Below are 57,112 nucleotides of genomic sequence, written 5' to 3' on the forward strand. Positions count from 1 at the left end.
CGACTGGTTGTTTCAGGTCGATGTCGAGCTCAAGACACCTCGGTTGGCCCCCTCTTCCTCCGGGAGAGGGCTGGGGTGAGGGGACTGATTGGGAGATGCTTCGGAGTTACGCCGACCTGAGCCTGCTTTACCGAATCCATAATCGACTGGTTGTTTCAGGTCGATGTCGAGCTCAAGACACCTCGGTTGGCCCCCTCTCCCTCCGGGAGAGGGCTGGGGTGAGGGTGCTTTTGCTTTCACCTCTCTCCAAGCCCAAGGCATACTTGCCCCCCTCCGCTCTGCAGATCACTGAACCGCCCCATGCGTATCCACGTCAGCTTCATCGACCGCGTCGGCATCACCCAGGAAGTCCTGGCTATCCTCGGTGGGCGCAACCTCAATCTGGATGCGGTGGAAATGATTCCGCCGAACGTCTATATCGACGCGCCGACCCTGAGCCCGCAAGTGCTCGAAGAGCTGAAAGATGCGTTGTTTCGCGTGCTCGGCGTGGAAGCGGTGACCGTGGTCGACATCCTCCCCGGCCAGCGTCGACACCTGCAACTCGATGCCTTGCTCGCGGCGATGACCGATCCCGTTTTGGCGCTCGACAGTGCCGGCAAGGTGCTGCTGGCCAACCCGGCGTTGATCGCGTTGTACGGCCGCGAACCGGCGGGTGAAAGCGTCTCTGAACTGTTCAACGATCCCGGCCTGCTCGACACCTTGCTCGAACACGGCTTCCGTTTGCCACTGCGCGAAATCACCGTCAACGGCCAGACCTTGCTGCTCGACGCCACGCCGATCACTGACGCCGGCGCTCTGCTGACCTTGTATCAACCGAACCGCATCGGCGAACAACTCTCGGCGCTGCACCACGACCACGCCGAAGGTTTCGATGCGCTGCTCGGCGAATCCCCGGCAATCCGCACCCTCAAGGCCCGCGCGCAAAGAGTCGCTGCCCTCGACGCGCCGCTGTTGATTCAAGGCGAAACCGGCACAGGCAAAGAACTGGTCGCCCGTGCCTGCCACGCGATCAGTGCGCGGCACAGCGCGCCGTTTCTGGCGTTGAACTGCGCAGCGCTACCGGAGAACCTCGCCGAAAGCGAACTGTTCGGCTACGCCCCCGGCGCCTTCACCGGCGCGGCGCGTGGCGGCAAACCGGGGCTGATGGAACTGGCCAACCAAGGCACGGTGTTTCTCGATGAGATCGGCGAGATGTCACCGTACTTGCAGGCCAAGCTGCTGCGTTTCTTGAACGACGGCAGCTTCCGCCGCGTCGGCGGTGATCGCGAAGTGAAGGTCAACGTGCGCATCCTCAGCGCAACCCACCGCGATCTGGAAAAAATGGTCAGCGAAGGCTTGTTCCGAGAGGATCTGTTCTATCGCCTCAACGTGCTCAACGTTGAAGTGCCGCCGCTGCGTGAACGCGGACAGGACATTTTGCTGTTGGCGCGTTATTTCATGCAGCAGGCCTGCGCGCAGATCCAGCGCCCGGTCTGCCGCCTCGCCCCGGGAACTTACCCGGCCCTGCTCGGCAACCGCTGGCCGGGCAACGTGCGGCAATTGCAGAACGTGATCTTCCGTGCGGCGGCGATTTGCGAGAGCAGCCTGGTCGATATCGGCGATCTCGACATCGCTGGCACCTCAGTGGCGCGACAAACCGACAGCGATGTCGACAGCCTCGAACAAGCGGTCGAATCCTTCGAAAAAGCGCTGCTGGAAAAACTCTACGTCAGCTACCCCTCGACCCGCCAACTGGCGAGCCGACTGCAGACTTCGCATACCGCTATCGCCCATCGACTGCGCAAGTACGGCATCCCCAACAAACCCTGAACACACCACGAATCCCCTGTAGGAGTGAGCCTGCTCGCGATAGCGGTCTGACATTCAACATTTGCGACGTCTGACACACCGCTATCGCGAGCAGGCTCACTCCTACATTTATTTGTGGCGGATTCGAAATCCGTTCAAAAACGACCTCCACCTGTACTGAAAACGCTACAGCGGAACGATATCGATACAGCCTCTTCTGATCACCGCTGTGCAAGGCTTTGATCCCGTTCAGCTTTTATCCTCGCTCCATGCTGTATCGATTTCGCTACACACGTCAGCACTCACCACACACAAAAACAACACAAATCATTGATTTATAACGATAAATCAACATTGGCCACATTCTTGCTAATCAACCCCTCATAAATAAGGGCCTTCGCGCCCGACTATTCCACCGCGTCCACCAGACGAGTCTGGCCCCCTGAGGAGTTTCCATGAGCGAGTTGCGTTTTACTGAAGATCACGAATGGCTGCGCACCGAAGCTGACGGCAGCGTTACTGTCGGCATCACCGCTTTCGCGCAGAACGCCTTGGGCGACGTGGTGTTCGTGCAACTGCCTGAATTGCAGGCATACGACAAAGGCGCCGAAGCCGCCACCGTGGAATCGGTAAAAGCCGCCAGCGGCGTGTACATGCCGCTTGATGGCGCAGTACTGGAAGTCAACCCGGCGCTGGACAGCAGCCCTGAACTGGTCAACGAAGATCCGCTGGGCGAAGGCTGGTTCTTCCGCTTCCAGCCAAGCGACGCTTCGGCCGTAGCCAAACTGCTCGACCAGGACGCGTACGACCGTCTGATCAAAGCCCAAGCCGAAGCCTGAGGAATACCGACATGAGCCAAATCAACCTCGGCACCGCCAACGAATTCATTGCCCGTCACATCGGCCCGCGCGCCGGTGACGAGCAAGCCATGCTCAACAGCCTCGGCTTCGATTCGCTCGAAGCCCTGAGCGCCAGCGTTATCCCGGAAAGCATCAAGGGCACCAGCGTGCTCGGCATGGACGACGGCCTCAGCGAAGCCGATGCCCTGGCGATGATCAAAGGCATCGCCGGCAAGAATCAGCTGTTCAAGACCTACATCGGCCAGGGCTACTACAACTGTCACACGCCGTCGCCGATCCTGCGCAACCTCTTGGAAAACCCGGCCTGGTACACCGCTTACACTCCGTACCAGCCAGAAATTTCCCAAGGCCGTCTCGAAGCGTTGCTGAACTTCCAGACGATGATCAGCGACCTCACCGGCCTGCCGATCGCCAACGCCTCCCTGCTCGACGAAGCCACCGCCGCTGCCGAAGCCATGACCTTCTGCAAACGCCTGAGCAAGAACAAGGGCAGCCACCAATTCTTCGCCTCGATCCACAGCCACCCGCAAACCCTCGACGTGCTGCGCACCCGTGCCGAGCCGCTGGGTATTGAAGTTGTAGTGGGCGATGAGCGTGAACTGACTGACGTGACGCCGTTCTTCGGCGCACTGCTGCAATACCCGGCGAGCAACGGTGATGTGTTCGACTACCGCGAACTGACCGAACGCTTCCACGCCGCCAACGCGTTGGTGGCCGTGGCCGCTGACCTGTTGGCCCTGACCTTGCTGACCGCTCCGGGTGAGTTCGGCGCCGATGTCGCTATCGGTTCTGCGCAACGTTTCGGCGTGCCGCTGGGCTTCGGTGGCCCGCACGCCGCTTACTTCTCCACCAAGGATGCGTTCAAGCGCGACATGCCGGGTCGTCTGGTCGGCGTGTCGGTTGACCGTTTCGGCAAGCCGGCCCTGCGTCTGGCCATGCAAACCCGCGAACAACACATCCGTCGCGAGAAGGCCACCTCGAACATCTGCACCGCGCAGGTGCTGTTGGCCAACATCGCCAGCATGTACGCCGTCTACCACGGCCCGAAAGGCCTGACGCAGATCGCCAACCGCGTGCATCACCTGACCGCGATTCTGGCCAAGGGCCTGACCGCGCTGGGCGCGAAAGTCGAACAAGCCAGTTTCTTCGACACCCTGACCGTCGCCACCGGCGCGAACACCGCCCCGCTGCACGACAAGGCGCACGCTGCGCAGATCAACCTGCGCGTGATCGACGCTCAGCGTCTGGGCCTGTCGGTCGACGAAACCACTACGCAGGCTGATATCGAAATCCTGTGGGGCCTGTTCGCCGACGGCAAGACCCTGCCGGACTTCGCTGCTCTCGCCGCCTCGGTGCAAAGCACCATCCCTGCTGCGCTGGTACGTCAGTCGCCAATCCTCAGCCACCCGGTGTTCAACCGTTATCACTCGGAAACCGAGCTGATGCGCTACCTGCGCAAATTGGCAGACAAGGATCTGGCGCTGGATCGCACCATGATCCCGCTGGGTTCGTGCACCATGAAACTCAACGCCGCCAGCGAAATGATCCCGGTGACCTGGGCTGAATTCGGTGCACTGCACCCGTTCGCACCGGCCGCGCAAAGTGCCGGTTACCAGCAACTGACCTTTGAGCTGGAAGCGATGCTCTGCGCCGCCACCGGTTACGACGCGATCTCGCTGCAACCGAACGCCGGTTCGCAAGGTGAATACGCAGGCCTGTTGGCGATTCGCGCTTATCACCAGAGTCGTGGCGATGAGCGTCGCGACATCTGCCTGATCCCGTCGTCCGCCCACGGCACCAACCCGGCCACCGCCAACATGGCCGGCATGCGTGTGGTCGTGACCGCGTGCGATGCGCGTGGCAACGTCGACATCGAAGACCTGCACGCCAAAGCCATCGAGCACCGCGAACACCTCGCCGCGCTGATGATCACTTACCCGTCGACCCACGGCGTGTTCGAAGAAGGCATCCGCGAAATCTGCGGGATCATTCATGACAACGGCGGCCAGGTGTACATCGACGGCGCCAACATGAACGCGATGGTCGGCCTCTGCGCACCGGGCAAGTTCGGCGGCGACGTCTCGCACCTGAACCTGCACAAAACCTTCTGCATCCCCCACGGCGGTGGCGGCCCGGGCGTCGGCCCGATTGGCGTCAAGTCGCACCTGACGCCGTTCCTGCCGGGCCACGGCCAGATGGAACGCAAGGAAGGCGCGGTCTGCGCGGCACCGTTCGGCAGCGCAAGCATTTTGCCGATCACCTGGATGTACATTCGCATGATGGGTGGCGCCGGTCTGAAGCGCGCTTCGCAGTTGGCGATCCTCAATGCCAACTACATTTCCCGTCGCCTCGAAGAGCACTACCCAGTGCTGTACACCGGCAGCAACGGTCTGGTGGCGCACGAGTGCATTCTGGATCTGCGTCCGTTGAAAGACAGCAGCGGCATCAGCGTTGATGACGTCGCCAAGCGCCTGATCGACTTCGGCTTCCACGCGCCAACCATGTCGTTCCCGGTCGCCGGCACGCTGATGATCGAGCCGACCGAAAGCGAATCCAAGGAAGAACTGGATCGCTTCTGCGACGCCATGATCCGCATCCGCGAAGAAATCCGCGCGGTGGAAAACGGCACGCTGGACAAGGACGACAACCCGCTGAAAAACGCTCCGCACACCGCGGCAGAGCTGGTTGGCGAGTGGACGCACCCGTACAGCCGCGAGCAGGCCGTGTACCCGGTAACGTCGCTGATCGAAGGCAAATACTGGCCACCGGTCGGTCGTGTCGACAACGTCTTCGGCGATCGCAACCTGGTCTGCGCCTGCCCGTCGATCGAAAGCTACGCTTAATTGAATGAGGGGCGGGTTTACCTGCCCCTTACTCCAGAACACCACAAAACACTGTGGGAGCGAGCTTGCTCGCGAAAGCGCTAGGTCAGCCAGCATTGATGGTGACTGACACTCCGCCTTCGCGAGCAAGCTCGCTCCCACAGGAGATGTAACCAGCCTGATATTTCGCCAATTCCTATAACAAGAAACCGGAGAACCACTCATGTCGTTAAGCGTGTTCGACCTGTTCAAGATTGGCATCGGCCCCTCCAGTTCCCACACCGTCGGCCCGATGCGTGCTGCTGCGCGTTTCGCCGAAGGCCTGCGACGTGAAAATCTGCTGACGGCCACCGCCAGCGTTCGCGTCGAGTTGTACGGTTCCCTCGGCGCCACCGGTAAAGGCCACGGCAGCGACAAAGCCGTGCTGCTCGGCCTCGAAGGCGAACACCCGGACACCGTTGATACCGAAACCGTCGCCGCGCGCCTGCAAGAGATTCGCGGCAACGCTCGACTCAACCTGCTCGGCGAACACAGCATTGCGTTCAACGAGAAAGAACACTTGGCGATGATCCGTAAGCCGTTGGCCTATCACCCCAACGGCATGATCTTCCGCGCCTTCGATGCAGCGGGCCTGCAGATTCGCAGCCGCGAGTACTACTCGGTCGGTGGTGGTTTTGTCGTCGATGAAGACGCGGCCGGTGCCGACCGCATCGTCGAAGACGCCACACCGCTGACTTTCCCGTTCAAAAGTGCCAAGGACCTGCTCGGTCATTGCGCCACCTACGGTCTGTCGATCAGCCAGGTGATGCTGACCAACGAAAGTGCCTGGCGCCCGGAGGCGGAAACCCGCGCCGGGCTGCTGAACATCTGGCAAGTGATGCAGGACTGCGTCGCCGCCGGTTGCCGTAACGAAGGCATCCTGCCCGGCGGTTTGAAGGTCAAACGCCGCGCGGCGGCGCTGCATCGGCAACTGTGCAAAAACCCTGAATCAGCGCTGCGCGATCCGTTGTCGGTGCTCGACTGGGTCAATCTCTACGCACTCGCGGTCAACGAAGAAAACGCCAACGGCGGGCGCGTGGTCACCGCACCCACCAACGGTGCGGCGGGGATTATTCCGGCGGTGTTGCATTACTACATGCGCTTTATCCCCGGCGCGAATGACGACGGTGTCGTGCGCTTTCTGCTGACTGCGGCGGCTATCGGCATTCTCTACAAGGAAAACGCCTCGATCTCCGGCGCCGAAGTCGGCTGTCAGGGTGAAGTCGGCGTGGCCTGTTCGATGGCGGCCGGCGCGTTGTGCGAAGTGCTCGGTGGCAGCGTTCAACAAGTCGAGAACGCGGCGGAAATCGGCATGGAACACAACCTCGGCCTGACCTGCGATCCGATTGGCGGACTGGTGCAGGTGCCGTGCATCGAGCGCAATGCGATGGGGTCGGTGAAAGCGATCAACGCGGTGCGCATGGCCATGCGTGGCGACGGCCAGCATTTCGTCTCCCTCGACAAAGTCATCCGCACCATGCGCCAGACCGGCGCCGACATGAAAAGCAAATACAAAGAGACCGCCCGCGGCGGTCTGGCGGTCAACATTATCGAATGCTAATTAGCCCCCTCTCCCTCCGGGAGAGGGCTGGGGTGAGGGGCTTTTGATCTTGATCTTGCCTCTTACCCCCAAACTCAAATTTTCAAGGAGCCACGCATGTCCACCGAACAATTGTCGAAAACCCCGCTGCACGCTCTGCACCTCGAACTCGGCGCCCGCATGGTGCCTTTCGCCGGCTACGACATGCCGGTGCAATACCCGCTCGGCGTCATGAAAGAACACCAGCACACCCGTGAACAGGCCGGGCTGTTCGACGTCTCGCACATGGGCCAGATCCGCCTGACCGGTGCCAACGCCGCCAAAGCCCTGGAAACCCTGGTGCCAGTGGACATCATCGACCTGCCGGTGGGCATGCAGCGTTACGCGATGTTCACCAACGACAACGGCGGCATCCTTGATGACCTGATGGTCGCCAACCTCGGCAACGACGAACTGTTCCTGGTGGTCAACGCCGCGTGCAAGGATCAGGATCTGGCTCACCTGCAAAAACACATCGGCGATCAGTGCACCATTACGGCGCTGTTCGAAGAGCGCGCACTGCTGGCATTGCAGGGTCCGGCGGCGGTCACCGTGCTGGCGCGCCTGGCACCTTCCGTTGAAAAAATGACTTTTATGCAGTTTGCCCGTGTCAGCCTGCTGGGTGTCGACTGCTTCGTCAGCCGCTCGGGCTACACCGGTGAAGACGGTTTCGAAATCTCCGTTCCGGCCGCCGACGCGGAAAAACTCGCGCGCGCCCTGCTCGCCGAACCGGAAGTCCAGGCCATCGGCCTCGGCGCCCGCGACTCGCTGCGCCTCGAAGCCGGCCTGTGCCTGTATGGCCACGACATGAACACCGAGACCACGCCAATCGAAGCCAGTCTGCTGTGGGCAATGTCCAAGCCTCGCCGCGCTGATGGCGCGCGGGCCGGCGGTTTCCCGGGCGCGGAAAACATTTTCGCCCAGCAACAGAATGGCGTCGCACGCAAACGCGTCGGCTTGCTGCCACAGGAACGCACGCCAGTGCGTGAAGGCGCAGAAATCGTCAACGAAGCCGGCGAAATCATTGGCAGCGTGTGCAGCGGCGGTTTCGGTCCGACCTTGGGCGGACCGTTGGCAATGGGTTACCTCGACAGCGCTTATGTCACGCTCGATACACCCGTTTGGGCCATCGTGCGTGGGAAAAAGGTGCAAATGCTTGTAAGCAAAATGCCATTTGTTCCACAACGCTACTATCGTGGTTGATTGACTGTTTCTATAAGTAACGCGATTGCGTAATGCGTGCACTAATGTGTCACGCAATCGCCACAAAAAAGTGCATTTTCTAACAATCGATTCGAATATGAACTTTGCTTATAACGTTCGAAAACAATTGAACAAGCGAATCGTCTAAGCCGCACTAGTGGAATGACTAACTGCCAGCAAGCGCAGCAAATCCGGGGCCTTCACGGGGCTTGTTTTTTCTCCCGTAGTTGGCGTAGAGTTTGTCCACTGTGTTTGCATGGGTCAGCTTGGAATCGTGACCTGGGCAGTAGCCTACAAGTTAGCTACATCCCGTTCGACGTCTTCTTACTCTCCTGCAACCAGCCCCAGTACTCTTTCATGAGAAAGAGACTGTCATCAATTTATGCGTCAAAGGAAATAAGAAATGTCCACACGTCAGAGCGGTACCGTCAAGTGGTTTAACGACGAGAAAGGTTTTGGTTTTATCACTCCAGAAAGCGGTCCGGATCTGTTCGTGCATTTCCGCGCCATTCAGGGCAACGGCTTCAAAAGCCTGAAAGAAGGCCAGAAAGTGACCTTCGTTGCTGTACAGGGCCAGAAAGGCATGCAGGCTGACGAAGTACAAGCAGAAGCCTGATTTTCTGTTACGAAAAAGCCCCTGATATTGATATCAGGGGCTTTTTTGTGCGCGCGAATCCGTAAAATGGCGCTTCCATTTGCGTCCAGAGGCTGCCATGTCGAAAAACCTGCTCACTCCCCAGGGCGATTTTCCTGCCGTTGGCCTGGGCCGTCGTCTGGCTGCGATGTTCTATGACTTTCTGCTGTGTACTGCCCTGCTGATCGTCACTGGGTTCGTTTACAAGTTGATCCAGGCAGCGATCATCGGCGAGGAACGCCTGCGCGTGCTGACCGACGCCGGAAAAATGGACGGTGATCCGCTCTACTCCACCGTGCTGCTGCTGGTGTTGTTCGCATTCTTCGCCAAGTTCTGGACCCATGGCGGGCAGACACTGGGCATGCAGGTGTGGGGCATTCGCGTGCAGAACGCCGATGGCACGGCGATCAGCCTGTGGCAGGCGCTGTTGCGCTTTATGGTGTCGATTGCGTCGTGGGCGTGCGCAGGGCTGGGATTCTTCTGGTCGCTGTACGACAAGCAGAAGCGTACGTGGCATGACATCTATTCCGATACCCGCGTGGTGCGACTCCCGAAAAAGACCCAATAACTTCCAGACGCCAAATATCACTGTAGGAGTGAGCCTGCTCGCGATAGCGGTGTGTCAGTCAACATAATTGTTATCTGACACACAGCTATCGCGAGCAGGCTCACTCCTACAGGTTTATTCGTTGCCTGAATGACCTCAGGCGTTACCGGCCAGCTTCATCCGCGCCGCCTGGGTGAAGTCGAGCATGCGCTTCAACGGGCGAATCGCCTGCGGAATAAGCGCCGGATCAACAAAGATTTCGTTCGTGCCTTCCTTCAAGCTCTTGAGCGTGCGCTCAAGGGTGTTCATTGCCATCCACGGGCAGTGTGCGCAACTGCGGCACGCGGCGCCGTTACCGGCCGTTGGCGCCTCGATAAAGACCTTGTCCGGGCACAACTGCTGCATCTTGTAGAAGATGCCACGGTCGGTGGCAACGATCAGGGTCTTGTTCGGCAACGACTGTGCAGCGGCAATCAGCTGACTGGTAGAACCGACGGCGTCCGCCAGCTCGATCACCGACGTTGGCGATTCCGGATGCACTAGAATCGCAGCGTCCGGATACAGCGCTTTCATGTCTTCGAGCTGCTTGGACTTGAACTCTTCGTGAACGATGCACGCGCCGTCCCAGAGCAGCATGTCGGCGCCGGTCTTGCGCTGAATGTAGGTGCCCAGATGCTTGTCAGGGCCCCAGATGATCGTCTCGCCGTTGTCCATCAGGCTTTCGACGATCTCTAGCGCGCAACTCGATGTCACTACCCAGTCAGCCCGCGCTTTAACCGCTGCGGAGGTGTTGGCGTAGACCACCACCGTGCGCTCCGGGTGCTGATCACAGAACGCCGAGAACTCATCGACCGGGCAACCCAGATCCAGCGAGCAGGTCGCTTCGAGGGTTGGCATCAGCACGCGTTTTTCCGGGTTGAGAATCTTCGCGGTCTCGCCCATGAACTTCACGCCGGCGACCACCACGGTTTTGGCCGGGTGAGCATTGCCGAAGCGGGCCATTTCCAGGGAATCGGAGACGCAACCGCCGGTTTCTTCGGCCAGAGCCTGAATTACCGGGTCGCAATAAAAGTGGGCCACCAGCACCGCGTCCTGAGCCTTGAGCTCGGCGGCGATGGCGGAACGGTAATAAGCCTCTTCCTCAGCGGTCAGCGGTTTAGGCTGTTTGGCATCGAGGTGGGCTTGAACCAGAAGGCGTTCGGAAATCTGCGTCATGTTCGCAAGACCTGCAGGCGCGTTCGCGCGAAAGTCGAGTATACACCCGGCTCCGGACCGCTTGAGGGTACCGCCGGGAGAGTGAGTATTATCAGGCACGGACAGCATTGAAGCTGCGCAAGGCTACAGAATATCCCGTTGATACAAAAGATGATTCTGACCTGCGTCAACGCTGCGGGTAGTGAAATAACGCATGGCCAAATTGCAGGCAAAAAAAAACCCGGAAATCCTCACTTTCGTGGGCCTTCCGGATTTTCTAAACCGCCAAATATGGTGGGTCGTGTGGGATTCGAACCTACGACCAATTGGTTAAAAGCCAACTGCTCTACCAACTGAGCTAACGACCCGCTGTGTGGTGGCGCGTATAATACTGATTTTTAAGGACTATTCAACACCTTTTTGAAAATAATCAAAAATAAGGTGTTGGGTCGTCCACACCAGCGGCCGCGAAGCCCTCTGCGCGCAGGCGGCAGCTGTCGCATTTACCGCACGCGCGGCCATCATCGTCAGCCTGATAGCAGGAAACGGTGAGGCCATAATCAACGCCAAGCTTCACACCGGCCTGGACGATCTGCGCCTTGCTCAGGTTCTGCAACGGCGCCTGGATGCGGAAGCCATTGCCTTCCACGCCAGCCTTGGTCGCCAGATTGGCCATGCGCTCGAACGACTCGATAAACTCGGGACGGCAATCCGGGTAACCGGAATAATCCACCGCGTTGACACCAATAAAGATGTCGCGCGCGCCGAGCACTTCTGCCCAGCCCAACGCCAGCGACAAGAACACCGTGTTACGCGCCGGCACGTACGTCACTGGAATGCCTTCGCCCAGCGCTTCGGGGATGTCGATGCTGGTGTCGGTCAGGGCTGATCCGCCCATGCCATTGAGGTTCAGGCCAATCACCTTGTGCTCGATCACACCCAGGTCGCGGGCGACGCGGGCAGCGGCGTGCAGTTCGGCATGAGAACGCTGGCCGTAATCGAAACTCATGGTGTAGCAGCTGTAGCCTTCGGCGCGGGCCATGGCCACAACGGTGGCCGAGTCCAGACCACCGGACAGCAGGATGACCGCACGCTTTTCGGTGGTGTTCAGTTGTTCGGTCATATCAGCGCCCCGGCTCGTCATTCCACAGATATTTATGCAACTGCAACTGCAACCGCACTGGCAGATTGTCTGCCACCACCCAATCCGCCAGATCCCTAGCATTGAGGTCATGGTGACTTGGGGAAAACAGCACTTCGCCAGCGCGCCGATCAAGACCGTACTGAATCAGCTTGGAGACGGCCCAGTCATAGTCGTCGCGCGAACAGATGACAAACTTCACCTGATCGTTGGGCGTCAGCAGTTCGATGTTCTCGTAACGGTTGCGGTGGGCTTCTTTCGAGTCCGGCGTTTTCAGATCGACAACGCGACTGACGCGCGGGTCGACCGCCGAGACGTCGAGGGCGCCGCTGGTTTCCAGCGAGACCTCATAACCGGCATCACACAACTGTTTAAGCAAAGGAATGGCGTTCGGCTGTGCCAACGGCTCGCCGCCGGTGACGCAGACGTAGCGCGGACGAAATCCGGCCACTTGCTCGAGGATATCGTCGAGGGTGCGCACGGTGCCGCCACTGAACGCGTAGGCGCTGTCGCAGTATTGGCAACGCAAAGGGCAACCGGTCAGGCGCACAAAAACCGTGGGCAGCCCGGCAGTCCGCGTTTCCCCCTGCAACGAGTAGAAAACTTCGGTGATTCTCAATGTGTCTTGCATAGTCGCCACGGGCGTAACAGCTAAACAGGCTGTCCGCCTCCGTCAGGCACTTCAGGCAATCCCGCCAACGCGTAGACCGCAAGAAGCGTGTTTCAGAAAAAGGGCGTGAATTCTAACGAAAAAACCCGCGACAAGCGCGGGTTTCTTCCAAACGGGTCAAGCTTGCTTACATGCGTTGCAGATCGCGTTGAGCCAACTGAGCGGCAGAGGTACCCGGGTATTGGGCCACCACCTGCTGCAAAATGCCTTTGACCTTGTCGGTATGACCGAGGCGGCGCTCTACATCAGCCAGCTTGTACAGCGAATCCGGCACTTTGGCGTGCTTGGGATACAGCTGCGAAACCTTGGCGAAAGCCTGACCTGCGCCTTGCAGATCGCCTTTGGCCAGATTCACTTCACCCAACCAGTACTGGGCGTTGCCCGCGTATTGGCTGTTCGGGTATTTGCGCAGGAAAGCGGCAAAAGCCTGGCTGGCCTTGTCGAAATCCTTGGCTTTGATCAGGTCGAAAGCGGCATCGTAATACAGCTTTTCCTTGGCCGGATCACCCGGTTCGCTACTTGCAGCAGGTGCCTGGGCAGCAGCCCCGGCGCCAGCGGCAGCACCGGCAGCAGCACTTGCACCGCCACCGGCAGAAGAATTCTCAGGAGTCGCGGCAGGTGCAGCACCGGATCCTATGCGCCGATCAAGATCCTGGTATCGCTCCAGGGATTCCTGCTTCATGCGCGCAACTTGATTCTGCAGTTCTTCAATCACACCTTGCTGGCGCGATATCTGATCCTGCATTTGTTGCAGTTGGTTGAACAGCATGCCTTGTGCCGAGGCAGGGGCCGAAGCCGCTCCCCCGGCATAGGCGCCGTTCGTACCGTAACCTGCAGGCGGATAACTGCTCCCGCTATTGTTATAACCGGAGTTGTCATCGACCACAGGAACCGCAGCCCACGCCGCAAGCGGCGCGAGACTGAGAGCCAGAACAGTTACAGCACGACGGCACGTTCGCATATCGAATTACTTACGCAGTTCGACGCGACGGTTTTGAGCCCAGGACTGCTCGTCGTTGCCGGTAGCAACTGGACGCTCTTCGCCGTAGGAAACCAGTTCCAGCTGAGCTGGGGAAACACCTTGCAGTACCAGGTAGCGTTGAACGGCTTTCGCACGACGCTCGCCCAGTGCCATGTTGTACTCACGAGTACCACGTTCGTCGGTGTTGCCTTCCAGAACAACGCGAGCGCCGTTTGCTTTCAGGTCTTTGGCGTGAACGTCCAGAGCGCGCATGGCTTCTGGCTTCAGGTCCGAGCTGTCGTATTCGAAGTAGAAGGTGGTGATTGCGCGCAGAGCAGCTTCTTCGCTCAGGGAACCGTCAACGGCACCAGTGTTTGCGCCGTAACCAGCGTTTGGATCAACAGCGCCTTCACCGGCGTTGTCGCCGCCTTTGGACGAGCAACCTACAGCTACAGCCATGGCCAGAGCCAGCGCAGCAAATTTACCAAACTTCAGCATTTCCATCGTGAAACTCCTAATGAACCCCAGTGTGTTAAGTAAAACGTGTAGCGCCCGCTCACTTCAGGTAAGGGGACCAGGACGGTTCTCTGACTTCGCCTTGAGCGGTAGGAAGCGGGAGCCTAACGCGTCCATTAATGGACACGAGCATCAAGACTCCCCGGCCCTGTTGGCGGGTGGCGTAGATTACCATGGTGCCGTTGGGCGCAACAGTAGGTGACTCGTCCAGAGTGCTATCAGTGAGGATCTTTACACTACCTCGCTGCAGATCCTGTGCCGCCACCTTGAAATTGGTGAAGCCATCCTGACGATGAATCATCACCAAAGTCTTTTCATCTGCCGACAGTTTCGGGTTGGCGTTGTAGTTGCCAATGAACGTCACACGCTCGGCACCACCGCCACTGGCGCTGGTTTTGTAGATCTGAGGCTTGCCGCCGCGGTCCGAGGTGAAGTAGATGGTCGAACCATCCTTGCCCCAGTACGGTTCGGTGTTGATGCCAGGACCTGCGGTCACGCGAGTGATCTGACGCGAAGCCAGGTTCATCACGTAGATGTCCGGGTTACCGTCCTTCGACAGGACGAACGCCAGGCGATCGCCATTCGGCGACCACGCCGGTGCACCGTTCAGGCCTTCGAAGTTGGTGATCTGCTCACGGCGACCGGTGTCGATGTTCTGCATGAAGATGCGCGGACGCTTCTGCTCGAACGACACGTAGGCGATGCGTTTGCCATCCGGTGCGAAGCGCGGCGACAGGATCGGCTCACGCGATTGCAGCAGAGTCACCGCACGCGCACCGTCATAGTCCGAACGCTGCAGGGTGTAACGGGTGTTCTTCTCGGAGAAGCGTTCAGCCGTCACATAAAGCAGGCGAGTCGAGAACGCACCTTCAATACCGGTCAGTTTCTGGAACGACTGGTCGGAGATGAAGTGCGCCATGTCACGCAATTGCTCGGTAGTACCGGAAACACTGCCGTCTGCCACTTTCTGCTCGGTGGCTACGTTAAACAGTGCCCACTGCACCTGCAGGCGACCGCCGGCTGGAGCAATGCTGCCGACCATCATGTACTGAGCGCCTACCGCCTTCCAGTCACGGAAGATGATTTCGCTCGGCTGGCTTGGCTGGCTGATCATGTTTTGCTTTGGAATCGGCGAGTAGTAGCCCGAGTTGCGCAAATCGTTACCAATGATTTCAGCCATGTCGTCCGGCAGCACGGCACCGCCCTGCATACCGAACGGTACAACGGCGATCGGAGTAGCCCGATCGCTGCCGCTGGTAACCAGAATGTTCTTTTCATCCGCCATCGCGATCCCTGCCATGCAGCAGATCACGACCAGCATTCCTCGAAGAAGGTTTCTCACAAGGCTAGATCCTCAGGTGTGAATGTCATCTTGAATGAACGATACGGAGCGAAATCGCTCGGCTTCATTCCCTGCATTTCTGTCAAACGTCCAATATTCTTGACCGCTGCCACTGCCGAAGCATCGAACGGACCATCGCCACTGGACTTGGCCACGCTGACCGAAGTCACCGTACCGTCCGGCAACATGCCGATCTGCAGCACAACCGTCATGCCTTTGCGTGCCGAAGGTGGACGGGCCCAGCCTTCTGCTGCTCGCGCACGAATCAGGTCATCGAAACTGCCCGCAACTTCGTCGCCCTGCTCATCGGCCAAGGCCTGCTGGCGCTGCGGCGTATCGGAAAGCAAATCGGCCAAGGCCTGAGCCTTTTTGTCTTCGGTCGATTTACGTGCCGCATCCTGCGCTTTCTTCTTCGCAGCATCGGCAGCAGCTTTCTTCTTCGCTTCGTCGGCGATTTTCTTCTTCGCCTCTTCAGCTTCAGCTTTCTTCTTGGCGTCTTCGGCGGCTTTCTTCTTCGCGTCTTCGACGATCTTCTTCTTGGCTTCTTCAGCAGCGGCTTTCTTGGCCTCTTCTTCAGCAGCCTTTTTCGCTTCTTCTTCAGATTTCTTCTTGGCTATATCAGCCAATTGTTTCTCTTCGGCCTTCTTGGCTTCGGCGGTCTTCTTGGCTTCATCGGCTTTTTTGGCTTCATCAGCCTTTTTCGCCTCGTCCGCTTTTTTCGACTCGTCGGCCTTCTTGGCTTCCTCGGCTTTTTGAGCCGCTTCTTCTTTCTTTTGTTCCGCAACGGCCTTGATCTCTTCCTGCTCGACCTTCTTCTGTTCCATCTGCTCGACTTCGGTCTGGCGCGCGGCGGATTTCTTCGCCTCACCCGCAATCTTCTGATTGGTCTGGGTGGTTGCCTGACTTTTCGATTTCAGTTGGTACAAGGTCGCCTGGACAATCGGTTTGGCCGGCGGCAGCTCTGGTGTAAAGGCAAAACTGACGAACAGCATGCCGAACACCAGCACGTGCAGGACAATTGCCAGAACACTAGGCCAGAAGTAGCTTTCCGAGGCGGACGGCTCTCGCTGTTGCTGCATCAGGGGGCCTCGGTAATCAAACCAACATTACCGACCCCGGCTTTCTGCAACCCGCCCATGGCGCCCATGACGGAACCATAATCGACGGTTTTGTCACCGCGGATGAAGACCTGGGTACGCTTGCCGCCTTCAGTGCCGGCACGAATGATTTTGGTCACCGCGTCGGTCATTTGCGGCAGGGTCATGGCCCTGTCCTGTTGCTTCTCGGTGTCGACTTCGCTGCCAAGGTTCCAGTAGTAGGTCTTGTCAGCCTTGATCGAAATGGTCAGGACCTGAGTGTTGTTGTCCTGCGGCAAGGCTTCGCTGGAAACCTTGGGCAGATCAACTTTCACGCCCTGATTGAGCATCGGCGCGGTCACCATGAAGATAACCAGCAGCACCAACATCACGTCGATGTAAGGCACCACGTTCATCTCGGCAACCGGCTTGCGCTTTTTGCGAGCTCGAGCGATTAAAGCCATTGGAAATTACCTGCTTATTCTTCGCTGGTGTGCACTTTGCGGTGCAGGATCGCCTGGAATTCATCGGCGAAGGTGTAGTAGCGGCCCAGCAAGGTTTCGCTGCGAGCGGCGAAACGGTTGTAAGCAATAACAGCCGGGATCGCCGCGAACAGGCCGATCGCGGTGGCGATCAGGGCTTCAGCGATACCCGGAGCCACAGTGGCCAGGGTTGCTTGCTGGGCGCTGGCCAGACCGCGGAAGGAGTTCATGATGCCCCACACCGTACCGAACAGACCGATGTACGGGCTGACCGAACCGACGGTGGCGAGGAACGGCAGGCTCTGCTCGAGTTTCTCTTCTTCACGCGAGATGGCGACGCGCATGGCACGGGCCACGCCTTCCATGACCGCTTCAGGATCGACACCTGGCTGCTGACGCAGACGGGAGAATTCCTTGAAACCGGCACGGAAGATCTGCTCCACGCCCGAATCCGGATCAGGATTGCTGCCCGCCTGACGGTACAGCTTGGACAGATCGATACCCGACCAGAAGCGCTCTTCGAAGCTCTCCAGGGCGCGTCGACCGGCGCGCAGCAGATTGCTGCGCTGAAAGATCATGATCCATGAGGTCACCGATGCGGCCACCAGGGTCAACATTACCAACTGCACCACGATGCTGGCATTGCTGACCAGGCTCCACATGGAGGAATGGTCGACGACGTTAGCTTCCACGCTTTATCTCCTGCTTTGAGTGTGTACCCGGGCCGACCGCGTCGGCGAAGGCCGCACGCAAGTCTTCGGGAAGGGCCCGGGGTTTCAAACTGTTAGTGCGCACACAGGCCACCAAAAACTGCCCCTCACAGAGCAGCACATTATCCGTTGCCCGCCTGACCTGCTGTTTGAAGCGCAGGCTGACCCGGTTCAATTCGATTACATCAGCGCTTACCAGCAGTTCGTCGTCCAGTCGCGCCGGCGCGTGGTAACGCGCTTCGCTGGAGTGCACGACAAACAACAGATCCTCCCCGGCAAGCTGCGATTGGGCAAAGCCCAGCTCGCGGAGCCGCTCGGTTCGAGCCCGTTCCATAAACTTGAGGTAATTAACGTAATACACGATGCCGCCCGCATCGGTGTCCTCGTAATAAACGCGACAACGATGTGCGAACGGCTCAAGCCCGTTTTGCGCGCGCATACTCTAGTGCTTACTCCTCAGGTTGCCAATCCGGCGAGGCAACTGTTTTTCATGGTTTCAGAGCTTTACCGCAAAAGTACCGTCCTATGACCGTACAAACCCTGAATAAATCGACAACAAATGTGTATTAGTCGTCCACAGCATCAAGAAACTCGTCTGCCACGGGCATTTCGCCCATTCGTGACGGAATGTTTAATCCGAAATGCAGGTATGCATGCCGCGTCACCACCCTGCCCCGCGGCGTGCGCATGATGTAGCCCTGCTGAATCAGATACGGCTCCAGCACATCTTCAATGGTGTGGCGCTCTTCGCTGATCGCAGCGGCCAGGCTATCGATGCCGACCGGGCCGCCATCGAACTTCTCGATCATGGTCAGCAACAGACGCCGGTCCTGATGATCGAAGCCATGCTCGTCGACATCCAGCAGGTTCAGCGCCAGATCCGCCACCGCTTTGGTGATGTGTCCTTTGGCACGGACTTCGGCGAAATCGCGCACCCGACGCAGCAAACGGTTGGCAATGCGTGGCGTACCACGGGCGCGACGGGCGATTTCGAACGAACCTTCAGGATCCAGTGGCAGGCCGAGAATGGCTGCCGAACGGCTGACAATCGTCGCCAGATCGGCTGTGCTGTAGAACTCAAGACGCTGGACGATACCGAAGCGGTCGCGCAACGGGTTGGTCAGCATGCCAGCGCGCGTCGTTGCGCCCACCAGCGTGAACGGCGGCAGATCGAGCTTGATCGAACGCGCGGCCGGCCCCTCACCGATCATGATGTCGAGCTGGAAATCTTCCATCGCCGGGTACAGGACTTCTTCAACGATTGGCGACAGGCGATGGATTTCGTCGATGAACAGCACATCGTGCGGCTCAAGATTGGTCAGCAACGCGGCCAGATCCCCCGGACGCTCAAGTACCGGACCGGAAGTGCTCTTGATCGACACGCCCATTTCCTGGGCGATGATATTGGCGAGTGTGGTCTTGCCCAGACCCGGCGGGCCGAAGATCAGCGTGTGATCAAGGGATTCGCTACGGCCCCGGGCAGCCTGGATGAACAGTTCCATCTGCTCGCGCACGGTCGGCTGGCCAATGTAGTCGGCCAGACTGACCGGGCGAATGGCCCGATCCTGGACTTCTTCGCGCTCACGCGGGCTGTGCGCGGCGGTGATCAGACGATCAGCTTCAATCACTTAAATCATTCCCTTCAGGGCGCGGCGGATCAGGTCTTCACTGCTCAAATTCTTGTCCTTGATGGCGGTAATCGCCTTGCTCGCTTCCTGAGGCTTGTAGCCCAGGGAAATCAGCGCGCTGACCGCATCGTTCTCGGCGGTATTGACCGGCGCCGGGCCGTCGGGCTGATTCGGCACCAGCGCGAACATGGCCGGCGAGGTTTCCCAGGCCTTGAAGCGGTCCTTCAACTCGACCAGCAGACGCTCGGCGGTTTTCTTGCCGACGCCCGGCACCTTGGTCAGTGCCGAAGTGTCCTGGGATTGCACGCAGCGGATCAGTTCGTCGACTTCCAGACTCGACATCAACGCCAGGGCCAATTTCGGCCCGACACCATTGAGACGGATCAACTCGCGAAAAAAGTCTCGCTCACGCTTGCCGGAAAAACCATAGAGTAACTGCGCGTCTTCGCGTACGACCAAATGGGTGTGCAGGGTCAGCGGTTCACCGACCGACGGCAGACGATAAAGGGTGGTCATGGGCACTTCCAGCTCATACCCGAGGCCGTTTACATCCAGAATCAGGTGCGGCGGCTGTTTCTCAGCCAAGGTGCCGCGCAAGCGTCCAATCACGTTTCAGATCCTTGAGCGTTGGCCAGCCGTGGGCTGGCGACTATCGAAAGGCGAATTTCGGGCCGACGATTCAGGCACAGGAAATCCGCTTTCAAGAAAATTGATGCTGATGCTATCAGAGACGCAGGCGCCCGCCACGACTGCGTGCCGCTCCCAAACCGTGCGGCAGCAGACTGGAGCGTGTGTGCGCATGGCAAATGGCAATGGCCAGGGCGTCCGAGGCGTCGATTTGCGGTTTGCTGGTCAACTTGAGCATGTGCATGACCATCATCTGCACTTGTTCTTTATTGGCGGCGCCAGTGCCGACGACGGCCTGCTTGACCTGAGTGGCCGTGTACTCGGCGATCTCCAGGCACTCCTCGGCACCGGCGACGATCGCTGCGCCGCGCGCCTGGCCCAGTTTCAACGCCGAATCGGCGTTTTTCGCCATGAACACCTTTTCGATGCCCATCGTCACCGGACCGTAAGTCTGGATGATTTCGCGCACGCCGCGATAGACGATTTGCAGGCGCTCGTGCAGCTCACCGGCGCCGGTGCGGATGCAGCCCGAGGCCACATAGATGCAGCCACCACGCCCGGTATCGCGAACAATGCCGTAACCGGTAATACGCGAACCGGGGTCGATACCAAGAATTAAAGTCATAACGCCTGCGGATTTGGTAAAAGCACGATTTTCAAATCAACCCATAACAAATGTGGGAGCGAGCCTGCTCGCGAAAGCGGTTTTATCATCGGCAACGATGTTGCCTGAAAATCCGCCTTCGCGAGCAGGCTCGCTCCCACATTGAAGCCTAGTCGCTCTTAACCGAGCTGAGCGGCCACGTCTTCCGGAATATCCGCGTTGGAATAAACATTCTGCACGTCGTCCAGATCCTCAAGCATGTCGATCAGCTTGAGCACCTTCTCCGCGCCTTCCAGATCCAGTTCGGCACTGGTGGTCGGCTGCATGACGATTTCCGCGTCATCACCCTTGAAACCCGCAGCTTCGAGCGCGTTACGCACGGCGTAGAAACTGGTGAACGAGGTGAACACATCGATCGAGCCGTCTTCGTGGCTGACCACGTCATCGGCATCGGCTTCCAGCGCCGCTTCGGTCAGGGCGTCTTCATCGACACCCGGTGCGAAGCTGATCTGGCCTTTGCGTTCGAATAGATAGGCGACAGAACCGTCGGTGCCGAGGTTGCCACCGCACTTGCTGAAGGCATGGCGCACGGCTGCCGCAGTACGGTTGCGGTTGTCGGTCATGCACTCGACCATCACCGCCACGCCGCCCGGGCCGTAACCTTCGTAGGTCAGCTCTTCAACGTTGTCCGCCTCGGTCGCTCCGGCGCCACGCGCGACAGCACGATCGATGATATCGCGACTCATGTTCGCGCTCAGCGCCTTGTCCAGCGCCAGACGCAGACGCGGGTTGGAGCCGGGATCACCGCCGCCCTGACGGGCCGCAACGGTCAGTTCACGGATCCACTTGGTGAAGATCTTGCCTCTCTTGGCATCCTGACGTTCTTTGCGGTGCTTGATGTTCGCCCACTTGGAATGACCTGCCATAACTCGCTCCGAATTCTCTTTGAAACGTTGCCCGCCCTGCTCATGCAGCGGCCAGCACACAAAAAATCTCGACCTGCTCTCTATAGATAGAAAAAAGGCGCATCCGAAGATGCGCCTTCAGGCCCGTCTTACTCAGCCTTTGGCGTTTCGCGCAAACGAATGTGCAGCTCGCGCAGTGCCTTGGCATCCACCACACCCGGCGCTTGCGTCATCACGTCAGCAGCACTCTGGGTTTTCGGGAAGGCGATCACTTCACGGATCGATTGGGCGCCGGTCATCAGCATCACCAGGCGGTCCAGACCGAAGGCCAGGCCACCGTGCGGCGGCGCACCGTACTTCAGCGCGTCGAGCAGGAAGCCGAACTTCTCTTCCTGTTCCGCTTCGTTGATGCCCAGCAGACGGAATACCGACTGTTGCATCTCTTTACGGTGGATACGGATCGAACCGCCACCCAGTTCGGTGCCGTTCAGCACCATGTCGTACGCGCGGGACAGAGCGCCAGCCGGGTTGGCTTCGAGCTCTTGTGGCGTGCACTTCGGTGCGGTGAACGGATGGTGCAGCGCCGAGAAGCTGCCGTCGTCGTTTTCTTCGAACATCGGGAAGTCGACGACCCACATTGGCGCCCACTCGCAGGTCAGCAGCTTGAGGTCGTGACCAAGCTTGATACGCAGCGCGCCCAAGGCTTCGCTGACGATCTTGGCCTTGTCGGCGCCGAAGAACACGATGTCGCCGTCAACTGCGCCAACGCGATCGAGGATGGCGTTGAGGTTTTCCAGCGGGATGTTTTTCACGATCGGCGATTGCAGACCGTCCACACCGGCAGCGCGCTCGTTGACCTTGATGTACGCCAGGCCCTTGGCACCGTAGATGCCGACGAACTTGGTGTAATCGTCGATCTGCTTGCGTGGCATGCTCGCCCCGCCTGGAACGCGCAGAGCAGCGATACGGCATTTCGGATCGTTGGCCGGGCCGCTGAACACTTTGAAATCGACTTCTTTCAGTTGATCGGCAACGTCGACCAGTTCCAGCGGGTTACGCAGGTCTGGCTTGTCGGAACCGTAGCGGCGCATGGCTTCTTCGAAAGTCATGTGCGGGAAGTCGCCGAATTCCAGACCCAGCACTTCCTTGAACAGGTTGCGGATCATTTCTTCGGTCAGGCCCATGATCTCTTTTTCATCGAGGAAGCTGGTCTCGATGTCGATCTGGGTGAATTCTGGCTGACGGTCAGCGCGCAGGTCTTCGTCGCGGAAGCACTTGGCGATCTGGTAGTAACGGTCGAAACCGGCCACCATCAGCAGTTGCTTGAAAAGCTGCGGCGATTGCGGCAGGGCGAAGAACGAACCGGCGTGGGTACGACTTGGCACCAGATAGTCACGCGCACCTTCAGGGGTGGCACGGGTCAGGATCGGTGTTTCGACGTCAAGGAAGCCGTTCTCATCGAGGAAGCGACGGATGCTGGTGGTCATGCGCGAGCGCAGGCGCAGCTTCTCGGCCATTTCCGGACGACGCAGGTCAAGGAAGCGATAACGCAGGCGGGTTTCTTCGCCAACGTCGGAGAACTCGTTCAGCGGGAACGGCGGGGTTTCCGACTCGTTCAGCACTTCCAGCTCGTAGCCCAGCACTTCGATCATGCCCGACGCCATGTTGGCGTTGGTGGCACCGGCCGGACGCAGACGCACCTTACCGGTGATCTTCACCACGTATTCGCTGCGCACGCGATCGGCAGCGGCGAAGCTCTCGGCGCGATCCGGATCGAAAACCACCTGAGCCAGACCATCACGATCACGGATATCGAGGAAAATCACCCCGCCGTGGTCGCGACGACGGTGAACCCATCCGCAAAGGGTAATTTCCTGACCTTCCAGGCTTTCGTTCAATTGGCCGCAATAGTGGCTGCGCATCATGATAATGGTTCGCTTCTCGTCATTCGATATTCGGTGGAGCTCCCGTTGCTTTCAAGCAATGCGGAAACTCACGCGTGTCGTTCAACCTGGGGTTGAACCCTAGTCAGATTTGTCGCCACCGGCCAGGTTCTTCTTGGCGCCGGTCTTGAAATCGGTTTCGTACCAACCGCCGCCACTGAGGCGAAAGCCTGGCATCGACAGTTGTTTCTTCAACTCTGGCGCCTGGCAGGCAGGGCAGTCGACCAGCGGTGCCTCGCTGATCTTTTGAATGGCTTCCAACTGATGACCACAGGAAGCACATTGGTAATCGTACATCGGCATGGGGGGTGTCTCGGCGATCAGATTGCCACCGCGCGCAAGGCTTTGCGGCGAAAGAGCGGGATTATATCGATTAAATGCGGCCTGTGCAGCCGTAAGACTGCACAGGCCGCGACCTCGTTTGCAACCGCCGTTTCAGAGCGATTCGATCGGCGCAGCCTGCTTGACGCCGTTCATGACGCACACCACCCGCACCAGCGCGCTGAAGTTTCTCACCCCGCCGTGACGCAGATGCACTTCACGGTCAACGTGGGACAGCAGCGAGCTGATCGAACAGCAGTTGTCTTCAGCCATGCTGCCGAGAATGTTCCAGTAGACCCGCTCCAGCCGCAGGCAGGTCGCATAACCGTTCAGACGCACAGACCGTGACGATGGCTGAACCAATGCCATGTCGAACTCGCTGACGAACGGACCGACTTTCAATTCATGTGGCAAGCCGACAATCCTGTCGCCTCGCCTGTCTCCCTCTACCATATCGGTGACACTCCTTTGCCATCTTTGCGTGTTTGAAAAGTCACATCCTGTGGCTTTTATAAAAGCGCAGACACAAAGTTATAGCCAGACGACTTATTGACCGAAACCGTAGGATAAGCCAACGACACAGGTAGGATTCCGGACAGCGCGCGGGCCTTCTGCTGCAGGCCCGCGCCCCCGGATGTTTACGTTTCCAGCAAGGCGCGCAGCATCCACGCGGTTTTCTCGTGAACCTGCATGCGCTGGGTCAGGAGGTCTGCGGTCGGTTCATCGCTGACCTTGTCGAGCAGTGGAAAGATGCCACGCGCCGTGCGGGTCACGGCTTCCTGACCATCGACCAACTGCTTGATCATGTCTTCGGCACTCGGCACGCCCACTTCTTCCTTGATAGAAGAAAGGCGTGCATAGGTGGCATAGGCGCCTGGCGCCGGAAAGCCCAGTGCGCGAATACGCTCGGCGATCGAATCCACGGCCAGTGCCAACTCGTTGTATTGTTCTTCGAACATCAAGTGCAGCGTGCGAAACATCGGGCCGGTGACGTTCCAGTGGAAGTTGTGGGTTTTCAGATACAGCACGTAGGTGTCCGACAGCAGACGGGATAGTCCTTCGACGATGGACTTGCGATCTTCTTCACTGATACCGATATCGATTGCCATGTTTACCCCCTAACGGCGATTGAATTCATCCAACAGGTGCAGACCCACTCTAGCAAGGCTGTCGATGCCCCGCAGCCCTGATCGGGTGCACACACTGCGACAAATCGACCGAGACGATGCCGCTGGCCGGGCTGATTTGAGTAGCCGCAGGCTTTGCTGTTAAATAGGCAGTGTGTCGCCATGCCCCATTTTTCGGGGCGTTGCGCATAGGCTGATGCCGCGAACGTGTCCACCGCCTCTTATTTTGTTCCGAAGCGAACCGTGCGCCTTCAGCTCTTCCTTGTGAGCCGTCATAAACGTGAGCCAATCAAAATGTTGAAAATCGTCCACCTGCTAATGGGCGCAGCGGCCTTGCTGCTGTCGTTCATACCCAGCTTGAAATCCGAAGCCGTTCCCTACCTGCAACAACCCGATGCACTTTACCTGGCCTTTTTCGGCCTGCTGAACCTGGTGATTGCCCCTGTGATTCCTTTCTGGAACAAAGGCCCTCGTCAGCATCTGCAAAACCTGGTCAGCGCGCTGCTGGTACTGACCGTCGTCCTGCAAACCTTGACCCTGATCGCCCCGATGCCCGTCATCGCCGGTCAGCCAGCCGTGCTGTTCACTCTGGTGATCGCGCTGGTTGCCGTGGTCCTGCACCTGGCCGTCAGCTTCTATCGTTCTTCACCGGCTGCTGCTCCAACCAGCTATGACATGACCAATCGTGATACCGGCACCGTCAAGTGGTTCAACACCTCCAAAGGCTTCGGCTTTATCTCCCGGGATTCCGGCGATGATATTTTCGTGCACTTTCGCGCGATCCGTGGCGAAGGCCACCGTGTTCTGGTCGAAGGCCAGCGCGTGGAGTTCTCGGTGATGAACCGCGACAAAGGCCTACAAGCCGAGGACGTGATCGCCGCGCTGCCGCGACGCTGATCCAGGCATAAAAAAACCGCGAGCAGCCTGCTGTTCGCGGTTTTTTTACGCCTGATGAAAAGTGCCCGCCTCAGTAGTGCGGCGGTGGCGCCTCATCCTCGAAGGATTCGAACTGGCCGACCATCTCTTCCTGGCGCTTGAGCAGCGCCGCCATCTGCAATTGCAGGCGCTCGACCACGCGCTGCTGCGCCACCAGCACGTCGTTCAACGACTGAATGGTGTCATCCTGAAACGCCAGACGGCTTTCCAGATCGGTAACACGTTCTTCCAGATTCATGACTCAGCCCTCCACAAAGGTGAAATGCTCGGTCAACACCAGTCGCAACCGTTCGCGAATGGCAGCGACCTGCTCGGTACTGTAAGGCTTGGCCGGGTGTTTGCCCCAGACCGGCGCCGGCCAGGCTGCGTCGTCACGTTTGCGCACAATCACATGCATATGCATCTGACTGACAACGTTACCCAGGGTCGCGACGTTCATTTTGTCGGCATCGAACAAATCCTTGAGCAACTCAGCCAGCGCGGTGGTTTCCTGCCAAAACTGCTGTTGATCGGCGACATCCAACTGAAACAACTCACTGATATCGTCGCGACGAGGCACCAGGATGAACCAAGGGTAGTTGGCGTCATTGGACAGCAGCAGTCGGCAGAGAGGGAAATCACCGATGGTCAGCGTGTCCTGTTGAAGTCGTGAATCTAAAGCAAACACTGCGCGCACTCCCGGCTGATCTTCATTATTCAGCTTAGCGGCGATCCTTTATGGACAGCGCACCAAGCGACAGGACGGCAGCATACCTGCGAATGCGTCAGCCTTCACGACGACGGTCAACCCCGTCGCTCTGCCAACGCCCCGAGATGTGACATTTGCGAGCGCGACGCACCAGCACGGAACCAATATCGATGTTCAGCTCGACAAAATGACCGAAAGCCTTAGTGACGCTCAGCTCCATGGCCCGTGCAAGCTGTATGAATTCAGAACAGCTGTAAATTTTTTTGCACCAAAACCGCACAGTGCGTCTACGCTCACTGCGTCGGGCATCCGCCAAATACTCACTGGAGGGGTGAACCGGTAACGTTTTTGGTTGTCACGCGCGCTTTTCTGCGAGGCAACACCATAGGAGAAATGGCGTCAAGCACTGAAAAAATCAGGCTTGAAGCCCAGCTTTCACGAGGTTTTCACAAGCGCAGGCGGGTGTTCAGAAAAATAACCGCAACGAAAATGCGGTTTGTGCACGCTTGTTGCATTCGTACCCATATGGACTATAAGCGCACCACTGGAAGTGAATGCCTTAAGCCCCATAAGAATAGTGGCAGGGTTGCCCGATGGAGATTCAAGTGTTTTGCCAGGGACTCTTTTTTACCGATGCACAAAGGCCCATAAACAGCGAGAAAGTTGTCAGTCCGGCTGCGTCGGCACTGTGAATTTGCGACATCCACCACGCCATTTGCGACACCGTCGTAAAGAAGCTGAAAGGTTGGAATAGCAAGTATCGCCAACATTGTCGGCGTGATATAAGTTTGCGCCGACACAAAAAGAAAGAGCCGCCCAGATAATAAAACAGGTGGGACGGCAGTACTCTTCTAAAACCAAAGGAGCAAATCACGATGCGCGTGATGAAGTGGAGCATGATCGCACTGGCAGTTGCTGCAGCAGCCAGTACTCAAATGGCTACGGCCGCACCGTTTGTAAGTGACCAGTCTGAAGCCAAAGGTTTTGTTGAAGACGCGAAACTCACCGAGACGTTGAAGAACTACTACTTCAACCGCGACAACAAGAACGGCGGCCATGACCAGAAAGACTGGACTCAGGGTTTCCTGGGCAACTTCACCTCCGGGTACACCCAAGGTACCGTTGGTGTTGGTATTGATGCATTCGGTTACCTGGCCTTGAAACTCGATGGCGGTGACGGTACTTCCGGTTCGGGCAACATGAGCCGTAGCGATACCATCAAAGCCAACGGTTACGCCCGCGACGTCAATGACAGTCAAGGTAAAGCCGGCGCAGCCATCAAGTTCCGTGTATCCAAAACCGAGTTGAAAGTCGGCGATATGCAGCCAAGCACTGCACCAGTGTTCGCTGTTGGCGGTTCCCGCATCCTTCCGCAAACTGCCAGTGGCTTCCAGCTGCAAAGCAGCGAAGTCAAAGACCTTGACCTCGAAGCCGGTCACTTCTACTCGGCCACCAGCCAGGACAAAAACGCCCGTGATGGCGAGTTGTGGGCCACTTACGCCGGCGTCAAAGCTGACTCCATCGACTACTTCGGCGGTAAGTACGGTATCACTGACAATCTGTCCGCTTCGCTGTATGGCGCCAAGCTGGAAGACATCTGGAACCAGTACTACGCCAACCTGAACTACACCATCCCGATGGGTGGCGATCAGTCGCTGAACCTGGACGGTAACATCTACCGCACCACCGACACCGGTCGTGCTGAAGCAGGCGAGATCAGCAACACTGCGTTCTCCCTGGCTGCTGCGTTCTCGTTCCTGAAAGCTCACACCTTCACCCTCGCCTTCCAGAAGGTCAACGGTGACACTCCGTTTGACTACATCGGTGTCGGCGGCCACGGTCCTTCGAACCGCGGTGGTGACTCGATCTTCCTCGCCAACTCCATCCAGTACTCTGACTTCAACGGTCCTGGCGAGAAATCCGTTCAAGCCCGCTACGACCTGAAAATGGCCGAGTATGGCGTTCCTGGCCTGAGCTTCATGGTCCGTTACGTCAATGGCTGGAACATCGACGGCACCAACACTCCGACCGTCAGCTCTTATACCAACGCTTACGGCGAAGACGGCAAACATCACGAAACCAACTTTGAAGCGAAGTACGTTGTTCAAAGCGGTCCGGCAAAAGACCTGTCCTTCCGCATTCGTCAAGCCTGGCACACTGCCAACGCTGACGAAGGCGAAGGCGACGTCAAAGAGTTCCGTCTGATCACCGAATACCCACTGAACATCTTGTAATCGTCAGTGGTTAGTTTGGAAGCATAAAAAAAGGCCCATCTTGCGATGGGCCTTTTTTATTGCCTGTCACTTGCAATAGTTGCCTGACCGACAAGTCAGGCAATTAATTAGCAACCTATCATTGTGTTGCCGATTCCTGTACCACACGAATCACACGCTGTGGAAACGGAATATCAATGCCGGCAGTCTTTAAACGATCACGCGACTGTTCGTTAAACATGAACATCACGTCCCAATAGTCTGCGGTTTTAACCCAGACACGCAGGGAAACAGTGATCGAACTGTCGCCCAAGGTCGAAATCACGGCTTGTGGCGCCGGATCCTGCAACACGCGCTCATCCTTGGCCAGATCCAGCAGCACCTGACGGGCCTTCTGCAGATCGGCTTCGTAATCAACGCCGACATCAAACACAACCTTGCGAGTCGGCTGACGGTTGGTGTTGGTAATGATGCCGTTCGACAGGTTGCCGTTTGGCACGATGATGGTTTTGTTGTCGCCAGTACGCAGCACGGTGTGGAAAATCTGGATGCTGTCGACCGTACCCGACACACCTTGCGCTTCGATCCAGTCACCGATCCGGAACGGACGGAACAGCAGAATCAACACACCGCCGGCGAAGTTCGCCAGGCTGCCCTGCAAGGCCAGACCGATGGCCAGGCCGGCAGCACCGATCGCAGCAACGAACGAGGTGGTTTCAACGCCGATCATCGAAGCGACGCTGACGATCAGCAACACCTTGAGAATGATGTTTGCCAGGCTGCTGATAAAACCTTGCAGTGCCAGATCGGCATTGCGCAGGGCGAGCAGGCCACCGAGTTTCTGCGTGACCTTGTTGATCAGCCACCAGCCAATGGCCAGGGTGATCACTGCCAGCAGCACGCGGCTGCCGTATTCCATGATCATCGGAATCCACGCCTGGGACGCCTTGACCAGGTTGTCCACCTCAGCATTCAAATCCATGTTCTATCTCCTGATTTCCGGCCATTCGGCACGCGAAAAATAAGCGGCAGAAACCCGCCGGATGTACACAAAACAATGTGGGAGCGAGCCTGCTCGCGAAGACGGTGTGTCAGTCAACTCATTATTGAATGACATACAGCCTTCGCGAGCAGGCTCGCTCCCACAGATCATCTGACCGAGTTTAGTCGCGGAAGTTGTTGAACTGCAGTGGCATGCCGAATTCCTTGGCCCGCAGTGCCGCGATGGCCTCTTGCAGGTCATCACGCTTCTTGCCGGTCACGCGCACTTGCTCGCCTTGAATGGCGGCCTGTACTTTGAGTTTTGCGTCCTTGATGTGGCCGACGATCTTCTTCGCCAGCTCTTTGTCGATACCTTCCTTGAGCACGGCGTCCTGCTTCATCAGCTTGCCCGATGCGTACTCGTCCTTGACCTCAAGGCACTGCACGTCGATCTTGCGCTTGACCAGTGCCAGCTTGAGGATTTCGATCATCGCTTCCAGCTGGAACCCGGCTTCAGCGGTGAGGCTGACGGTAAGGTCCTTTTCCTTGAACTCGAAGCTGCCTTTGCCTTTCAGGTCATAACGACGATCGAGTTCCTTCACGGCGTTCTCGACCGCGTTGGTGAGTTCGTGTTTGTCCAGTTCGGATACCACGTCGAACGACGGCATGTAATCTCTCCAATAAAAAGGCGCGCTCGATGAGGATGGAGCGCGCTTGGCTTGCGGTTAAAATCGGGCTCATTATAACGGGTCTTTTCCCACCGACACGGCGAGCCGCACATGCCTGTACGCAATCGAGCAAAAAACTGATGTCCACCCCCTGGCATGTATTGGGCGCCGGCAGTCTCGGCACGCTTTGGGCCACACGCCTGGCTCGCGCCGGTTTGCCGGTCAGGCTGATCGTGCGCGATGCCGAACGTTTGCAAAGCTATGAGGCAGCGGGCGGCTTGACGCTGGTGGAGCACGGTGTGGCGAGCACCTATGCGGTTCCCGGCGAAACACCCGACAGCCCCGAGCCGATCCGCCGTTTGCTGGTGGCGTGCAAAGCCTACGACGCCGAAAGCGCCGTCGCCCGCCTCGCCCCACGGCTGACAGCGGACGCCGAACTGATTCTTCTGCAAAACGGTCTCGGCAGTCAGGACGCCGTGGCCACCCGGGTGCCACAGGCGCGCTGCATCAGCGCCTCCAGCACTGAAGGTGCGTTTCGCGATGGCGACTGGCGCGTCGTGTTTGCCGGCCACGGTTTCACCTGGCTGGGCGACGCCGGTCATCCGATCGCGCCGATCTGGCTGGACGATCTCGACGCGGCAAAGATCCCCCACCAATGGAGCACCGATATCCTCACGCGCTTGTGGCGCAAACTGGCGCTCAACTGCGCGATCAATCCGCTGACCGTGCTGCACCATTGCCGCAACGGTGGCTTGCAGGAGCACCATTGCGAAGTCGCCACCCTGTGCGCCGAACTCGCCGAATTGCTCGAGCGCTGCGGCCAACCCGCCGCCGCCGACAACCTGCAAGAGGAAGTCGAGCGAGTCATCCACGCCACCGCCGCCAATTACTCATCGATGTATCAGGACGTCGCCAACCAGCGCCGCACGGAAATCAGCTATCTGTTGGGCCACGCGTGCAAAGTCGCCGCGCGCCACCAGTTGAATTTGCCGCACCTCAATCAATTGCAGCAGCGCCTGGTCGCTCATCTGCACAGCCTCGGATTGCCCAGCGACTGAGCAGCGGCTACGCTGGCCACTTGTTCCTTTGTTGCGAAAAACCTGATGCCATTGCGCCAGCGTCTCGAAAACCTGCCGGTCGGCCAGAAACTGCTGGCCGCCCTGCTGGTGCTGTTGACCACGGTTCTGCTGGTCGCGAACCTGACCTTTATCAGCGCCGCCTATTACATCTCCCAGGAAAGCATGGCGCCGCAGGCCTTACAGACCATCGGCCGGCTGATTTCCAACCCGAGCCTGGTCAGCGAAGCCCTGCAATCGCCACAAAGCGCCGAACGCCTGCTCAAAGAACTCGACAGCTATTCGCCCCTGCGCGCCGCCGCACTGTATGACGGCAAGGGCGAACGCCTGGCGCAAGTCCAGCGTGGCGACAAACTCAACCTGCCGGAGCGCTATCGGCACATCGAGGCGTGGCAGCCCACGGAGTTTCGCACCACCCAGTTGACCCCCCTCCCCCGCCCCGGCACTGCGCCGGGCCATCTGTTGCTGGTCGCCAGCAGCGAACTGCCGATGGCGTTCTACACCGGCACGTTGACCGCGAGCCTCGGCATTCTGATTTTCAGCGTGTTGTTGTGGCTGGTGATTGCCCGGCAGATCAAACGCCTGATCACCCGGCCGATCCATCAGCTGGAAGAACTCTCGCGTCAGGTCACCCGGGAAGAGAACTACGCCCTGCGCGCCTCACGCGGCAACCACGATGAAATCGGCAGCCTCGCCGAGGCATTCAACACCATGCTGTCGCGCATCGAAGCCCGCGAGCAGCAGCTCAAACGCGCCCGCGATGACTCGCAAGCCGCGTACGATCAGGCCCAAGGGCTGGCCGAAGAAACCCGCCACACCAACCGCAAGCTGGAACTGGAAGTCCAGGTGCGCAGCAAGATCGAGAAGAAGCTCACCGGTTTCCAGAACTACCTCAACAGCATCATCGACTCGATGCCGTCGGCGCTGATCGCCCTCGACGAACAGCTTTACGTCACCCAATGGAACCAGGAGGCCAGCGCCCTTTCCGGCACGCGGCTGGACGAGGCGCTGAACCAGCCGATCTTTCTCGCCTTCGAACCGCTCAAGCCGTTTCTGCCGCAGCTCAAGCAGACCGTCGAGCAGCACACCGTGGCGAAAATCGAGCGAGTGACGTGGTTCAAGGACGATGAACCTAAGCATTACGCGCTGACGTTCTACCCGTTGATGGGCGGCGCCGGGCGTGGCGTGGTGATCCGTATCGACGACATCACCCAGCGTCTGTCACTGGAAGAAATGATGGTGCAGTCGGAGAAAATGCTCTCGGTCGGTGGCCTCGCCGCCGGCATGGCCCACGAAATCAACAATCCGTTGGGCGCGATCCTGCACAACGTGCAGAACATCCGTCGCCGTCTGTCGTCCGATCTGCCAAAGAATCTCGAAACCGCCGAGCAGTTGGGCATCGAACTGGACACGGTGAACCGCTATCTGCAAGGTCGCGAAGTGCCGCAACTGCTCGACGGCATCCAACAGGCCGGCGCCCGCGCGGCGAAAATCGTCACGCACATGCTCAGCTTCAGCCGCCGCAGCACCCGACAAATGGCGCCGTGCGACTTACCGGCACTGATCGACCAAGCCGTGGACATCGCCGGCAACGACTTCGACCTGGCCATCGGCTTCGACTTCAAGGGCCAGGCGATCATCCGTCAGTTCGATCCGGCGCTCGGCCCGGTGCCGGGCACCGCCAACGAACTCGAGCAAGTGCTGCTCAATCTGTTGAAAAACGCCGCGCAAGCCATTCACCAGCGTGAAGACGACAGCGAGCCGGGACGGATCATCCTGCGCACCAAGCTCAATCCACCGTGGGCTGAAATTCAGGTCGAGGACAACGGCATCGGCATGAGCGAGAACGTGCGCAAACGCACCTTCGAGCCGTTCTTCACCACCAAGGAAATCGGTCAGGGCACCGGGCTTGGCTTGTCGGTGTCGTACTTCATCATCACCAATAATCACAAAGGGCAGATGGAGGTGCAGTCAGCACCGGGCCAAGGCACTTGTTTCACCTTGCGCCTGCCGCTGACGCAACCGCTGCCCATCGCTGCCGAAACCAATCAATTATCGAGGTAACCCATGGGCTTTCGCCTGTCGAAAATCTACACCCGCACCGGTGACAAAGGCGAAACCGGCCTGGGTGACGGCCGTCGCGTGCCCAAGGATCACCCGCGCATCGAGGCCATTGGCGAGGTCGATACGCTGAACAGTCAGGTCGGCGTGTTGCTGGCGGGGCTGATAGCCGAACGCGAGACCTATCCGGGACTGAATGAACTGATCGAGGTGTTGGCGCCTTGTCAGCATCGGTTGTTTGATTTGGGTGGCGAACTGGCGATGCCGGCGTATCAGGCGTTGAACGCGGCGGAAATCGAGCGCCTGGAAGCGGCGATCGATGTGTGGAATGAAGAGTTGGGGCCGCTGGAGAATTTCATTCTGCCAGGTGGCTCGATGTTGATTGCCCAGGCACATGTGTGTCGCAGCCTGGCGAGGAGTGCCGAGCGGCGTTGTCAGCATTTGAATGCGCTGGAGCCGTTGGCCGGGGTTGGGCTGGCGTATATCAATCGGTTGTCGGATTTGCTGTTTGTCGCGGCGCGGTTGATTGCGCGGCGGCAGGGGATTGCGGAGATTCTCTGGCAGCCGGTGGCAAAGCCTGCAGAAAAGTAGTGCCTTATAGGACGCCATCGCGAGCAGGCTCACTCCTACAGTTGACCGCGTTCTACCTGAAGGAACGCGGTCAACTGTAGGAGTGAGCCTGCTCGCGAAGAGGCCGGCAGCCTTTACAAAGAATCAGGCCAGAACGCGCGAATCCCCGCCACACCTTGAGCGCCGTGGCCCCAGGCTTTTCCGCGCTCAGCCGGGCCAACCCCGCCCAACAGAAACACCGGCTTACTGAAGCCTTCGATCAACGCCCCAGCCTGCTCCCAGCCAAGCGGCTGCGCATCCGGGTGCGTCAGGGTCGGCTGCACCGGCGACAGCGTGACGAAATCCACACCCATCTGCTCGGCCAGCGCCAGCTCTTCAGCGTTGTGGCACGACGCCGCCAACCAGCGCTCCGCCGGCAACGGACGCCCCGCCGCCGCGTATTTGCGCAGCTGTGCAGAGGTGATGTGCCAGCCGGCAGACGGAAAATCGCCGAGCCACTCGAACGGCCCCTTGATCATCAGTTGCGCCTTGCCGGCACACAGACCGACGGCATCGACTGCCAGATCACGATACTTGGGGTCGTAGCCGTTCGGTGCGCGCAGCTGGATCAGTTTGATCCCGCCGGCAATCGCCTTCTGGATACCACGCAGCAGAGCCGGGGTTTCCAAGTCTTCCGGGGTAATCAGGTACTCCGCTGGCAAACGCGCGGCGGCAACGATCGGCTGGTTGGCCGCCGGGAACTCGTAATTCGCCAGTTCCTTCGCCGTAACCCAGGCCAAAGGCTGACCTTCGGCACCGTGCGGCTCGCCGGTAAATGCCGAGACTTCCCAGACATCCAGCAACACCTGTTTGTCGGGGTAATCGTGACGCACCTTGATCAGCGGTCGGGCAGCGCCAACGACGATACCCAGTTCTTCGTGCAGCTCACGAGCCAGCGCGGTTTCAACCGACTCGTCGGCCTCGACCTTGCCGCCGGGAAACTCCCACAGACCACCCTGATGCTGGGTGTCGGCGCGGCGGGCGATGAGGATTTTGCCACTGTGATCACGTATGACCGCAGCGGCGACGTGTACACGTTTCACGGATTCAGCTCCTCCAATCCAGCCTTTTGCCACGCCTTGAAGGCGGGCCATTGGTAGACGGTTTCAACATAGGCTTGGTCAGCGGCCGGCAGGTTCACCTGATACGTACGCAGGCGCACGGCGATCGGCGCGAAGAAGGCATCGGCCAGACTGACCCGGCCAAACAGATACGGCCCGCTCTCGGTGGCGGCGTCACGGCATTCGGCCCACAGCGCAAGCATGCGGTCGATGTCGACCTTCACCTCAGGCGGCACCGGGTTCAGCGGTGCGTCGTGGTTGAGATTGAACGGCATGTGATTGCGCATGGCGAAGAAGCCGCTGTGCATCTGTGCGCAGGCGGACCGGGCCTGGGCACGGGCGAAAATGTCAGTGGGCCAGAGTTGCTCGGACGGGAACGTCTCGGCGAGGTATTCGGCGATGGCCAGCGAGTCGGCGATGGTGCCGCGCGCGGTTTGCAACAACGGCACCTTGGCGGTCGGCGAGTGCTTGAGCAGCCGCTCGCGGGTGTCGGGCTTGCCGAGCTTGATCAGCTCTTCGGTGTAGGGTGCGCCGGTCAGCTCAACGGCCAGGGCGGCGCGCAAGGACCAGGAGGAAAGCAGTTTGTCGCCGATGATCAGGTGCAGGGACATGGGTGTGGCGCCTTTTCGTCAGGAGAATCAGGCCAGGTTTTTTCAGTGCCTGATGGGTCGCCATCGCGAGCAGGCTCACTCCTACAGGGGATCTGTGGCATTTACAAAACCACTGTAGGAGTGAGCCTGCTCGCGATGGCATCGACTCGGTCTCAGGTTAGATCAAGTGCGGTATTCGGCGTTGATCTTCACGTATTCATGCGACAGGTCGGTGGTCCAGATGGTTTCGCTGCAATCGCCGCGACCCAGTTCGATACGGATGGTGATCTCTTCCTGCTGCATCACCGCCGAGCCCTGGGCTTCAGTGTAGGTCGCCGCGCGGGCGCCACGGCTGGCGATGCACACGTCGCCGAGGAACACGTCAATCTTGCTCACGTCCAGATCCGGCACGCCGGCACGACCGACGGCAGCCAGAATACGGCCCCAGTTCGGGTCGGAGGCGAACAGCGCGGTCTTGATCAGCGGCGAGTGCGCCACGGTGTAGCCGACGTCGAGGCATTCCTGATGGTTGCCGCCGCCATTCACTTCAACGGTGACGAACTTGGTTGCGCCTTCGCCGTCACGCACGATGGCCTGGGCCACGTCCATGCACACTTCGAACACCGCTTGCTTCAACTTGGCGAACAACTCGCCTTCGGCGCGGGTGATTTCCGGCAGTGCAGCTTTACCGGTAGCAATCAGCATGCAGCAGTCGTTGGTCGAGGTGTCGCCGTCGATGGTGATGCGGTTGAACGACTTGTTGGCACCGTCGAGCATCAGGTTGTGCAGCACTTCGCGGGAGACTTTGGCATCAGTGGCGATGTAGCCAAGCATGGTCGCCATGTTCGGACGGATCATGCCCGCGCCTTTGCTGATGCCGGTGACGGTGATGGTCACGCCGTCATGCTCGAACTGGCGGCTGGCGCCCTTCGGCAGGGTGTCGGTGGTCATGATGCCGGTGGCAGCGGCTTCCCAGTTGTTTTCCGACAAGTCGTCCAGCGCGGCTTGCAGCGCGCCTTCGATCTTCTCGACCGGCAGTGGCTCGCCGATCACACCGGTGGAGTACGGCAGAATCTGGCTCGCATCAACGCCGGTCAGCTCGGCCAGTCTGGCAGTGGTGCGCTCAGCGGCGGCCAGCCCCGGCTCGCCAGTGCCAGCATTGGCGTTGCCGGTGTTGGTCAGCAGATAACGCACAGCGTTCTGTACGCGCTTCTTCGCCAGAATCACCGGCGCGGCACAAAAGGCGTTCAAGGTGAACACGCCCGCCACGGTCGAGCCTTCGGCACAGCGCATCACAACGACATCTTTGCGCCCGGGGCGCTTGATGCCGGCCGAAGCGATACCGAGTTCAAAACCGGCAACCGGGTGCAACGTTGGCAAAGGACCAAGACCAACAGCCATGAATGCGCTCCTTACTCAATGATGTCAGCACCGCCACGCACAGTGACGATGGTTTGAATGGCAAAACGCCGCGACGGCAGGAGCCGGTCGCGGCGCGGGTATTTCAGCGATTGAAACGGGTTTTACTGGATCTGCCCGTGGCAATGCTTGAATTTCTTGCCCGAACCGCAGTAGCACAGTTCGTTGCGGCCCAGCTTCTGCTCGTTGCGAACCGGGGCGGTGGCGAGGGCCACATCGACCTCTTCACCCAATACTTCCGGTTGCTCCAGACCTGGCGCTTCGGCGTGTTCGAACTGCATACGGGCGGCCAGTGCTTCGGCTTCCTGACGCAGACGTTGCTCTTCGGCTTCCGGATCTTCGCGGCGAACCTGAACGTGCGACAGCACACGGATCGAATCGCGCTTGATCGAATCGAGCAGCTCGGAGAACAGCGTGAACGACTCGCGCTTGTATTCCTGCTTCGGGTTCTTCTGGGCGTAGCCACGCAGGTGGATGCCGTGACGCAGGTGATCCATGGTCGACAGGTGGTCTTTCCACAGGTCGTCCAGCACGCGCAGTACGATTTGTTTCTCGAACGAGCGCAGTGCATCGGCACCGGCCTGGTCTTCTTTCTCGTTGTACGCCGCCATCAGCTCGGTCATGAGCTTCTCGCGCAGGGTTTCTTCGTACAGGTGATCGTCTTCGTCGAGCCATTGCTGAATCGGCAGTGTCACGCCGAAGTCGCTGGCAATCGAGGCTTCCAGACCGGCCACGTCCCACTGCTCTGGCAGCGATTGCGGCGGAATGTGCGCGCTGACGGTAGCGTTGAGCACGTCCTGACGGAAATCGGCGATGGTCTCACCGATGTTGTCGGCGGCCAGCAACGTGTTACGCATGTGATAGATCACTTTACGCTGTTCGTTGTTGACGTCATCGAACTCAAGCAGTTGCTTACGAATGTCGAAGTTACGACCTTCAACCTTGCGCTGTGCCTTCTCGATCGCGTTGGTCACCATGCGGTGCTCGATCGCTTCACCCGGCTGCATGCCCAGGGCTTTCATGAAGTTCTTCACCCGGTCAGAGGCGAAAATGCGCATCAGGCTGTCTTCCAGCGACAGGTAGAAGCGGCTGGAACCGGCGTCACCCTGACGGCCGGCACGGCCACGCAGCTGGTTGTCGATACGACGCGATTCGTGACGCTCGGAAGCAATCACTTGCAGACCGCCGGATTCCAGCACTTGCTGGTGACGCTTCTGCCAATCTGCCTTGATCTGGGCGATCTGCTCAGGGGTCGGGTCTTCCAGCGACGCGACTTCAACTTCCCAGTTACCGCCCAGCAGGATGTCGGTACCACGACCGGCCATGTTGGTGGCGATGGTCAGGGCGCCCGGACGACCGGCCTGCGCGATGATCTCGGCTTCTTTTTCGTGGAACTTGGCGTTGAGAACCTTGTGTTCGATGCCTTCCTTCACGAGCAGTGCGGACATGTGCTCGGAGGTTTCGATGGTGGCAGTACCCACCAGCACCGGACGACCGGCCGCCATGCTTTCCTTGATGTCCGCCACGATCGCCGCGTATTTCTCTTCGGCGGTGAGGAACACCAGGTCATTGAAGTCTTTACGCGCCAACGGCTTGTTCGGCGGAATGACCATGACTTCCAGACCATAGATCTGGTGGAATTCGAACGCTTCGGTGTCGGCGGTACCGGTCATGCCGGACAGCTTGGTGTACAGACGGAAGTAGTTCTGGAACGTGGTCGAGGCCAAGGTCTGGCTCTCGGCCTGGATGTTCAGACCTTCCTTGGCTTCGATGGCCTGGTGCAGGCCTTCGGACAGACGACGACCCGGCATGGTACGGCCGGTGTGTTCGTCGACCAGTACGACCTGGCCGTCCTGCACGATGTATTCGATGTTGCGGTTGAACAGCTTGTGCGCACGCAGACCGGCATACACGTGGGTCAACAGGCCCAGGTTATGCGCCGAGTACAGGCTCTCACCTTCAGCCAGCAGGCCGACGCGGGTGAGCATGTCTTCGATGAACTGGTGACCGGCTTCGTTGAGTTCGACCTGACGGGTCTTCTCGTCAACGGTGTAATGGCCAGCCTTGGTGACTTCGCCTTCGACTTCTTCAACGTGCAGTTCCAGCTGCGGGATCAGTTTATTGATCTCCATGTACAGCTTGGAGCTGTCCTCGGCCTGACCGGAGATGATCAGCGGGGTACGCGCTTCGTCGATGAGGATGGAGTCGACTTCGTCGATCACGGCAAAGTTGAGTTCGCGCTGGAATTTTTCTTCCATGCTGAACGCCATGTTGTCGCGCAGGTAGTCGAAACCGAATTCGTTGTTGGTGCCGTAGGTGATGTCGGCGGCGTAGGCCAGACGCTTCTCTTCCGGCGGCTGAAACGGCGTCACGACGCCGACGGTCAGACCGAGGAATTCATACAGCGGGCGCATCCAGTTGGCGTCACGACGCGCCAGGTAGTCGTTCACCGTCACAACGTGCACGCCCTTGCCGGACAATGCGTTGAGGTAAACACCCAGGGTCGCTACGAGGGTTTTACCCTCACCGGTGCGCATTTCGGCGATCTTGCCTTCGTGCAAGGTCATGCCACCGACGAGCTGTACGTCGAAGTGGCGCATACCCATGATGCGCTTGCCGGCTTCGCGGGCGACCGCAAAGGCTTCTGGCAACAGCTTGTCGAGGGTTTCCCCTTTGGCGATGCGGGCCTTGAACTCAGCGGTCTTGGCGCGCAATTGATCGTCCGAAAGGGCCACCATTTGCTCTTCGAAGGCATTGACGAGCTGCACCGTCTTGAGCATGCGTTTGACTTCACGCTCGTTCTTGCTTCCAAAAAGTTTCTTTAACAAAGGCGCAAACATATCGGCAGGATCTTCCACACTAAAGGGATGGAGGGCGGCCCCGTGAGCGTCGCCCGTGCAGCCCTCATGGCCGCATGCGAACGAGCATTCTACCCGGAAACGGAAGTGAGGAAAGTGGCGATGTTCCACGATGCTGGCACTGCGCTTTGACGGGGCTCACTTAAAATAGGGGCGTTTTGCTCAACTTCAAGTCATACAAGGCAGAAGTTAGTCGTTGATTTAATGGGTAAAGCGGGGGCAAAAGCAATGGGCGAGTGATTTCGGCCTTTCTGCTACCATGGCGTTTCTGTTACTTCAGGTGTTCGATCATGGCATTCCGCCCTCTTACGGCCAGAGCACCCGCCGTTCTCCTGCGCGAAGCCAAGCCGCTCAAAGCCATCCTCGGCCATGCCCAGCGATTGGGGCATTTGCAACGCCTGCTCGAAAGCCAACTGCAACCTGCCGCCCGCGAACACTGCCATGTAGCGTCGTGGCGTGAAGGCAGTCTGTTGCTGATTGTCACCGACGGCCACTGGGCCACACGCCTGCGCTACCAGCAAAAACGCCTGCAGCGGCAATTGCAGATGTTCGATGAGTTCGCCAGTCTGACGCGGATTCTGTTCAAGGTGCAGCCGCCGACGGTTCAACGCGGGGCAGTCGGGCACACGATGGACTTGTCCACGGATGCAGCGGCAACGATTCAGGCGACGGCGGACGGGATCACTGATCCGGGGTTACGCGCGGCGCTCGAACGCTTGGCGGCGCACGCCAAAGACAAATCCTGACAGCTATCAATAATTGTAGGAGTGAGCCTGCTCGCGATAGCGGTGAAACAGTCAACATTGTCGTGACTGGCATACCGCAATCGCGAGCAGGCTCACTCCTACATTATTAGATCAGCGGCGTTTGCTGCCACCGAGTAAAGAGCCCATCAGGCCGCGTACCAGTTGTTTGCCCAGATTGTTGGCGGCCTGGCGCATGGCGGATTTCAGCGCTTGGCCGGCGGCGGTGCCGAGGAACTCTCCGGCTATGTCGGCCAGGCTCGGCTCTTCAACCGCAGGCTTGCCAGCGGGTGCCTCGGCTTCAGGCGCCAAGCCTTTGCGGCCCATCAGAATTTCATACGCCGACTCACGATCGATCGGCTTGTCATAACGGCCCTTGAACGGCGACCCCGCGATCAGCAGCGTGCGCTCGGTTTCGGTCAACGGCCCGATTCGCGATTGCGGCGGTGCGACCAGCACACGCTGAACCATTTCCGGCGTGCCTTTCTCGGTCAACGTGCCGACCAGCGCCTCGCCAATCCCCAACTCGGTCAGCACCGACAGAGTGTCGAACGCCGGATTCGGCCGAAAGCCGTCGGCTACTGCGCGCAGGGATTTCTGCTCTTTGGCAGTGAAGGCGCGTAAACCATGCTGGATGCGCAGGCCGAGCTGCGCCAGCACGTCATCCGGCAAGTCCGCCGGTGACTGCGTGACGAAATACACGCCAATCCCTTTGGAACGGATCAAGCGCACCACTTGCTCCAGCCGCTCCTGCAGAGCCTTGGGCGTATCGCCAAAGAGCAAATGCGCCTCATCAAAAAACAACGCCAACAGCGGTTTGTCGGCATCGCCGCGCTCGGGCAATTGCTCGAACAGTTCAGCCAGTAGCCACAACAGGAAGGTTGCGTAGACTTTCGGCGCCTCGTGCACCAGCCGACTGGCGTCGAGCAAGTGAATGCGCCCACGGCCATCGGCGGTCGGTTGCAGAATGTCTTCGAGTTGCAGTGCCGGTTCGCCGAACAAGGCTTCAGCGCCCTGCTGCTCAAGGATCGCCAGACGGCGTAGCAGCGCCTGACTGGAACCGGTGGTCATCAACGCTGCGTCTTCGCCCAGCAGTTGCGGATTTTCCTTGAGGTGATTGAGCAGCGCTTTCAGATCCTTCAGGTCCAGCAGCAACAAACCCTCACGATCGGCGACCTTAAAGGCTGCGTAGAGCGCCGACTGCTGGCTGTCGGTCAGCTCCAGCAGACTGCCAATCAACAGCGGGCCCATTTCGCTCAGCGTGGTGCGCAATGGATGACCGGACTCGCCGTGGATATCCCACAACGTCACCGGATACGCCTGCGGCGTGTAGTTGAGCCACGGCATCCCGGCAATGCGCTCGGCGACTTTGCCCTGCGGGTTGCCGGCGGCACCGAGGCCACACAGATCGCCCTTGATGTCGGCGGCAAATACCGCCACCCCAGCGTCGCTGAACGCCTCGGCCAAACGCTGCAAGGTGACGGTTTTACCGGTACCGGTGGCGCCGGCGACCAGTCCGTGGCGGTTCGCCAGGCGCATGGCCTGAGCAATCTGTTGGCCTGCGAGGTCGGCGCCGATTACGAGTTGCGAGGAGTCAGGCATTTTGTCACCCAATGGTTAATCTTTGATTCTGCATGGCCGATAAAGAAGAGTGAGAGACCCGACCACAAGTCAGGCCGGACATTTCCCTAAGGAGAGACGGAAATATCAGCTTACTTTCACCCTTGCCCATTTTGCGCGCTTCTATAAAAGCACGCCCTGGACATTAAGACCTTAGCGGAACCCCAAGCCATGAACAAAAATCTGCGCTTCAGCCATAAAATTTTGCTTGCCGCCGCCCTCATCGTCATCGCCGCCTTCGCCTCGTTTACGGCGTACAACGACTGGTTGCAGCGCAATGCGATCCGCGATGACCTGAACAACTACCTCAACGAGATGGGCGAGGTCACTGCCGGCAATATTCAGACCTGGCTCAGCGGCCGTATTCTGCTGGTCGAGAACGCTGCCCAGAACATTGCCATCAATCCCGAACCTGCCAACGTCGCGAGCCTGCTGGAACAGAAAACCCTGACCTCGACGTTCATGGCCACCTATCTGGGTGATGCCACCGGGCACTTCACCATTCGCCCCGACACGAAGATGCCGGACGGTTTCGATCCGCGCGTGCGCCCTTGGTATAAAGGTGCCGAGAGCAGCAGCACCTCGACCCTGACCGAGCCGTACATCGACGCTGCCACCGGCCAATTGATCATTTCCATCGCCACCGCCTCGAAAAAGGCCGGCCAGAGCGTGGGTGTGGTTGGCGGCGACTTGAGCCTGCAATCGCTGGTCGACACCCTCGCCGCCCGCGATTTCGACGGCATGGGTTATGTGTTCCTGGTCAGCGCCGACGGCAAGATTCTGGTGCACCCGGACAAGGCCTTGGTGATGAAATCACTGAAAGAAGCCTATCCGCAGGACACCCCGCGCATCAGCAGCGACTTCAGTGAAGTCACCGTCGATGGCAAGACCCGCATCGTCACCTTCGCGCCGATCAAAGGCCTGCCGTCGGTGAACTGGTACATCGGTCTGTCGGTGGATAAAGACCAGGCTTTCGCCATGCTTAGCCAGTTCCGCACTTCTGCGGTGATTGCCACGGTGATCGCGGTGGCGATCATCCTCGCCTTGCTCGGCATGCTGATCCGCATTCTGATCCAGCCGTTGCACGTGATGACCCGCGCCATGGAAGACATCGCCGACGGTGAAGGCGACCTGACCAAACGCCTGACCATCGTCAATAACGATGAGTTCGGCGTACTGGGCACTGCGTTCAACCGTTTCGTCGAGCGTATTCACGGCTCGATCCGCGAAGTGTCGTCGGCCACCGGCCAGGTTAACGAAGTCGCCCTGCGTGTGGTTGCCGCGTCGAACTCATCGATGTACAACTCCGATCAGCAAGCCTCGCGTACCAGCAGCGTCGCCGCGGCGATCAACCAACTCGGCGCCGCCGCGCAGGAGATCGCCCGCAACGCCGCACAGGCCTCGAATCAGGCCAGCGACGCTCGCGGTCTGGCTGAAGACGGTCAGCAAGTGGTGGATCGCAGCATCAAGGCGATGAATCAACTGTCGAGCATGCTCAGCGCATCGAGCAGCAACATCGAGTCGCTGAACAGCAAAACCGTGAACATCGGCCAGATTCTCGAAGTGATCACCAGTATTTCCCAACAGACCAACCTGCTCGCGCTTAACGCCGCGATTGAAGCGGCGCGTGCTGGAGAGGCCGGTCGTGGGTTTGCCGTAGTGGCGGATGAAGTGCGCAATCTGGCACACCGCACCCAGGAATCGGCGCAACAGGTGCAGACCATGATCGAGGAGCTGCAGGTCGGCGCCCGTGAATCGGTGAGCACCATGAGCGACAGCCAGCGCCACAGTCAGGACAGCGTCGAAATCGCCAACCTCGCCGGGGAGCGCTTGAACAGCGTGACGCAGCGCATTGGCGAGATCGACGGGATGAATCAGTCGGTCGCCACCGCGACCGAGGAGCAGACTGCTGTTGTTGAGTCGATCAACGTTGATATCACCGAGATCAACACGCTGAACCAGGAAGGCGTGGAGAACTTGCAGGCGACGCTGCGGGCGTGTTCGGATCTGGAGCAGCAGGCTTCGCGTCTGAAGCAACTGGTTGGCAGTTTCCGCATTTAAGATCAAAAGCCTCCCCCTCACCCCAGCCCTCTCCCCCAAGGGGGGCGAGGGGGAAAGGGAGCAGATCTATATGCTTTTCAAAATCTGAGCTCGGCTCAGGAATTGCCAAGGGTAGAGGGGAAAGGGAGCAGATCTTCATGCTCAGAACCTGAGTTCGACTCAGGTCTCTCAAGTCGGCGTACCTCCAACATCCACCTCGGTCAGTCCCCTCTCCCTCCGGGAGAGGGTTAGGGTGAGGGCGCTCTTCAAACCCACCGCGCAATCCCGACCGAACATCTATTCTTGATAAAGGTCAACCAAGGGAGAACCACGCAGCGGAGGGTTGATCACCGTGCACATCGCCGACATCACTATGTTCTACGCCCCGGCCAGCGGTGGCGTGCGCACTTATCTGGATGCTAAACACCGCCGGCTGGGCGTTAAACCCGGCATTCGCCATAGCCTGTTGATTCCCGGCGCCCACTTCGGCGAACACGACGGCGTTTACACGGTTCCCGCCCCCGCCCTGCCCTTCGGCAAAGGTTATCGCTTCCCTCTGCGCCTCGCGCCCTGGCGAAACGTCCTGCAGGATTTGCAGCCCGATCTGATCGAAGTCGGCGACCCTTACCTGACTGCCTGGGCTGCACTGGATGCCCGACGGCAGCTGGATGTGCCGGTGATCGGCTTTTATCACTCGGACCTGCCACTGCTGGTCGGCAATCGCATGGGTCATTGGGTCACGCCGAATATCGAAGCCTACGTCACCAAGCTCTATGGCAACTTCGACCGGGTATTGGCGCCCAGTCAGGTCATGGCTGACAAGCTCAGCGGACTCGGCGTACGCAATGTCTTCGTGCAACCTTTGGGCGTGGATCTGCAAACCTTTCACCCTGATGCGGGTAACCGCCATCTGCGCGCAGAACTGGGCATCGCCGACGACACGCGGTTGCTGATTTTTGCCGGGCGCGGTTCGAAAGAGAAAAACCTGCCGGTGCTGCTCAATTGCATGAAACGCCTTGGCCCGCGTTATCACCTGCTGCTAGTTGGCTCGTCGATGCCCGCCGTCGTGCCGGACAACGTCAGTGTGATCGATGAATTCTGCCCGCCGTCGCGAGTGGCGCAATTGATGGCCAGTGCTGATGCTTTGGTGCATGCCGGTGATCAGGAAACTTTTGGGCTGGTCATTCTGGAAGCCATGGCCTGCGGCATCCCGGTGGTCGCGGTGGCTGCTGGCGCCTTCGAAGAAATCATCAGCGAGTCTTGCGGCCTGCTCTGTGCACCGAACAATCCGCAGGCAATGGCCAATGCCGTGCGCGAACTGTTCAGTCGCGGCTGCGTGAACCTTGGTCAACAGGCGCGCCAGCATGTCGAGCTCCATTACGCGTGGGACACGGTGGTCGACAGCCTGTTGGGCCACTATCACGCAGTTCTCGGACATACGCTGCCACGGGTGGCCAATGGCTGAGTCGATGAATAATCCCGCCGTCTTGCTGGTGCTGCACGATGTAGCACCGTCGACGTGGGCGGATTACCAACCCTTTATCGAGGCGGTCGACGCATTGGGCAACGTGCCGATGACGTGGTTGGTCGTACCCGACTTCCACCGGCACAATGCCCTCGACGACCACCCGGCATTTTGCCGACGGCTGGATGCGCGCGTCGCCCGCGGTGACGAGTTGGCATTACATGGTTATTTCCATGATGACCAGGAACCCGGTCCAACGACACCGCGCGACTGGTTCATGCGCCGCGTTTACACCCATGAAGGCGAGTTCTACCGTTTGTCCCGCGAAACCGCCCTCGCCCGTCTGCGCGATGGCGTTGAGTCATTTCAGCGTTATGGCTGGCCACTGCACGGTTTCGTCGCGCCGGCCTGGCTGATGAGTGACGGCACCCGCCAGGCCCTGCGTGAATTGCAGCTGAGCTACACCAGCGACCCGCAGCACCTTTATCGCTTGCCGGACTTCACTGCCATCCATGCACCGGGCCTGGTCTGGAGCGCCCGCAGTGCCTGGCGTCGTGGCGTGTCAAAAATAGTCAGCGGGCAGCGAGAACAGCGCTGGTGCCAGGCGCCGGTGATTCGGCTAGGCTTGCACCCGGTGGACATGCGCCACCGTTACTCCCGTGATTACTGGCTAAACACCCTCAAACGCTTGTTGGCCGAAGGACGCGTACCGATGACCAAAATACACTGGCTCGCTCAACAGCGCGGTCAACCGGGAAGCGCCGCATGAGTCGCGGCATTCTGTTGTTGGTCGGCCTGCTCGCTGCCGTGCTGATTCCGGTTGTGCTCGGCGGCAGCGAAACCTGGGCACGGCTGCAAAGTTTTCCGCTGCACTGGCTGCTGGTGATGTTCGGCATGATTCTGCTCTGCTGGGGGATCAATACCCTGCGCTTGCGCCTGTTGCTCGGCGATCAACGCGACCGCGTCACGCCGCTGAAGAGTCTTGGCGTGGTCATGGCCGCCGAATTTGCCTATTGCGCGACACCCGGCGGCAGCGGCGGACCGCTGACGATCATGGCCCTGCTGGCTCGCTCGGGCGTCCGGCCGGCCCGCGGCAGCGCGGTGTTTGCCATGGATCAGTTGAGTGACCTGCTGTTCTTTCTTTGCGCCCTGAGCGGGATCCTGATTTACGCGCTGTTTCAGCACCTCAGCGATCGGCTGGAGTGGCTGCTGACCGTCAGCGCCGTTTCGTTGTTTGGCGGCTTGTTCAGTTGTGTATTGCTCGCGCGTTATCACCGCGCATTGATTCGCCTGAGTGGGCGACTGTTGGCGAGGATGAACGTCAAGAGCAGCACCCGACGCCGTTGGGCGCGCAAGTTGCTGCACTTTCTCGCAGCGTTCACCGACACGCTGAAGTTGCCCTGGCAGACGCTGGTCAAGGTCTTTGCCCTGACGTGTGTACATTGGCTGCTGCGTTACAGCGTGCTGTATCTGGCGTTACGTGGCCTCGGTGCGGACTTGCAGTGGGCCTGGAGTTTTCTGGTGCAGATGCTGTCACTCGGTGCAGGTCAATTCAGCCTGCTGCCGGGCGGCGCGGGAGCGGCAGAACTGACGTCGGCGGCGCTGCTGGCGCCGATGGTGGGGAAATCCACCGCAGCGGCGGCGATTCTGATCTGGCGGGTGGTGACGTATTACTTCTATCTGCTGGTCGGTGGCCCGGTGTTTTTGTTGATGCTGGGCCGGCCGCTGTTGAAGAAGCTAATGAACGTCAGACAGGCTTCTTAGCGCTGTCCTGATCCTCTTTCTGGAGTTGCTCCCACAATTCGGCTGCGCCGGGAAACTCGGTACCGTCCTCAGGACTCATGTCATCCGGGTCGTAGCGGCTCAGACAACCCTCACCCAAGGTCGCGGGCGCTTTGGAAGTGGCTTTGTCCAGTGGATCGGTCATGGGCTTTTCCTTGGTGCAGAAACGGCGAAGGGCCTGAAGCGATTGAACGCTCAGACCCTTCGTTTTTCAAGCCTGTGTGGTTTAGATCAAAACACCACAGTCTTGTTGCCGTGCACCAGCACACGGTCTTCGAGGTGATAACGCAGGCCGCGCGCCAACACCATTTTCTCGACGTCACGGCCGAAACGCACCATGTCTTCGATGCTGTCACTGTGGCTGACGCGAACCACGTCCTGCTCGATGATCGGACCGGCGTCGAGCTCTTCGGTCACGTAGTGACAGGTCGCGCCGATCAGCTTCACGCCACGCATGGAAGCCTGGTGGTAAGGCTTGGCACCGACGAACGACGGCAGGAAGCTGTGGTGAATGTTGATGACCTTGTGCGCGTATTCACGGCACATGTCCGGCGGCAGGATTTGCATGTAGCGCGCCAGCACCACCACTTCGGCGTCGTGCTGTTTGACCAGACGCGACACTTCGTCGAAGGCCGGTTGCTTGTCCTGCGGATTGACCGGGACGTGGTAATAAGGAATGCCATGCCATTCGACCATGCTGCGCAGGTCATCGTGGTTGGAAATCACGCAGGAGATTTCACAGTCCAGTTCATCGCTGTGCCAGCGATGGAGCAAGTCAGCGAGGCAGTGGGATTCGCGGCTGGCCATCAGCACAACGCGCTTTTTCTGCTCGGTGTCGGTGATGCGCCAGTCCATCGAAAACTCTTCGGCGATCGGTGCAAACTTCTCGCGCAGCACTTCAATACCGAAAGGCAACGAATCGGCACGAATTTCGTGACGCATGAAGAACCAGCCCACTTGATTGTCCGAGTGATGGCTCGCTTCGGTGATCCAGCCGTTGTGGGCTGCCAGAAAATTACTGACTTTGGCAACAATGCCAACGCGGTCCGGGCAAGAGATCACCAGCCGAAAAGTGCGCATGAGGGGGAAACTCCAGAACTTCGCAAAGGCCGCCATTCTAGCGGCTGCGGGGGAAAACTGCAGTATTGATCAACACGGATCCACGCCTGACCCGGCGCCAGGGATGCTTGATGGCGTCACCGCCAGCCTGGCGCTGATTCTGCGGCATCACTTGATCAGACAACTGTGAATATCTGTGATGACTGGATCACACTATTTAACTGAATATTCAATAGCACGCAGTTTCTCGTAACTAATTTAAATAAAAACCCCGGTTAAATGTTTACTTGATGAAACAGCCTGACTATTATTGCGGCACTGTCCCCTGCCATTCAGCACTCTACTAAGGTAGTAATCATGTCCTTGATCAACGAATATCGCGCCACCGAAGAAGCTATCAAAGAGCTGCAAGCCCGTTTGAAGAACCTGTCCCAAGACGACAAACTGCAAACCGAGCTGGAATTCGAAGGCAAACTGCGCACCCTGATGGGCGAATACTCCAAGTCCCTGCGCGACATCATCGCGCTGCTGGACCCGGAAGCAAAAACCAAAGCTCCACGTGGCGGCGCAGTAAAAACTACCGGCACCAAGCGTGCTCGCAAAGTTAAACAATACAAAAACCCGCACAACGGCGAAGTCATCGAAACCAAAGGTGGCAACCACAAAACTCTGAAAGAGTGGAAAGCCAAGTGGGGCGGTGACGTGGTTGAAGGCTGGGCTACCCTGCTGGGCTAAGCCCGCAACGCCTTCGCAGAGCGATCCGCGAAAAAACAAACGCCAGCGAATGCTGGCGTTTTTTTATGCCCGGCATTTAAGTCCGGTCATGTTCGATTTCAAAGATTCAAACGTTTGCGCAATGCCTGGACATAATTCTGCCATTCATTGAGCACCTCACTCTGCAACGGCGTGGCATTAAGCGACCATTGCTCTGCCGCCTCGGTAAAAGATTTCAAGGTATTCGGTGCGCCGCATTCTGGTGCGGACAAACGCTGCTGACAAAATATTCTCCAGCGCTCTTGCTCCTCGAAATTCAACGTCTCGGGAAAGTTGCGTGCGCGATATCGAAAGAGTAATTCGGGCAAACGTTCGTCATCGAAAGGCCATTGCTCTTGCGCGAGTTGTGCCGGGTCGGCGCTCCTCACTTGCTCACATAGGCGCCGGTCGCGGTCGCCGATAAATCCGTCGTACAACTGTTGTTCCGGATCCTCGCTCGGCGTGAAATCTTCACTGACATAAATTGCCGCAACTTTATCTTTCCAAACTTGTTGTGCGTCAGTTAGCCGCAGTGCTCGCTGTTGATAGAGCTCCATGTCCAGCCCCAGCCGTTGCTGATCTTGCGCGCGCAAAACGGAAAGCGGCGCCACCACCGGGCAACGGTTGATGTGAATCAGCTTGAGCGGCACCGGCAACTCGCCTTCCAGCAAATCATCGCGACGCGTGTACAAACGCTGGCGTAGCGTTTGCGCGTCCAGATCGAGCAACCCTTGCGGGTCAAGGTGCAGGTCGCAGACGATCAGGGCATTACGGTTTTTCGGGTGCCAGGCCAGCGGCAGCACCACCCCGACATAACTGCGCGCCGCCGAGAAACGTCCGGAAATATGCACCAAGGGCTGCAACAGGCGAATCTGATCCATGACCTTTTGCTTGCTGCGCAACTGGAACAGCCAGTCATACAGCTTTGGCTGTTTTTCGCGGATCAACCGCGCCAGGGCGATGGTCGCGCGCACGTCTGACAACGCTTCATGAGCGTGGCCATGATCGATATTGTTCGCCGCCGTCAGGCGTTCGAGTTTGAGGGTCACCCGGCCTTCGTCATCGGTCGGCCAGACCAGTCCGTCAGGACGCAACGCATAGGCCGCGCGTACCACATCGATCAGATCCCAGCGGCTGTTGCCGCCCTGCCACTCTCGGGCGTAAGGGTCGAAGAAATTGCGATACAGGCTGTAACGGGTCATCTCATCGTCGAAACGCAGTGTGTTGTAACCGGCGCCGCAGGTGCCGGGGGCCGCCAGTTGGGCATGCACCCGGGTCATGAAGTCCGCTTCGCTCAAGCCCTTTTCGGCGAGCTGGCTCGGGGTAATGCCGGTGATCGCGCAGGCCGCCGGATGCGGCAGGATGTCTTCGCTGGGCTGGCAGTAGAGATTGACCGGCTCGTCGATTTCGTTGAGTGCATGGTCGGTGCGAATCCCGGCCACCTGCAACGGGCGATCATTACGCGGATTGATGCCAGTGGTTTCGTAGTCGTACCAGAAGATTGAAGTCACGGGCGGTTCCTGAACTGAAGATCGACAAAGTCTAGGCGTTCGACCGCGCTCGCGGCCAGCCTCGCGTCATTCAAACACTTCGCGCTTTACGATGTGCAATACATAGTTATGTCGTTTTCCCCCGAGAGGCTGCTAGCATCGGCCTCACTTGCACCCCGAACAGGCGAACATCAGGTAGCCCATGCTCGAGCCCACAGCACCGCCAAGGAAAGCACCGCTGGCCCCGCCGCTGGATACGCGGCATCAGCTCGAAACGCCGGAAGGCATCGAACTGCCGTTGCGTCCCGCCGGGTTGATGGTGCGTGCCGTGGCTTTTGCGATCGATCTGGGTATTCGCGGCGTGATCATGGGTGTGCTGTTTATCGCCCTGGCGTTTCTCGGCAAGCTCGGCATAGGCCTGGGTTCGCTGCTGCTGTTTGCGATCAGCTGGTGGTACATGGTGCTGTTCGAAGTGCTGCGACAGGGCCGCTCGCCGGGTAAACAATGGATGGGACTGCGCGTGGTGCACGACGACGGCACACCGGTTGGCTGGTCGGCCTCGCTGTTGCGCAACCTGCTGCGCTTTGTCGATCTGCTGCCCTTCGGCTACTTTCTCGGCACCCTCAGTTGCCTGCAACACCCGACCTTCAAACGCCTCGGTGACATCGCGGCCGGTACGCTGGTGATCTACAGCGAACGTCCACTCAGCCGCCCACAGTTACCTGAAGCCGAACCGCGACGCTCACCCGTGCAACTCACCCTCAGCGAACAACGCGCCGTGCTGGGCTTCGCCGAGCGCCAAGGAGAATTATCGCCAGCGCGGGTCAATGAATTGGCGGCGCTGCTCGCCCAGCCCCTGCATATTTCTGCGCCCAAAGCTGTCGCTGAACTCAACGGCATCGCTCGCGGCTTGTTGGGTCCGACATGAAGCAGAGCCTTTTCGAAAGTCGTCACAAGGCCGAGTGGGAGCGTTTTGCGCTGGCCCTCGAACGCCTTGAACATGGCAAGGACTCCTCGCCAGTCACCGGTTTCCCCAAGGCTTATCGCAGGCTTTGCCAGCATCTCGCGCTGGCGCAGGAGCGCGGCTATAGCAGTTTCCTCATTGATTCGCTGCAACAACAAGTACTGCGCGGGCATCAACAGCTGTACCGTCACCGCAGTCGACTCGGCGCCAATCTGCTGAGTTTTATCCTAGCCGACTTTCCGCGCCTGGTCCGTGCCGAATGGCCCTTTGTGCTGGTCGCCAGCCTGCTGTTCTTCGGCAGCCTGATCGGCGTCGGCATGCTGGTGTATTTCTTTCCCGAACTGGTCTACAACCTGATCCCCGCCGATCAGGTGCGCGAGATGCAAGGCATGTACGACCCGGTCGCCGGACACCTCGGGCGCCCCGCCGAACGTGCGGCCAGTGAGGACTGGGTGATGTTCGGTTACTACGTGATGCACAACATCGGCATTGCCTTTCAGACTTTCGCCAGTGGCTTGCTGATAGGTGTGGGCAGTGCTTTTTTTCTGTTCTATAACGGCATGGTCATTGGCGCGGTGGCCGGGCACCTGAGCGAGATCGGTTTCGGCCAGACTTTCTGGTCATTCGTTATTGCCCATGGCGCCTTTGAACTCACCGCCATTGCCCTCGCCGGGGCGGCCGGCCTGAAACTCGGCTGGGCCTTGATCGCCCCCGCACGGCTGACCCGCAGCGAAGCGCTGAAACGGGCGGCGCGCAAAAGTGTATTGCTGGTCTGCGGCGTGATGTTGTTCCTGCTGATTGCCGCGTTTATCGAAGCCTACTGGTCATCGAAGACCAGCGTCATGCCGCTGACCAAATATCTGGTCGGCGCCGGCCTTTGGGCGTTGGTCGCGGTCTATCTATTGTTCGCCGGAAGGACTCGCCATGCGCCTGAGTGACGCCACCGTGGTGATCCGTCCGCGCACGACCTGGGAAGCCATGGACCTCGGCGTGCTGATGAGCCAGCAACATCGGCGTCTGCTGATGACCAGTTGGGCGATCATCACGCTGCCGCTGTTCGCCTTGCTCAGCCTGTTGTTATGGGATTCGCCGTCACTGGCGGTGTTTATCTTCTGGTGGCTGAAACCGGCATATGAACGCCTGCCGCTGTACATCCTGTCGAAAGCGCTGTTTGGCGAAACGCCGACACTTAAACAAGCCTTGCGCGAATGGCCGCGCCTGCTCAAACCACAGCTGCTGGCCAGCCTGACCTGGCGCCGCCTGAGTTTCAGTCGCAGCTTTCTGCTGCCGGTGGTGCAACTCGAAGGCCTCGACGGCAGCGCCCGACAACAACGCCTGCACGTGCTGCTGCAACGCAACGCCGGTGCCGCGCAATGGCTGACCCTCATCGGCGTGCATCTGGAAACCGCGCTGTGGATCGGCCTGATGGTGTTGTTCTACATGCTGTTGCCGCAGCAGATCGAAACGGATTGGGACTGGCAATCGCTGATATTCGCGGCGGACAACGAGTGGCGCTGGCTGGAACACCTGACCAATGCCTTCTATGCGCTGGTGCTCGTGGTGTGGGAGCCGATCTATGTCGCCTGCGGCTTCAGCCTTTATCTGAACCGACGTACGCAACTGGAAGCGTGGGATATCGAGCTGGTGTTCCGCCGCTTGCGTCATCGTCTCAACAACGGTGTTTTGGGGGTGCTGCTGGCGGTCTTTCTGCTGCTGCCGAATGTGCCTTCCGCGTGGGCCGCCGAGCCGGATGACAGTCCCCAGGCGCCGCGACTGTTGAATCAGCCACTCACCAGTCAGGCCTCCCGTGACAGCATCAAGGCACTGCTTGAGCAACCGCCGTTCAAGAACAAGGAATTCGTCACCCGCTATCGCTTTGGCGACGACCCGGCGAAACCTGCCGAAGCGCAAACACCGGGTGAAGCGCCGCAATGGCTGAAAACCCTTTTGGGCTGGCTCGACGGGCAACACTTGAATGGACTGGCGAAGGTCATTGAAGTGCTGTTGTGGGGCGCGGTCATTGCTGCGTTCGGCTGGCTGATCTGGCGTTATCGCGACTTTCTGCAAGCCTTCGTCAGCCGCCGCCCGAGGCTGCCTTCCAAACCGAAACGCGCGTTGCCGCAGCAAGCCTTCGGTCTGGATTTGAACCGCGACACCTTGCCTGACGACATCGCCGCCCATGCCGAGCAACTCTGGCAAAGCCAACCCCGTGCAGCGCTGGGCCTGCTGTATCGAGGGCTGCTCAGCCATCTGCTCCACGACTTCGATATGAGCCTGAAACCCGCTGACACCGAACTCCAGGTGCTGGCGCACGTGGAGCAATTGCAGCGGCCCGAACTGCTCACCTTCAGCCGCAACCTGACCAATCACTGGCAGAACATGGCCTACGGGCATCGCGTACCACCGGCGTCCATGCAGCAGGAATTGTGCGATGGCTGGCGCGCCTTGTTTGGCCCCGGAGCCGCCCGTTGAATCGCCGGACATTGTGCTGGGTCGGAGGGTTGATTGCCCTGCTGCTGGGTGTGTTGTGTGTGTTCCTGTACCTCAAGGCCAAGCCTTACAAGGAAGAAGTCGATCACGGCCCCTCGCCCGCCGCGCAAGCCAATCCTTATCTGGCGGCCGAGCTGTTCTTGCGCGAACGCGGCCTGAATGTCGGCCATGCCGAAAGCCTCGCGGTGCTCCCGGACATTGATCCACGCCGTCATACATTGCTGTTGTTTAACGACCGCTCGCAAATGACGCCGCGTCAGGTCGATCAGGTATTGAACTGGGCACGGGCCGGCGGGCGGCTGGTGTTCGTCGCCGAATCGCTTTGGAATGAGCAGACCCGACAAAGCAACGACCTGTTACTCGATCGCGTGCAACTGCATCAATCCCTCAGCAAGGATCTGAAGGATTTACCTGCGGAGGCTGAGCCTGACCGGTTCCCGAAACTGACCAAACTCTATCTCGAAGACGAAGATGCACCGGCTTACGCCGGTTTCGACACCGACTTCCACCTCGACGATCCGAAGAATCTCGCGCAAGCCTGGGCCAACAGTGCCAAGGCCACGCACATGATGCAACTGCCCTATAGCCTTGGCTCGATCACCGTGGTCACCGACGCCGATCTATGGAAAACCGCAGCCATCGCCCAATACGACAACGCCTGGCTGCTCTGGTATTTGAGCGCCGACACCGACGTCACGTTGATCTACAACACCGAGCACGATGGCCTGCTGACTTTGCTCTGGCGCTACTTCCCGCAAGCCATCGTCGCCCTGCTCGCGTTGATCGGCCTGTGGCTGTGGCATGTCGGTGTGCGCCATGGTCCGCTTCAGGCGCCGGCCCCGAGCGGGCGGCGGCAATTGCAGGAGCACCTGCGTGCCAGCGCCGATTTCCTGTTGCGCCACAACGGCCAGCAAGCCCTGCTGCAAGCACTGCAACAGGACGTGCTGCGCCGCGCGCGCCGCCGGCATCCCGGCTTTGACCAATTGAATGTTGCCGAACAATGGCTGGCGTTGGCGCGCCTGACCCGGCAACCCACCCGCGCTATCAGCCAGGCCCTGAGCCCGGTGCCGAACCGGCGGCTCTCCAGCGCCGATTTCTGTCGCCAGGTCGCCCACCTGCAAACCCTGAGGAATACGCTATGACCGAACAGATCGAGCCCGGCAGCGCCAGCCACGCCGCCCAGCAACGCCAGCGTGCCAGCCAGTTGGCACAAGCGGTGCGCGGCGAATTGCAGAAGGCCCTGATCGGCCAGAATCAGGTGATCGACGACGTGCTGACAGCGCTCATCGCCGGTGGTCACGTATTGCTCGAAGGCGTGCCGGGGTTGGGCAAGACTCTGCTGGTGCGGGCATTGGCCCGCTGCTTCGGTGGCGAGTTCGCGCGGATTCAATTCACCCCGGACCTGATGCCCAGCGACGTCACCGGCCACGCCGTGTACGACCTGCAAACCGAACAGTTCAAGCTGCGCAAAGGCCCGTTGTTCACCAACCTGCTGCTGGCTGACGAGATCAACCGCGCGCCGGCAAAAACTCAGGCAGCGTTGCTTGAAGCGATGCAGGAACGTCAGGTCACGCTCGAAGGTCGCGCCCTGCCGATTGCGCAACCGTTCATGGTGTTGGCCACGCAAAACCCGATCGAACAGGAAGGCACTTATCCGCTGCCGGAAGCCGAGCTCGACCGGTTCATGCTCAAAGTGCGCATGGACTACCCCGACGCCGATCAGGAGCTGAACATGGTGCGCCAGGTCTGCCGCTCGACCCGCGCCGACATGCTCGATGTGCAACCGCTGCGCACCGTGTTGCAGGCCAAGGACGTGCAAGCCCTGCAACGCATTGCCAGTGATTTGCCGCTGGACGATCAGGTGCTTGATTACGCCGTGCGCCTGGCGCGCAGCACCCGCACCTGGCCGGGACTGACCCTTGGCGCCGGGCCGCGCGCTTCGATTGCCCTGGTGCGTTGCGCCCGTGCCCGCGCCTTGTTGCGCGGCGGCGAGTTCGTGATTCCCGACGATATCAAGGGTTGTGCGCTGGCCGTGCTGCGCCATCGCGTACGCATCGCCCCGGAGCTGGACATCGAAGGTTTGCAGGTCGATCAAGTGCTCGCGCAATTGCTCGACCAAGTCCCGGCGCCGCGTCTGTGAAACCCTCGCGCCGGCTGTTGATCTGGCTGGCCTTGCTGCTGGTCATCGGCATTGTGCTGGGCACGTTGCGCGCACTGGAGATCGAGATCCCGGCGAGCCTGATATCGATCAACTGGGGGTTGCTGCTGGCGCTGCTGGCCTTGGCGGTGCTGGATGCGCTGCGCCTCAATCGTCTGCCGACGCCGCGCGTCACTCGACAGATGCCCGGCAGTCTGGCACTCGGCCGTTGGGGTGAAGTGCGTCTGGAAGTCGAACATGACTTCAGCGAGCCGATGCACATTCAACTGTTCGACCATCCGCCAGAAGGCCTGAGTTTCGAACACCTGCCGCTGTCGATTGAACTGCAACCCGGCCAACGCAGCCTGCTCGGCTACCGTCTGCGCCCGCTCAAACGCGGTCATTTCAACTTCAGCCATTGCGAAATCAACCTGCCCAGCCCTTTGGGGTTATGGTCAGGAAAACGCCTGCTCAATGTCAGCGACCAGACCCGCGTCTACCCCGACTTCGCCCGGCTCTACGGCGGTGAACTGCTGGCCGTGGACAACTGGCTCAGCCAGCTCGGCGTACGCCAGCGGCAACGTCGCGGTCAGGGTCTGGAATTCCATCAACTGCGCGAGTTCCGCGAAGGCGACAGCCTGCGCCAGATCGACTGGAAAGCCACCGCGCGCCAACGCACACCGATTGCCC

Annotated in this window: 54 protein-coding genes, 1 tRNA gene and 1 pseudogene (1 of these 56 cut by a window edge); 25 read left to right on the forward strand and 31 right to left on the reverse strand. The window is 59.3% G+C overall.

Annotation, left to right across the window (positions count from 1 at the left end; translation table 11 throughout):
• Positions 1–300: 300 nt before the first annotated feature.
• From ACWR1S_RS06430 to ACWR1S_RS06460, 7 genes are all read left to right on the forward strand, one after another.
• Complete coding sequence (locus tag ACWR1S_RS06430; RefSeq protein ID WP_454562874.1) at positions 301–1,809, forward strand: sigma-54-dependent transcriptional regulator; 1,509 nt, start codon at positions 301–303, stop codon at positions 1,807–1,809.
• Positions 1,810–2,243: 434 nt separating this feature from the next.
• A complete protein-coding gene (gene gcvH, locus ACWR1S_RS06435) occupies positions 2,244–2,627 on the forward strand; it encodes a glycine cleavage system protein GcvH (protein ID WP_454562875.1) in 384 nt (127 codons plus the stop codon).
• Positions 2,628–2,638: 11 nt separating this feature from the next.
• On the forward strand, positions 2,639–5,491 hold the full coding sequence (gcvP, locus tag ACWR1S_RS06440) for an aminomethyl-transferring glycine dehydrogenase (RefSeq protein ID WP_454562876.1): 2,853 nt from the start codon (positions 2,639–2,641) through the stop codon (positions 5,489–5,491).
• A 202-nt stretch (positions 5,492–5,693) separates the two neighbouring features.
• Positions 5,694–7,070, forward strand: a complete 1,377-nt coding sequence (locus ACWR1S_RS06445) for an L-serine ammonia-lyase (RefSeq protein ID WP_053123066.1) — start codon at positions 5,694–5,696, stop codon at positions 7,068–7,070.
• A gap of 96 nt (positions 7,071–7,166) precedes the next feature.
• Positions 7,167–8,291 carry a glycine cleavage system aminomethyltransferase GcvT gene (gene gcvT / locus ACWR1S_RS06450; RefSeq protein WP_454562877.1) on the forward strand — a complete coding sequence of 375 codons (1,125 nt, stop codon included), beginning with the start codon at positions 7,167–7,169 and terminating at the stop codon, positions 8,289–8,291.
• 403 nt (positions 8,292–8,694) lie between these two features.
• Positions 8,695–8,907, forward strand: a complete 213-nt coding sequence (locus ACWR1S_RS06455; RefSeq protein ID WP_003227496.1) for a cold-shock protein — start codon at positions 8,695–8,697, stop codon at positions 8,905–8,907.
• Positions 8,908–9,004: 97 nt separating this feature from the next.
• Complete coding sequence (locus ACWR1S_RS06460; RefSeq protein WP_454562878.1) at positions 9,005–9,493, forward strand: RDD family protein; 489 nt, start codon at positions 9,005–9,007, stop codon at positions 9,491–9,493.
• Positions 9,494–9,628: 135 nt separating this feature from the next.
• Here the strand turns inward: ACWR1S_RS06460 and nadA are convergent, their stop codons facing one another.
• The 19 genes from nadA to ACWR1S_RS06555 form a co-directional block, all read right to left on the reverse strand.
• Positions 9,629–10,687 (reverse strand): quinolinate synthase NadA, encoded by a 1,059-nt coding sequence (nadA, locus tag ACWR1S_RS06465; protein ID WP_016773509.1) that lies wholly within the window; start codon positions 10,685–10,687, stop codon positions 9,629–9,631.
• A 271-nt stretch (positions 10,688–10,958) separates the two neighbouring features.
• A tRNA-Lys gene (locus tag ACWR1S_RS06470) sits at positions 10,959–11,034 on the reverse strand.
• Between the two features lie 62 nt (positions 11,035–11,096).
• Entirely contained in the window at positions 11,097–11,789 is a 693-nt protein-coding gene (gene queC, locus ACWR1S_RS06475; protein ID WP_454562879.1) for a 7-cyano-7-deazaguanine synthase QueC, read from the reverse strand.
• A 1-nt stretch (position 11,790) separates the two neighbouring features.
• Positions 11,791–12,438, reverse strand: a complete 648-nt coding sequence (queE, locus tag ACWR1S_RS06480; RefSeq protein ID WP_007912722.1) for a 7-carboxy-7-deazaguanine synthase QueE — start codon at positions 12,436–12,438, stop codon at positions 11,791–11,793.
• A gap of 166 nt (positions 12,439–12,604) precedes the next feature.
• Complete coding sequence (gene ybgF / locus ACWR1S_RS06485; RefSeq protein WP_454562880.1) at positions 12,605–13,438, reverse strand: tol-pal system protein YbgF; 834 nt, start codon at positions 13,436–13,438, stop codon at positions 12,605–12,607.
• 6 nt (positions 13,439–13,444) lie between these two features.
• A complete protein-coding gene (gene pal, locus ACWR1S_RS06490; protein ID WP_003178634.1) occupies positions 13,445–13,942 on the reverse strand; it encodes a peptidoglycan-associated lipoprotein Pal in 498 nt (165 codons plus the stop codon).
• Between the two features lie 52 nt (positions 13,943–13,994).
• Positions 13,995–15,275, reverse strand: coding sequence for a Tol-Pal system beta propeller repeat protein TolB (tolB, locus tag ACWR1S_RS06495; protein WP_172828178.1), 1,281 nt, complete (start codon positions 15,273–15,275; stop codon positions 13,995–13,997).
• 17 nt (positions 15,276–15,292) lie between these two features.
• Positions 15,293–16,375 carry a cell envelope integrity protein TolA gene (gene tolA, locus ACWR1S_RS06500; protein ID WP_454562881.1) on the reverse strand — a complete coding sequence of 361 codons (1,083 nt, stop codon included), beginning with the start codon at positions 16,373–16,375 and terminating at the stop codon, positions 15,293–15,295.
• Positions 16,375–16,827, reverse strand: coding sequence for a protein TolR (gene tolR / locus ACWR1S_RS06505; protein WP_161806672.1), 453 nt, complete (start codon positions 16,825–16,827; stop codon positions 16,375–16,377). The genes tolA and tolR overlap by 1 nt, the downstream gene beginning before the upstream one ends.
• Positions 16,828–16,850: 23 nt before the next feature.
• Positions 16,851–17,546, reverse strand: coding sequence for a protein TolQ (gene tolQ / locus ACWR1S_RS06510; protein WP_008080223.1), 696 nt, complete (start codon positions 17,544–17,546; stop codon positions 16,851–16,853).
• Positions 17,536–18,003: a tol-pal system-associated acyl-CoA thioesterase gene (ybgC, locus tag ACWR1S_RS06515; protein WP_007912735.1), complete on the reverse strand. Its 468-nt coding sequence runs from the start codon at positions 18,001–18,003 to the stop codon at positions 17,536–17,538. Before ybgC ends, tolQ begins: the two co-directional genes overlap by 11 nt.
• 127 nt (positions 18,004–18,130) lie before the next feature.
• Entirely contained in the window at positions 18,131–19,192 is a 1,062-nt protein-coding gene (ruvB, locus tag ACWR1S_RS06520) for a Holliday junction branch migration DNA helicase RuvB (RefSeq protein WP_007912736.1), read from the reverse strand.
• Complete coding sequence (gene ruvA / locus ACWR1S_RS06525) at positions 19,193–19,801, reverse strand: Holliday junction branch migration protein RuvA (RefSeq protein WP_454562882.1); 609 nt, start codon at positions 19,799–19,801, stop codon at positions 19,193–19,195.
• 115 nt (positions 19,802–19,916) lie between these two features.
• The gene (gene ruvC / locus ACWR1S_RS06530; protein WP_123467209.1) at positions 19,917–20,444 is read right to left on the reverse strand and encodes a crossover junction endodeoxyribonuclease RuvC; all 528 of its coding nucleotides are present in this window, start codon (positions 20,442–20,444) and stop codon (positions 19,917–19,919) included.
• 158 nt (positions 20,445–20,602) lie between these two features.
• Complete coding sequence (locus ACWR1S_RS06535; RefSeq protein ID WP_007912738.1) at positions 20,603–21,349, reverse strand: YebC/PmpR family DNA-binding transcriptional regulator; 747 nt, start codon at positions 21,347–21,349, stop codon at positions 20,603–20,605.
• A 128-nt stretch (positions 21,350–21,477) separates the two neighbouring features.
• Positions 21,478–23,253 carry an aspartate--tRNA ligase gene (aspS, locus tag ACWR1S_RS06540; RefSeq protein ID WP_016983822.1) on the reverse strand — a complete coding sequence of 592 codons (1,776 nt, stop codon included), beginning with the start codon at positions 23,251–23,253 and terminating at the stop codon, positions 21,478–21,480.
• A 99-nt stretch (positions 23,254–23,352) separates the two neighbouring features.
• Positions 23,353–23,574: an FmdB family zinc ribbon protein gene (locus ACWR1S_RS06545; protein WP_007912741.1), complete on the reverse strand. Its 222-nt coding sequence runs from the start codon at positions 23,572–23,574 to the stop codon at positions 23,353–23,355.
• A 132-nt stretch (positions 23,575–23,706) separates the two neighbouring features.
• A complete protein-coding gene (locus ACWR1S_RS06550) occupies positions 23,707–24,045 on the reverse strand; it encodes a ribbon-helix-helix domain-containing protein (RefSeq protein ID WP_454562883.1) in 339 nt (112 codons plus the stop codon).
• A 185-nt stretch (positions 24,046–24,230) separates the two neighbouring features.
• Entirely contained in the window at positions 24,231–24,701 is a 471-nt protein-coding gene (locus ACWR1S_RS06555) for a Dps family protein (protein ID WP_454562884.1), read from the reverse strand.
• A gap of 312 nt (positions 24,702–25,013) precedes the next feature.
• On the opposite strand from ACWR1S_RS06555, the gene ACWR1S_RS06560 reads away from it, so the two are divergent.
• A complete protein-coding gene (locus tag ACWR1S_RS06560) occupies positions 25,014–25,616 on the forward strand; it encodes a cold-shock protein (protein WP_007912746.1) in 603 nt (200 codons plus the stop codon).
• Between the two features lie 70 nt (positions 25,617–25,686).
• Here the strand turns inward: ACWR1S_RS06560 and ACWR1S_RS06565 are convergent, their stop codons facing one another.
• Both ACWR1S_RS06565 and ACWR1S_RS06570 read right to left on the reverse strand, forming a co-directional pair.
• Complete coding sequence (locus ACWR1S_RS06565) at positions 25,687–25,893, reverse strand: SlyX family protein (protein WP_093430493.1); 207 nt, start codon at positions 25,891–25,893, stop codon at positions 25,687–25,689.
• Positions 25,894–25,896: 3 nt separating this feature from the next.
• Positions 25,897–26,322: an HIT domain-containing protein gene (locus ACWR1S_RS06570; RefSeq protein WP_077574284.1), complete on the reverse strand. Its 426-nt coding sequence runs from the start codon at positions 26,320–26,322 to the stop codon at positions 25,897–25,899.
• Positions 26,323–27,218: 896 nt separating this feature from the next.
• Between ACWR1S_RS06570 and ACWR1S_RS06575 the strand changes: the two genes are divergently transcribed.
• The gene (locus ACWR1S_RS06575; RefSeq protein ID WP_454562885.1) at positions 27,219–28,577 is read left to right on the forward strand and encodes an OprD family porin; all 1,359 of its coding nucleotides are present in this window, start codon (positions 27,219–27,221) and stop codon (positions 28,575–28,577) included.
• A gap of 118 nt (positions 28,578–28,695) precedes the next feature.
• Here ACWR1S_RS06575 and ACWR1S_RS06580 read toward each other — a convergent pair whose 3' ends face one another.
• Positions 28,696–29,538, reverse strand: coding sequence for a mechanosensitive ion channel family protein (locus tag ACWR1S_RS06580; RefSeq protein WP_034153426.1), 843 nt, complete (start codon positions 29,536–29,538; stop codon positions 28,696–28,698).
• Between the two features lie 181 nt (positions 29,539–29,719).
• The gene (locus tag ACWR1S_RS06585) at positions 29,720–30,205 is read right to left on the reverse strand and encodes a YajQ family cyclic di-GMP-binding protein (protein WP_042560649.1); all 486 of its coding nucleotides are present in this window, start codon (positions 30,203–30,205) and stop codon (positions 29,720–29,722) included.
• Between the two features lie 140 nt (positions 30,206–30,345).
• Here ACWR1S_RS06585 and ACWR1S_RS06590 point away from each other — a divergent pair, with 140 nt between their 5' ends.
• Genes ACWR1S_RS06590 through ACWR1S_RS06600 form a run of 3 tightly spaced genes read left to right on the forward strand, consistent with a single transcriptional unit; the run spans position 30,346 to position 33,933 of the window.
• Complete coding sequence (locus tag ACWR1S_RS06590) at positions 30,346–31,263, forward strand: putative 2-dehydropantoate 2-reductase (protein ID WP_454562886.1); 918 nt, start codon at positions 30,346–30,348, stop codon at positions 31,261–31,263.
• A 45-nt stretch (positions 31,264–31,308) separates the two neighbouring features.
• Positions 31,309–33,345 carry a sensor histidine kinase gene (locus ACWR1S_RS06595; protein WP_454562887.1) on the forward strand — a complete coding sequence of 679 codons (2,037 nt, stop codon included), beginning with the start codon at positions 31,309–31,311 and terminating at the stop codon, positions 33,343–33,345.
• A 3-nt stretch (positions 33,346–33,348) separates the two neighbouring features.
• Complete coding sequence (locus ACWR1S_RS06600; RefSeq protein WP_454562888.1) at positions 33,349–33,933, forward strand: cob(I)yrinic acid a,c-diamide adenosyltransferase; 585 nt, start codon at positions 33,349–33,351, stop codon at positions 33,931–33,933.
• 113 nt (positions 33,934–34,046) lie between these two features.
• Here the strand turns inward: ACWR1S_RS06600 and ACWR1S_RS06605 are convergent, their stop codons facing one another.
• The 4 genes from ACWR1S_RS06605 to secA form a co-directional block, all read right to left on the reverse strand.
• A complete protein-coding gene (locus tag ACWR1S_RS06605; RefSeq protein WP_454562889.1) occupies positions 34,047–34,994 on the reverse strand; it encodes a Nudix family hydrolase in 948 nt (315 codons plus the stop codon).
• A complete protein-coding gene (locus ACWR1S_RS06610) occupies positions 34,991–35,623 on the reverse strand; it encodes a glutathione S-transferase family protein (protein ID WP_454562890.1) in 633 nt (210 codons plus the stop codon). The genes ACWR1S_RS06605 and ACWR1S_RS06610 overlap by 4 nt, the downstream gene beginning before the upstream one ends.
• A gap of 162 nt (positions 35,624–35,785) precedes the next feature.
• Positions 35,786–37,003, reverse strand: a complete 1,218-nt coding sequence (gene argJ, locus ACWR1S_RS06615) for a bifunctional glutamate N-acetyltransferase/amino-acid acetyltransferase ArgJ (RefSeq protein ID WP_454562891.1) — start codon at positions 37,001–37,003, stop codon at positions 35,786–35,788.
• A gap of 122 nt (positions 37,004–37,125) precedes the next feature.
• Positions 37,126–39,861 carry a preprotein translocase subunit SecA gene (secA, locus tag ACWR1S_RS06620; protein ID WP_093430502.1) on the reverse strand — a complete coding sequence of 912 codons (2,736 nt, stop codon included), beginning with the start codon at positions 39,859–39,861 and terminating at the stop codon, positions 37,126–37,128.
• A 308-nt stretch (positions 39,862–40,169) separates the two neighbouring features.
• On the opposite strand from secA, the gene ACWR1S_RS06625 reads away from it, so the two are divergent.
• Entirely contained in the window at positions 40,170–40,625 is a 456-nt protein-coding gene (locus ACWR1S_RS06625; protein WP_454562892.1) for a DUF721 domain-containing protein, read from the forward strand.
• A gap of 111 nt (positions 40,626–40,736) precedes the next feature.
• Here ACWR1S_RS06625 and ACWR1S_RS06630 read toward each other — a convergent pair whose 3' ends face one another.
• Positions 40,737–42,224 carry a helicase HerA-like domain-containing protein gene (locus ACWR1S_RS06630; RefSeq protein ID WP_454562893.1) on the reverse strand — a complete coding sequence of 496 codons (1,488 nt, stop codon included), beginning with the start codon at positions 42,222–42,224 and terminating at the stop codon, positions 40,737–40,739.
• 189 nt (positions 42,225–42,413) lie between these two features.
• Here ACWR1S_RS06630 and ACWR1S_RS06635 point away from each other — a divergent pair.
• From ACWR1S_RS06635 to ACWR1S_RS06655, 5 genes and pseudogenes are all read left to right on the forward strand, one after another.
• A pseudogene (locus ACWR1S_RS06635) lies at positions 42,414–43,445 on the forward strand (HAMP domain-containing protein); the annotation flags it as partial.
• Positions 43,446–43,538: 93 nt separating this feature from the next.
• A complete protein-coding gene (locus tag ACWR1S_RS06640) occupies positions 43,539–44,303 on the forward strand; it encodes a methyl-accepting chemotaxis protein (protein ID WP_371043227.1) in 765 nt (254 codons plus the stop codon).
• A gap of 352 nt (positions 44,304–44,655) precedes the next feature.
• Positions 44,656–45,747: a glycosyltransferase family 4 protein gene (locus ACWR1S_RS06645; protein ID WP_454562952.1), complete on the forward strand. Its 1,092-nt coding sequence runs from the start codon at positions 44,656–44,658 to the stop codon at positions 45,745–45,747.
• Entirely contained in the window at positions 45,740–46,516 is a 777-nt protein-coding gene (locus ACWR1S_RS06650) for a DUF2334 domain-containing protein (protein ID WP_454562894.1), read from the forward strand. Before ACWR1S_RS06645 ends, ACWR1S_RS06650 begins: the two co-directional genes overlap by 8 nt.
• On the forward strand, positions 46,513–47,511 hold the full coding sequence (locus ACWR1S_RS06655) for a lysylphosphatidylglycerol synthase transmembrane domain-containing protein (protein ID WP_454562895.1): 999 nt from the start codon (positions 46,513–46,515) through the stop codon (positions 47,509–47,511). The genes ACWR1S_RS06650 and ACWR1S_RS06655 overlap by 4 nt, the downstream gene beginning before the upstream one ends.
• Here ACWR1S_RS06655 and ACWR1S_RS06660 read toward each other — a convergent pair.
• Both ACWR1S_RS06660 and purU read right to left on the reverse strand, forming a co-directional pair.
• Complete coding sequence (locus ACWR1S_RS06660) at positions 47,495–47,674, reverse strand: hypothetical protein (RefSeq protein ID WP_454562896.1); 180 nt, start codon at positions 47,672–47,674, stop codon at positions 47,495–47,497. The genes ACWR1S_RS06655 and ACWR1S_RS06660 overlap by 17 nt on opposite strands.
• Before the next feature lie 86 nt (positions 47,675–47,760).
• Positions 47,761–48,609, reverse strand: a complete 849-nt coding sequence (gene purU / locus ACWR1S_RS06665) for a formyltetrahydrofolate deformylase (protein WP_011335666.1) — start codon at positions 48,607–48,609, stop codon at positions 47,761–47,763.
• A 336-nt stretch (positions 48,610–48,945) separates the two neighbouring features.
• On the opposite strand from purU, the gene mvaT reads away from it, so the two are divergent.
• On the forward strand, positions 48,946–49,323 hold the full coding sequence (gene mvaT / locus ACWR1S_RS06670) for a histone-like nucleoid-structuring protein MvaT (protein ID WP_008058684.1): 378 nt from the start codon (positions 48,946–48,948) through the stop codon (positions 49,321–49,323).
• Positions 49,324–49,421: 98 nt separating this feature from the next.
• On the opposite strand, the gene sbcB is transcribed toward mvaT, so the two are convergent.
• Positions 49,422–50,852, reverse strand: a complete 1,431-nt coding sequence (gene sbcB / locus ACWR1S_RS06675) for an exodeoxyribonuclease I (RefSeq protein ID WP_454562897.1) — start codon at positions 50,850–50,852, stop codon at positions 49,422–49,424.
• Positions 50,853–51,033: 181 nt separating this feature from the next.
• On the opposite strand from sbcB, the gene ACWR1S_RS06680 reads away from it, so the two are divergent.
• The 6 genes in view from ACWR1S_RS06680 to ACWR1S_RS06705 are tightly spaced (each overlapping or abutting the next) and all read left to right on the forward strand, a layout consistent with a single transcriptional unit that may run on beyond the window.
• Complete coding sequence (locus tag ACWR1S_RS06680) at positions 51,034–51,759, forward strand: RDD family protein (RefSeq protein WP_454562898.1); 726 nt, start codon at positions 51,034–51,036, stop codon at positions 51,757–51,759.
• Positions 51,756–52,733: a stage II sporulation protein M gene (locus ACWR1S_RS06685; protein ID WP_454562899.1), complete on the forward strand. Its 978-nt coding sequence runs from the start codon at positions 51,756–51,758 to the stop codon at positions 52,731–52,733. Before ACWR1S_RS06680 ends, ACWR1S_RS06685 begins: the two co-directional genes overlap by 4 nt.
• The gene (locus ACWR1S_RS06690) at positions 52,720–54,267 is read left to right on the forward strand and encodes a DUF4129 domain-containing protein (RefSeq protein WP_454562900.1); all 1,548 of its coding nucleotides are present in this window, start codon (positions 52,720–52,722) and stop codon (positions 54,265–54,267) included. The genes ACWR1S_RS06685 and ACWR1S_RS06690 overlap by 14 nt, the downstream gene beginning before the upstream one ends.
• Positions 54,264–55,427 (forward strand): DUF4350 domain-containing protein, encoded by a 1,164-nt coding sequence (locus tag ACWR1S_RS06695; protein ID WP_454562901.1) that lies wholly within the window; start codon positions 54,264–54,266, stop codon positions 55,425–55,427. The genes ACWR1S_RS06690 and ACWR1S_RS06695 overlap by 4 nt, the downstream gene beginning before the upstream one ends.
• Complete coding sequence (locus ACWR1S_RS06700; protein ID WP_034153443.1) at positions 55,424–56,425, forward strand: AAA family ATPase; 1,002 nt, start codon at positions 55,424–55,426, stop codon at positions 56,423–56,425. Before ACWR1S_RS06695 ends, ACWR1S_RS06700 begins: the two co-directional genes overlap by 4 nt.
• Positions 56,422–57,112 carry the 5' portion of a DUF58 domain-containing protein gene (locus ACWR1S_RS06705; RefSeq protein ID WP_454562902.1) on the forward strand. It continues 641 nt past the right edge of the window, so 691 of the gene's 1,332 nt are visible here — the first part of the coding sequence; the start codon lies at positions 56,422–56,424; its stop codon lies off the right edge, out of view. The genes ACWR1S_RS06700 and ACWR1S_RS06705 overlap by 4 nt, the downstream gene beginning before the upstream one ends.

This window comes from Pseudomonas sp. AIG (assembly GCF_977020205.1).

Bases quoted from the DNA above. Each gene is read 5' to 3' on its own strand.
- ACWR1S_RS06430 (WP_454562874.1), top strand. From the start codon at position 301: ATGCGTATCCACGTCAGCTTCATCGACCGCGTCGGCATCACCCAGGAA.
- gcvH (WP_454562875.1), top strand. From the start codon at position 2,244: ATGAGCGAGTTGCGTTTTACTGAAGATCACGAATGGCTGCGCACCGAA.
- gcvP (WP_454562876.1), top strand. From the start codon at position 2,639: ATGAGCCAAATCAACCTCGGCACCGCCAACGAATTCATTGCCCGTCAC.
- ACWR1S_RS06445 (WP_053123066.1), top strand. From the start codon at position 5,694: ATGTCGTTAAGCGTGTTCGACCTGTTCAAGATTGGCATCGGCCCCTCC.
- gcvT (WP_454562877.1), top strand. From the start codon at position 7,167: ATGTCCACCGAACAATTGTCGAAAACCCCGCTGCACGCTCTGCACCTC.
- ACWR1S_RS06455 (WP_003227496.1), top strand. From the start codon at position 8,695: ATGTCCACACGTCAGAGCGGTACCGTCAAGTGGTTTAACGACGAGAAA.
- ACWR1S_RS06460 (WP_454562878.1), top strand. From the start codon at position 9,005: ATGTCGAAAAACCTGCTCACTCCCCAGGGCGATTTTCCTGCCGTTGGC.
- nadA (WP_016773509.1), bottom strand. From the start codon at position 10,687: ATGACGCAGATTTCCGAACGCCTTCTGGTTCAAGCCCACCTCGATGCC.
- queC (WP_454562879.1), bottom strand. From the start codon at position 11,789: ATGACCGAACAACTGAACACCACCGAAAAGCGTGCGGTCATCCTGCTG.
- queE (WP_007912722.1), bottom strand. From the start codon at position 12,438: ATGCAAGACACATTGAGAATCACCGAAGTTTTCTACTCGTTGCAGGGG.
- ybgF (WP_454562880.1), bottom strand. From the start codon at position 13,438: ATGCGAACGTGCCGTCGTGCTGTAACTGTTCTGGCTCTCAGTCTCGCG.
- pal (WP_003178634.1), bottom strand. From the start codon at position 13,942: ATGGAAATGCTGAAGTTTGGTAAATTTGCTGCGCTGGCTCTGGCCATG.
- tolB (WP_172828178.1), bottom strand. From the start codon at position 15,275: ATGCTGGTCGTGATCTGCTGCATGGCAGGGATCGCGATGGCGGATGAA.
- tolA (WP_454562881.1), bottom strand. From the start codon at position 16,375: ATGCAGCAACAGCGAGAGCCGTCCGCCTCGGAAAGCTACTTCTGGCCT.
- ybgC (WP_007912735.1), bottom strand. From the start codon at position 18,003: ATGCGCGCGCAAAACGGGCTTGAGCCGTTCGCACATCGTTGTCGCGTT.
- ruvC (WP_123467209.1), bottom strand. From the start codon at position 20,444: ATGACTTTAATTCTTGGTATCGACCCCGGTTCGCGTATTACCGGTTAC.
- ACWR1S_RS06535 (WP_007912738.1), bottom strand. From the start codon at position 21,349: ATGGCAGGTCATTCCAAGTGGGCGAACATCAAGCACCGCAAAGAACGT.
- aspS (WP_016983822.1), bottom strand. From the start codon at position 23,253: ATGATGCGCAGCCACTATTGCGGCCAATTGAACGAAAGCCTGGAAGGT.
- ACWR1S_RS06545 (WP_007912741.1), bottom strand. From the start codon at position 23,574: ATGCCGATGTACGATTACCAATGTGCTTCCTGTGGTCATCAGTTGGAA.
- ACWR1S_RS06550 (WP_454562883.1), bottom strand. From the start codon at position 24,045: ATGGTAGAGGGAGACAGGCGAGGCGACAGGATTGTCGGCTTGCCACAT.
- ACWR1S_RS06555 (WP_454562884.1), bottom strand. From the start codon at position 24,701: ATGGCAATCGATATCGGTATCAGTGAAGAAGATCGCAAGTCCATCGTC.
- ACWR1S_RS06560 (WP_007912746.1), top strand. From the start codon at position 25,014: ATGTTGAAAATCGTCCACCTGCTAATGGGCGCAGCGGCCTTGCTGCTG.
- ACWR1S_RS06565 (WP_093430493.1), bottom strand. From the start codon at position 25,893: ATGAATCTGGAAGAACGTGTTACCGATCTGGAAAGCCGTCTGGCGTTT.
- ACWR1S_RS06575 (WP_454562885.1), top strand. From the start codon at position 27,219: ATGCGCGTGATGAAGTGGAGCATGATCGCACTGGCAGTTGCTGCAGCA.
- ACWR1S_RS06580 (WP_034153426.1), bottom strand. From the start codon at position 29,538: ATGGATTTGAATGCTGAGGTGGACAACCTGGTCAAGGCGTCCCAGGCG.
- ACWR1S_RS06585 (WP_042560649.1), bottom strand. From the start codon at position 30,205: ATGCCGTCGTTCGACGTGGTATCCGAACTGGACAAACACGAACTCACC.
- ACWR1S_RS06590 (WP_454562886.1), top strand. From the start codon at position 30,346: ATGTCCACCCCCTGGCATGTATTGGGCGCCGGCAGTCTCGGCACGCTT.
- ACWR1S_RS06595 (WP_454562887.1), top strand. From the start codon at position 31,309: ATGCCATTGCGCCAGCGTCTCGAAAACCTGCCGGTCGGCCAGAAACTG.
- ACWR1S_RS06600 (WP_454562888.1), top strand. From the start codon at position 33,349: ATGGGCTTTCGCCTGTCGAAAATCTACACCCGCACCGGTGACAAAGGC.
- ACWR1S_RS06610 (WP_454562890.1), bottom strand. From the start codon at position 35,623: ATGTCCCTGCACCTGATCATCGGCGACAAACTGCTTTCCTCCTGGTCC.
- argJ (WP_454562891.1), bottom strand. From the start codon at position 37,003: ATGGCTGTTGGTCTTGGTCCTTTGCCAACGTTGCACCCGGTTGCCGGT.
- secA (WP_093430502.1), bottom strand. From the start codon at position 39,861: ATGTTTGCGCCTTTGTTAAAGAAACTTTTTGGAAGCAAGAACGAGCGT.
- ACWR1S_RS06625 (WP_454562892.1), top strand. From the start codon at position 40,170: ATGGCATTCCGCCCTCTTACGGCCAGAGCACCCGCCGTTCTCCTGCGC.
- ACWR1S_RS06630 (WP_454562893.1), bottom strand. From the start codon at position 42,224: ATGCCTGACTCCTCGCAACTCGTAATCGGCGCCGACCTCGCAGGCCAA.
- ACWR1S_RS06640 (WP_371043227.1), top strand. From the start codon at position 43,539: ATGTACAACTCCGATCAGCAAGCCTCGCGTACCAGCAGCGTCGCCGCG.
- ACWR1S_RS06645 (WP_454562952.1), top strand. From the start codon at position 44,656: ATGTTCTACGCCCCGGCCAGCGGTGGCGTGCGCACTTATCTGGATGCT.
- ACWR1S_RS06650 (WP_454562894.1), top strand. From the start codon at position 45,740: ATGGCTGAGTCGATGAATAATCCCGCCGTCTTGCTGGTGCTGCACGAT.
- ACWR1S_RS06655 (WP_454562895.1), top strand. From the start codon at position 46,513: ATGAGTCGCGGCATTCTGTTGTTGGTCGGCCTGCTCGCTGCCGTGCTG.
- ACWR1S_RS06660 (WP_454562896.1), bottom strand. From the start codon at position 47,674: ATGACCGATCCACTGGACAAAGCCACTTCCAAAGCGCCCGCGACCTTG.
- purU (WP_011335666.1), bottom strand. From the start codon at position 48,609: ATGCGCACTTTTCGGCTGGTGATCTCTTGCCCGGACCGCGTTGGCATT.
- mvaT (WP_008058684.1), top strand. From the start codon at position 48,946: ATGTCCTTGATCAACGAATATCGCGCCACCGAAGAAGCTATCAAAGAG.
- ACWR1S_RS06680 (WP_454562898.1), top strand. From the start codon at position 51,034: ATGCTCGAGCCCACAGCACCGCCAAGGAAAGCACCGCTGGCCCCGCCG.
- ACWR1S_RS06685 (WP_454562899.1), top strand. From the start codon at position 51,756: ATGAAGCAGAGCCTTTTCGAAAGTCGTCACAAGGCCGAGTGGGAGCGT.
- ACWR1S_RS06690 (WP_454562900.1), top strand. From the start codon at position 52,720: ATGCGCCTGAGTGACGCCACCGTGGTGATCCGTCCGCGCACGACCTGG.
- ACWR1S_RS06700 (WP_034153443.1), top strand. From the start codon at position 55,424: ATGACCGAACAGATCGAGCCCGGCAGCGCCAGCCACGCCGCCCAGCAA.